The sequence below is a fragment of the Pseudomonas psychrophila HA-4 genome (genome assembly GCF_000282975.1).
Taxonomy (GTDB): Bacteria; Pseudomonadota; Gammaproteobacteria; order Pseudomonadales; family Pseudomonadaceae; genus Aquipseudomonas; species Aquipseudomonas psychrophila_A.
Genome location: NZ_ALJC01000090.1, coordinates 1 through 57,671, shown reverse-complemented (window position 1 = coordinate 57,671; position 57,671 = coordinate 1). Strand labels below are relative to the sequence as shown.

Here is a 57,671-nt window from a genome sequence, read left to right as displayed (position 1 = left end):
TTCACAATTTTGAAAATTAGCCCACAAGCCTCTAGAACAAGGGTTTCTAAAAAAACACGCATAATTTGGACCTACTCCAGAAATGACAGCAACAGGCACCACAAGACACTTAATTTGAGAAGGTCAAAGCTTTGCTGTTAAATAGGCAGCGTGTCGCCTTCGCCAAGCCTCTGGCGGCGGTGCATAGGCTGATACCTCGCACGTGTCCAGCGCCTCCATTTTTTCAGAAGCGAACCGTGTGCAATCAGCTCTTCCTTGCGATCCGTCTAAACGTGAGTTAATTGAAATGTTGAAAATCGTTCACCTACTAACGGGCGCAGCTGCTTTGCTGCTGTCCTTCATTCCTAGCCTGCAATCCGACGCTGTACCTTACCTCCTCCACTCTGACGCTCTTTACCTGGCTTTTCTGGGCCTGCTCAACCTAACACTGGCTCCTGTCATTCCATTCTGGAATAAAGGTCCACGTCATCAACTGCAAAACCTGGTAAGCGCCCTACTGGTGCTTTCTGTTGTTCTACAAACGCTCACTCTGTTTGGATTACTGCTGCCAATCGGCGACCAACCAGCGATCCTGATCAGCTTGGTACCCGCTGTCATTGCGGTATTGCTGCATCTGGTTGTCAGCTTCTACAAATCATCACCTTCTTCGTCGGCTTCACAAAGCTACGACATGACCAACCGCGATACAGGCACCGTAAAGTGGTTTAACACCTCTAAGGGCTTCGGCTTTATTTCCCGGGATTCCGGCGATGATATTTTTGTCCACTTTCGTGCCATACGCGGCGAAGGCCACCGCGTACTGGTGGAAGGGCAACGCGTTGAGTTCTCGGTGATGAACCGCGATAAAGGACTTCAAGCTGAAGATGTAATCGCAGCACTACCGCGCCGCTAATTTCAGCCTGAAAAAAAACCGCGAGCAGCCTGGCTGCGTCGCGGTTTTTTATAGCCTGTCGAAAAGACTCAGTAGTGCGGCGGCGGAGCTTCCTCTTCAAATGACTCAAACTGACCACCCATTTCTTCTTGGCGCTTGAGCAAGGCCGCCATCTGCAATTGCAGCCGGTCCACCGCGTTCTGCTGCGAGACCAGCACATCATTCAATGCCTGAATGGTGTCATCTTGAAAAGCCAAACGACTCTCTAAATCCATTACCCGTACTTCGAGCGTCACAGCTCACCCTCCAAAAAAGTGAAGCCCTCACCCAAAACAGCTTTAAGCCTGTCACGAATAGCCTGTACCTCAGCCTGACTGTAAAGCTTGGCAGGATGTTTGCCCCACACAGGGCCGGGCCACGCCACGTCAGCCTGAAAACGAACAATCACATGCATGTGCAATTGACTGACTACATTACCCAGCGTGGCAACGTTCATTTTATCCGCGTCAAACAGCCCTTTCAGCACCTTAGCCAACGCGGTGGTTTCACGCCACATCAACTGTTGCTCATCGTCATTCAATTGAAACAGCTCGCTGATACCCTCGCGCCGCGGCACCAAGACAAACCAGGGATAATTCGAGTCATTGGAAAGCAACAAACGGCACAAAGGGAAGTCCCCTATCAGCCAGGTATCCTCTTGAAGGCGTGTATCCAAAACGAACACTGGGTGCTCTCCTGTTTAACGGAAATTTTCAGCTCAACGCAGCGCCTGAGGAAACTCATCAGCCATTGAGCCGCATGGACGCAGGATACCCTTGATTGATGCTCACTTCACGCCAGCAACCACTCTTCATTAGCGGGAGTGCAGCCGCCAGCATTCGCGCAGCGCCAGCTAAACACTTGGCCAGCGGCCCGCGAACACCGATGCACCAAAACAGCACAGAATGTTTGGTTTTAGTGCACCGAAACGTCACCCGCCACCCCAACCAGTGTGAACCGGTAACGCTTTGTGCGTATTTTTTGCGGAAGAACTGCTCTTATGCGCAAAAAACTCGACAGCCAGCACCAGTCAACTACCTTTCTACCCAAGCAGCACAAGGGGGTTGCCGCCCAAAAACGCCCAAATACATTTTATTTTGGCTGCGACTACTGTTTGAGCACGCTTGTTGCATTGCGTACTTACAAAATCGCCAAGGGCGCAGCTGGGGTGCAGCGACCTAACGATAGATAACTCTAGCGGAGCTTTAAGGAATGGGAGTTTTCAATACCTGATACAACCTTTTTTCCGGCGTCCGTTATTGAAACCATATGAAAAACATGCGAAATACCGCACACAGCTGTGCCTTTGCGACATGTAGAGTGAATTTTGCGACATAGCTGTAAAGAAGCTGAAAGCTTATGAGAGCAAGTATCGCCAATATTGTCGGCGTGATATAAGTTTGCGCCGACACAAAAAGAAAGAGCCGCCCAGATAATAATTCAGGTGGGACGGCAGTACTCTTCCTAAAACCAAAGGAGCAAATCACGATGCGCGTGATGAAGTGGAGCATGATCGCCCTGGCTGTATCAGCCGGTACTACTCAGTTCGCAATGGCTTCGTCCCAGGACGACGCCAAAGGTTTCATCGAAGACAGCACGCTGACTTCCAAAACCCGCATGCTGTATATGAATCGCGACTTCAAAAGTGGTTACAGCAACCCAACTAACGGTGGAAAAAGCGGTTACCGTGAAGATTGGGGCCTGAGCGAGCTGCTGAACTACAACTCTGGCTTTACCCAAGGCACTATCGGCGTGGGTGTTGATGCATTCGCCATGGGTACTCTGCGTCTGGACGGCGGCGCGGGTCGTCAAGGTAACGGCCTGTTCGCTAGCAAGAGCGACGGTTCGCCAGAGGACACTCAGTCCAAGGCCGGCGCCGCTGTCAAATTCCGTCTGTCCGACACTGTACTGAAATACGGTAACCAGTTTGTTGCCAGCCCGGTTTTCACCACTGATGACAGCCGTTTGCTGCCTGAAGTGGCGACAGGTACTTTGATTACGTCCCACGAAATCAAAGGGCTGGAACTAAGCGCGGGCCGCTTTACAGCGCTGAGCTCACAGACTGGCATGTACCATGACAGCCTGCACCTACCAGTTGCAAACATTGCCGGCGCGACTTATCAGTTCACCGACAATTTTGTCGGCGGCCTGGCAGCATCGGACGTTGAAGACTACTTCAAGAAACAGTACATCAACCTGAACTACACCTTCCCGATCAATGATTCTCAATCCCTGAATTTCGACTTCAACGGCTATAGAACAACGAACCAAGGCGACCAAAGCAAACAAGAAGGTGTCGATTTCGACAACAAAATCTGGAGTTTGGCAGCGGCCTACAGCATCGGCGCTCACAAATTCACCCTGGCTCACCAGCGCTCAACCGGTGACAGCGGTTACTACTACGGCGTAGACGGTAACGGCACGATTTACCTTGCCAACTCCGTTCAAATTTCCGACTTTAATGGCAAAGACGAACGCTCTTGGCAGGCTCGTTACGATTTGAACCTGGCAAGCTACGGCGTACCAGGGCTGAGCTTCATGGCCCGTTACGTAAAAGGTGACAACATTTCCACCAACGATGGCGAAGGTCGCGAGCACGAATTCAACTTCGAGAGCAAATACGTACTGCAAGAAGGCCCGGCCAAAGACCTGTCTTTCCGCCTGCGTAGCGCGGTCTACCGCAACACCAGCAACTACGTTCCAGCCAGCGGAAACCGGGACAACAACGACGTTCGTGTCATCGTTGAATACCCTCTGAACATCTTGTAATTGCAGCCTTAGGGCAACCTTTACAAACACGTTGTTTAGCAAAAACCACGCACCCTATACAGGTGCGTGGTTTTTTATTGCCCGCAAAAAAGTCTTATATATAGCAAGCTAACTAACAAATACCAATGCGAGTAATTATCACTTTCCTCGTACTGCTCTGGGATTCGTCACTAACAACCTGACTCAAAGATCAAAAACAATTAAAGAGGCCTACGCCCCTTTAATTGTGTGTTTATGCCTCTTCAATAGCAGGCTATCGAATTAACACTTACTGTGCAGACACTTCCTGGACAACACGAATGACGCGTTGCGGAAATGGAATATCAACACCTTCTGCTTTTAAACGATCACGGGCATGCTCGTTAAACATGAACAAGACATCCCAGTAGTTTGGAGTGTTAACCCAAACACGCAGCGACATGGTGATTGCACTTTCACCTAGCGTGGTCACAACCACAACCGGAGCAGGCTCTTTCAAGATGCGAGGATCATCAGCCAGCGCCAGCAAAACCTCGCGAACTTTTTGCAAATCCGCCTCGTAATCCACACCGACATCAAACACCACTTTGCGCGTCGGTTGACGGTTGTAGTTGGTAATGATGCCGTTGGACAGGTTGCCGTTCGGCACGATAACGGTTTTGTTGTCGCCGGTACGAAGCACGGTATGGAAGATCTGAATGCTATCGACAGTGCCGCTCACGCTTTGCGCTTCAATCCAGTCACCGATCTTGAACGGACGGAAAAGCAGAATCAGCACGCCACCCGCAAAGTTGGCAAGGCTGCCTTGCAACGCCAAGCCGATGGCCAGACCCGCCGCACCGATAGCTGCCACGAATGAGGTGGTCTGGATCCCGATCATCGAGGCGACACTGACAACCAACAGCACCTTGAGGATGATATTGACCAGGCTGCTGATAAAACCTTGCAACGCCAGGTCAGCTTTTCTCAATGCCAGCAATTGGCCCAGCTTCACCGTCAACCGGTTAATCAACCACCAGCCGATGGCCAGCGTCACAAGCGCAAGCAGCACACGACTGCCGTACTCCATGATCATTGGAATCCAAGCCTGCGAGGCCTTGATCAAGTGATCAACTTCAGCGTTCAAATCCATTTATTTCTCCTCACGACAACGTCATTTATTCTGCAAAAACGATAAAACAAGCGTAGCAGCTGAATCGTTTACGCCATGCCCAGAAAAATCGGACGCCAATGATCGCCACAGGTTCCCCGGGCGGTAATCAGTCGCGGAAGTTATTGAACTGCAGCGGCAAATCAAAGGTCTTGGCGCGCAACGCAGCAATCGCTTCTTGCAGGTCATCACGCTTCTTACCGGTGATGCGAACCTGCTCGCCCTGAATGGCCGCTTGAACCTTGAGCTTGGCGTCCTTGACGTGAGCAACGATTTTCTTCGCCAGCTCTTTATCGATGCCTTCCTTGAGCACAACTTCCTGCTTCATCAACTTGCCAGACGCGTATGCATCCTTGATTTCAAGGCACTGCGCGTCGATCTTGCGCTTGACCAGAGCCAGCTTGAGGATCTCAATCATGGCTTCTAGCTGAAAATCCGCCTCTGCGGTCATATTCACCGTGAGGTCTTTTTCTTTGAACTCAAAACTGCCTTTGCCCTTGAGGTCATAACGGCGGTCCAACTCCTTGACGGCGTTCTCGACTGCGTTGGTGACTTCGTGCTTGTCCAGTTCGGATACCACGTCGAACGACGGCATGTAATTTCTCCACTTAATAAAGGGCGCGCACAACACAGATGGAGCGCGCCTAGCCTGACAGTTAAAATGCGCGGGCATTATAGCGATTCTTCGACTTCATTCACTGGCGAGCACACATGCCACATTCGAACGGCAGACAAACCGCTACACGCTGGCACATTCTCGGCGCTGGAAGCATGGGCATCCTGTGGGCCGCGCGGCTGGCGAGAGCGGGTTTGCCCGTGACCTTGATACTGCGTAATCAAGTGCGCCTGCACGCCTATGAAGCCGCACAAGGACTAACTCTAGTTGAAGGCGAACAATCACGACGTTTAAACGTCACGGCACAGTTGCCCGAGGCCGATGAGCCTATTCAGCGTTTGCTGGTCACCTGCAAGGCTTATGACGCCGAGCAAGCCGTCGCGCACGTTGCCCACCGACTCAGCCCCAATGCCGACGTCATCCTGTTACAGAACGGCCTTGGCAGTCAGCAAGCCATTACGGCGCGCGTGCCACACGCGCGCTGCATTTTTGCCTCCAGCACCGAGGGTGCATACCGTGACGGGGACTGGCGCGTGGTGTTTGCAGGGCATGGCCACACCTGGCTGGGCGACATCTCTGCAGACGAGGCGCCGCAGTGGCTCGAAGAACTTCAACGCAGCGGCATTACCCACGAGTGGAGCCCAACTATCCTCAGCCGCCTGTGGCGCAAGCTGGCCCTAAATTGCGCGATCAACCCGCTGACCGTCCTGCACAATTGCCGAAATGGCGGTCTGCACGCGCACAGCGATGAGGTCAATACCTTATGCGTCGAACTCTGCGCCCTACTAGAACAGTGCGGTCAGCCCGACGCGGCAGTCGATTTGGCGGCTGAAGTCAATCGCGTCATCCATGCCACAGCCAACAACTATTCCTCGATGTATCAAGACGTCACACAAGGCCGGCGTACCGAGATCAGCTACCTGCTGGGCTACGCCTGCGAAGCCGCGCGACAGCAGCAGTTGGCTGTACCGCATTTACAGGCATTGCATCAACGACTCACCGACTACCTTAAGCGGCACGGATTGCCCTGCAACTGAGGCCCGCGCTACTCTGCGGGCACGTTCTTCTTTATGCGGTCATCCACATGCCCTTGCGCCAGCGCCTAGAAAACCTTCCGGTAGGCCAAAAGTTGCTAGCGGCCCTTCTGATGTTATTGGCGACCGTTTTGCTGGTGGCCAATTTCACGTTCATCAGCGCCGCCTACTGGATCTCCCACGAAAGCACAGCACCACAAGCCTTGCAGACACTGGGGCGGCTGTCCTCAAACCCCGATCTTATTACTCAAGCACTGGACTCGCCGGAAAAAGCTGAAGCCCTGCTCAATGAAATAGGCAGTTATGCACCGTTACGGGCCGCCGCTATTTACGACAGCTCCGGCAACCTGATCGCGCAACTGCAACATGGCGAGCACCTACCGCTGCCAGAGCATTATCGCCAGATCGAAGCCTGGAGCCTGACGGAACTGCGCAGCCACCAAGTCACACGTTTGCACCACGGCGATCAACCTCTCGGGCATTTGTTGCTTGTGGCCAGCAGCGAACTGCCCACGGCGTTTTACACCGGCACCTTTACGGCGAGCCTGGGGATTCTGGTGTTCAGCGTTTTGCTGTGGCTGGTGGTTTCGCGGCAAATCAAGCGCTTGGTCACCCACCCCATCCACCGCCTTGAAGAGCTGTCTCGCCAGGTTACCCGTGAAGAAAACTACGCGTTACGCGCAGCACCGGGCAACAACGACGAAATCGGCAGCTTGGCAGAAGCCTTCAACACCATGCTGTCGCGCATCGAAGCTCGCGAACAAGAACTCAAACGTGCCAGAGACGAAGCCCAGGCGGCCTACGATCAGGCCCAAGCGCTGGCCGAGGAAACCCGTCACACCAATCGCAAACTGGAATTGGAGGTGCAGGTTCGCGGCAAAATCGAGAAAAAGTTGACCGGCTTTCAGAACTACCTCAACAGCATCATTGACTCCATGCCATCCGCCTTGATCGCGCTAGATGAGCAGCTCTACGTGACGCAATGGAATCAGGAAGCCAGCGCCCTCTCAGGGACAAGACTGGATGAGGCGCTGAGTCAGCCGATCTACCTCGCTTTTGAACCCTTAAAGCCTTTTCTGCCACAGCTCAAAGACACCATCGAAAATCACCAGGTGGTCAAAATCGAGCGCGTGACTTGGGGCCAGGGCGAAGACGCCCGCCACTACGCCCTGACCTTTTACCCTCTGACGGGCAGCGGCGGGCGAGGTGTGGTGATTCGCATCGATGACATTACCCAGCGCCTGTCACTGGAAGACATGATGGTGCAGTCAGAAAAAATGCTCTCGGTGGGTGGGCTGGCAGCCGGGATGGCCCACGAAATCAACAACCCCTTAGGCGCCATCCTGCACAACGTGCAGAACATTCGCCGACGCTTGTCTAACGAACTGCCGAAAAACGTTGAGACAGCAGAACAGATTGGTATCACCCTGGATGCCATCAGCCAGTATTTACAGGCCCGCGAAGTCCCTCAATTGCTCGACGGTATACAACAAGCCGGGGCTCGCGCCGCAAAAATCGTCACCCACATGCTCAGCTTCAGCCGGCGCAGCAATCGCCAAATGAGCCCCTGCGACTTGTCAGCACTTATCGAACAAGCGGTGGATATTGCCAATAATGACTTTGATCTGGCGCTGGGCTTTGACTTTAAGGGCCACGCCATTATTCGCCAGTTCGACCCGCAACTGGGCCCTGTCCCTGGCATTCCTAACGAACTTGAGCAAGTGCTGCTCAACTTGCTGAAAAACGCGGCGCAGGCGATTAACCAGCGCTCAGCCAACATGGAACCGGGGCGCATCATTTTGCGCACCAAACTCAGTCCACCCTGGGCTGAAATACAGGTTGAAGACAACGGCGTTGGCATGCCAGAACACGTACGCAAGCGCATTTTCGAGCCGTTTTTCACCACAAAAGAGGTTGGCCAGGGCACAGGGCTCGGCCTGTCAGTGTCGTACTTCATCATCACCAATAACCACAAAGGGCAGATGGAAGTGCAATCCACACTTGGCCAAGGCACCTGCTTTACCTTGCGCCTACCCTTGGCCAGCAACCTTTTGCCCTCTCACGAATCAACCACGATGGAACTGTAAACATGGGCTTTCGCTTATCAAAGATCTACACCCGCACAGGCGACAAGGGCGAAACCGGCCTGGGCGATGGTCGACGCGTGCCCAAGGATCATCCTCGCGTGGAGGCCATCGGCGAAGTTGACACCCTGAACAGTCAGCTTGGCTTATTGTTGGCCGGGCTCACTGAGCACGGCCTCAAGTGCCCGGGACTCAATGAGCTGATAACAGTGCTTGAGCCGTGCCAGCATCGGCTGTTCGATCTGGGCGGAGAACTGGCGATGCCGGTGTATCAGGCGCTCGACAGTGCCGAGGTTGAGCGGCTTGAAGCGGCAATTGATCTGTGGAACGAAGAGCTGGGCCCGCTGGAGAATTTCATCCTGCCCGGCGGCTCTACGTTGATCGCCCAAGCCCACGTGTGCCGCAGCCTGGCCCGCAGCGCTGAGCGTCGCTGCCAGCAACTGAATGCACTGGAACCTTTGGCGGGCGTGGGATTGGCGTACATCAACCGACTATCAGATTTGCTGTTTGTCGCTGCGCGACTGATTGCCAAACGTCAAGGGATTGCCGAAATCTTGTGGCAGGCCGCAGCAAAGCCAGCCAAATGAGCTGTGTTACGACGGCTACGTAGCCGATCGCAGCCTTCGAACCTCGTCAGCGACTACAGGGATCAGGCCCGCCCCTGTAGGAACGAGCTTGCTCGCGATCTTTTGATCTTAGAGCCCCTGCCCTGTCAATCCTGCGGCCAGAACGCACGAATACCCGCTACGCCTTGCGCACCGATGCTCCATGCCTGCTGACGATCATCCGCACTCAGCCCGCCCAACAGAAACACCGGCTTACTGAAGTTGGCAATCAACTGCTGCGCCTCTTCCCAACCCAAAGGCGGTGTATCGGGGTGAGTTTGAGTCGGGAGTACGGGCGATAAGGTCACGAAGTCCACATCCATTTGCTCAGCCAACGCCAGCTCTTCAGCGTTATGGCACGAGGCGGCCAACCAGCGGTCTTTCGACAACGGTCGGCCTTTAGGTGCGTATTTGCGCAATTGCGCAGCCGTTAAATGCCAACCTGCGGATGGAAAATCCCCCAGCCATTCCAGCGGGCCTTTGAGCATCAACTGCGCCTTACCCGCGCATAACCCGGTCGCATCCACCGCCAAGTCGCGGTATTTAGGGTCATAGCCATTGGGGGCACGCAATGAAACCAGTTTGATACCGCCGGCAATGGCCTTCTGCAACCCGCGCAACAGCTCTGGGGTTTCCAGACCATCCGGGGTAATCAGGTACTGATCCGGCAAGCGTGCCGCTACAACAATCGGTGCATTGGCTGCCGGAAATTGGTAATTAAGCAGATCTCGCGGTGCAACCCACGCCAAGGGCTGACCTTCTGCGCCATGGGGTTGACCACTAAAATCCGACACTTCCCATACATCCAGCAACACCTGTTTATCCGGGTAGTCGTGTTGAACCTTGATCAGCGGGCGGGCGGCGTTAACCATGATCCCCAGCTCTTCTTGCAGCTCACGACTTAATGCAGCTTCGACCGTTTCCCCTGCCTCGACCTTGCCGCCAGGGAACTCCCAGAGCCCGCCCTGATGCTGAGTATCTGCGCGACGAGCGATCAACACCTTGGCGCCTTCGCCACGAATAACGGCCGCAGCCACATGAACTCGTTTCACCTTTGTACTTCCTCTAATCCGGCCTGTTGCCAGGCTTTAAACGCCGGCCATTGGTAAATGGCGTCGATGTAGGCTTGGTCTTCAACGGACAATTCAACACGATAGGTACGCAGCCGCACGGCCACTGGCGCAAAAAAAGCATCCGCGAGGCTCAGACGGCCAAACAGATAAGGCCCCTTTTCAGTCGCCACACCCCGGCATTCAGCCCACAAAGCCAGCAGGCGGTCGATATCGATTTGAGCGTCACCGGGCATCGGCACGAGCGCCTGATCACGACTCAGGTCAAAGGGCAAATTGGCGCGCAAGCCGAAAAAACCGCTGTGCATTTGCGCACACGCTGATCGCGCTTGAGCCCGCGCGGCAATGTCCACCGGCCACAATTGAGCCCCCGGAAAACGCTCATTCAGGTATTCGGCAATCGCCAATGAATCAGCAAGGGTTCCGTGCTCCGTCTTCAACAAAGGTACTTTACCCGTTGCCGAATGCTGCAAGATCAGCGCACGGGTGTCGGGCTGCTCCAGTTTAATCAACTGCTCGGTGTACGAAACACCCGCAAGGTCTAACGCCAACGCGCCACGCAAAGACCAAGAGGAATACAACTTGTCGCCAATGATCAGGTGAAAACTCATGGTGGATCGTCCTTTTCAGCCCGTTGAAAACCTGATCTGCCGGAACGAGACTAACCCGCTCCGGCTGATCGTTGATTACGTGCGGTATTCGGCGTTGATTTTCACGTATTCATGGGACAAATCAGTGGTCCAGATAGTCTCGCTGGCAGTGCCACGGCCCAGCTCGATACGGATCGTGATTTCCTCACGCGCCATGACTGCCGAGCCTTGTTCTTCGGTGTAAGTGGCCGAGCGCGCGCCGCCGCTGGCAATGCACACTTCGCCCAAGAACACATCAATCTTGCTTACATCCAGCTCAGGTACACCGGCACGGCCCACGGCAGCCAAGATACGGCCCCAGTTCGGATCGGAAGCAAACAGGGCGGTCTTGATCAGTGGCGAGTGAGCCACGGTGTAACCCACGTCCAGGCATTCTTGGTGGTTTGCGCCACCATTCACTTCAACAGTCACGAACTTGGTCGCGCCTTCGCCATCACGCACAATGGCCTGGGCCACGTCCATGCACACCTCAAACACGGCTTGCTTCAAGGCCGCGAACAGTGGGCCGCTGGCTTCAGTGATTTGCGGCAGATCGGCTTTACCGGTGGCAATCAGCATGCAGCAGTCGTTGGTCGAAGTATCGCCATCGATAGTGATGCGGTTGAACGATTTGTTGGCGCCATCCAGCAGCAGGTTTTGCAGCACGTCACGCGAAACCTTGGCGTCGGTCGCGATGTAACCCAGCATGGTGGCCATGTTCGGACGAATCATGCCAGCACCTTTGCTGATGCCGGTCACGGTGATGGTCACGCCTTCATGCTCGAACTGACGACTGGCGCCCTTAGGCAGGGTGTCGGTCGTCATGATGCCGGTGGCAGCCTCAGCCCAGTTATTTTCAGAGAGATCGTCCAGAGCCGCCTGCAGGGCGCCTTCGATTTTCTCAACGGGCAGCGGCTCGCCAATCACTCCGGTGGAATACGGCAGTACAGCGCTGGCGTCCACCCCAGTCAGTTCAGCCAGTTTGGCGCAAGTGCGGGTAGCAGCGGCCAGACCCGGCTCGCCGGTCCCGGCGTTGGCATTGCCGGTGTTGGTCAGCAGGTAACGTACAGCACCCTGAACACGTTGTTTGGCCAAAATCACCGGCGCGGCGCAAAAGGCATTCAAGGTGAACACACCGGCTACGCTCGAACCTTCAGCGCAGCGCATAACCACCACATCCTTACGCCCAGGACGCTTGATACCGGCTGAAGCGATGCCCAGCTCAAAACCGGCCACCGGGTGCAAAGTAGGCAAAGGACCAAGACCAACAGCCATGACGCGCTCCTAAATAGAGATGACAGTTCCGCCAATGGGCGGGAATTCAATGGTAAAACGCCGCGACGGCTAATGCCGGTCGCGGCGCAGGTGTTTCAGCAGTTGAAGCGGGCTTTAGTTGATTTGCCCGTGACAATGTTTGTATTTCTTGCCCGAGCCGCAGTAGCACAACTCGTTGCGACCCAGTTTCTGCTCATTACGAGCAGGCTCGGTAGCCGTTACCACGTCAGACACATCGGCGCCTTCAAGCACTTCAGCCAACGCTTGCGGCTGATCAAGGCCCGGCGCTTCGGCATGCTGGAACTGCATGCGTGCCGCCAAGTTTTCAGCCTCTTGACGCAGACGGGCTTCTTCTTCGATCGGATCTTCGCGACGAACCTGTACATGGGACAGCACACGGATCGAATCACGCTTGATCGAGTCAAGCAGCTCGGAGAACAGGTTGAACGACTCGCGCTTGTACTCTTGCTTCGGGTTTTTCTGCGCATAGCCGCGCAGGTGGATACCGTGACGCAAGTGGTCCATGGTCGACAAGTGGTCTTTCCACAGATCGTCCAGAACACGCAGCACAATTTGTTTCTCGAACGTACGCAGGGCTTCCGGGCTCGCTTGTTCTTCTTTCTCGTTGTACGCCGCCAACAACTCGTTCAGCAGTTTCTCGCGCAAGGTTTCTTCGTACAGATGATCGTCTTCGTCGAGCCATTGCTGGACCGGCAACTTCACCCCAAAACCGCTTTCGATGGCAGATTCCAGACCTGCAATGTCCCACTGCTCTGGCAACGACTGCGGCGGAATGTGCGCGCTAACGGTGCTGTCGAGAACATCTTTGCGGAAATCAGCAATGGTTTCGCCGATATTGTCAGCCGCCAGCAACGTGTTACGCATGTGATAAATCACTTTACGCTGTTCGTTGTTAACGTCATCGAACTCCAGCAATTGCTTACGAATGTCGAAGTTGCGACCTTCAACCTTGCGCTGAGCCTTCTCGATCGCGTTGGTCACCATACGGTGCTCAATCGCTTCGCCAGACTGCATGCCCAGCGCTTTCATGAAGTTCTTCACTCGATCAGACGCGAAGATACGCATGAGGCTGTCTTCAAGTGACAGGTAGAAACGGCTCGAACCGGTATCGCCCTGACGACCGGCACGACCACGCAACTGGTTGTCGATACGGCGCGACTCATGACGCTCGGAAGCAATGACATGCAGACCACCCGACTCCAGCACTTGCTGGTGACGTTTCTGCCAATCGGCCTTGATCTGAGCAATTTGCTCGGGGGTCGGGTTTTCGAGCGAGGCAACTTCAACTTCCCAGTTGCCGCCCAACAGGATGTCAGTACCACGACCGGCCATGTTGGTAGCAATGGTCAGCGCGCCTGGACGACCGGCCTGCGCAATGATTTCAGCTTCTTTTTCGTGGAACTTAGCGTTCAGAACCTTGTGCTCAATACCTTCCTGATTCAGCAGGTTGGACATGTGCTCAGAGGTTTCAATCGTCGCTGTACCCACCAACACTGGACGACCTTTGGTCATGCAGTCTTTGATGTCAGCCACAATCGCCGCGTACTTCTCGTCCGCGGTCAGGAACACCAAGTCGTTGTAGTCTTTACGCGCCAGCGGCTTGTTCGGCGGGATAACCATCACCGACAGACCATAGATCTGGTGGAATTCGAATGCTTCGGTATCAGCGGTACCGGTCATGCCGGACAGCTTGTTGTACAGACGGAAGTAGTTTTGGAAGGTAGTCGATGCCAGGGTCTGGCTCTCTGCCTGAATGTTCAGGCCTTCTTTGGCTTCAATCGCCTGGTGCAAGCCTTCAGATAGACGACGACCCGGCATGGTACGGCCAGTGTGTTCGTCGACCAGCAATACCTGACCGTCTTCAACGATGTATTCAACGTTGCGATGGAACAGCTTGTGCGCACGCAGTGCCGCGTAAACGTGAGTCAGGAGGCCCAGATTGTGTGCGGAGTAAAGGCTTTCGCCTTCTGCGAGTAGACCGATCTGGGTCAGCATGTCTTCTACAAACTGGTGACCGGATTCGTTCAGCTCGACCTGACGGGTCTTCTCGTCGATGGTGAAGTGGCCAGGCTTGGTAACCTCCCCTTCAACTTCTTCGATGTGCTGTTCAAGGCGCGGGATCAGCTTGTTGATTTCGGTGTACAGCTTGGAGCTATCTTCGGCCTGACCCGAGATGATCAGCGGCGTGCGGGCTTCGTCGATCAGGATGGAGTCGACTTCGTCGATCACTGCAAAGTTAAGCTCGCGCTGGAATTTTTCTTCCATGCTGAAAGCCATGTTGTCGCGCAGGTAATCGAAACCAAACTCGTTGTTGGTGCCGTAGGTGATGTCGGCGGCGTAGGCTTCACGCTTTTCTTGAGGCGGCTGGAACGGCGTGACAACGCCGACCGTCAGGCCCAGAAACTCGTAGAGCGGACGCATCCAGTTGGCATCACGACGAGCCAGGTAGTCGTTCACGGTTACCACATGCACGCCCTTGCCAGACAATGCATTGAGGTAAACCCCGAGGGTGGCTACCAAGGTCTTACCTTCACCGGTACGCATCTCTGCGATCATGCCTTCGTGCAAGGTCATGCCACCGATCAACTGTACGTCAAAGTGGCGCATGCCCATGACGCGCTTACCCGCTTCACGGCAGACCGCGAAGGCTTCAGGCAGCAATTGATCGAGGGTCTCACCTTTAGCTATGCGGGCCTTCAACTCTTCGGTCTTGGCGCGCAATTGCTCATCGCTCAGAGCAACCATTTGCTCTTCGAAGGCATTGACGACCTGTACCGTCTTGAGCATGCGTTTAACTTCGCGCTCGTTCTTGCTTCCAAAAAGTTTCTTTAACAAAGGCGCAAACATATCGGCAGGATCTTCCACACATAGGGATGGAGGGCGGCCCCGTGAGTCGCCCGAGCAGCCCTGATGGCCGCATGCGAGCGAGCATTCTACCCGGAAACGTCGGTGAGGAAAGTGGCGTTATTCCACGATACTGGTCTAGCGTTGTGACGGGGCCTGACTAAAATAAGGCCTTTTTGCGGAACTTCAACCCATGCGAGGCATAAGTTACTCATTGATTTTGCAAATAAACTGAAGCGATTCAGGACTATGTCGAGTGAAATGGGCACTTTCTGCTAAGATTGCCCCTCAGTTTTTTAAGGTGCTTGAACATGGCTTTTCGCCCACACCCAGCACGGGCACCCTCTGTTCTGCTTCGCGAGGCCAAGCCCCTAAAGGCCATTTTTGGCCACGCCAAGCGCTTGGCGCACCTACAACGCCTGCTCGAAAGCCAACTCCAGCCTGCCGCACGTGAACATTGTCACGTGGCGTCATGGCGCGAGGGCAGTTTGTTGTTAATCGTCACCGACGGCCATTGGGCTACACGTTTGCGTTACCAGCAAAAACGTTTGCAACGTCAATTACAGGCCTTTGACGAGTTTGCCAGCCTGACCCGGATTTTGTTCAAGGTTCAGCCGCCTACGGTGCTGGCCAAAGTCAACGGTCACACGCTTGACCTTTCCATCGATGCTGCGCAAACCATTCAAGCGACGGCCGACGGGATAACCGACCCAGCGTTGCGGGCAGCGCTTGAGCGCCTAGCGAGCCACGCCAAGCCTAAAGCTGATTAATGGTGTCGCCGCTGGACCGCAGAACTTTCAAAAAACGGGCGGCTATGCCCCCCTTCGCAGCCTGCGGCAGCGGCTACAGGTTATCTGTTTACTTGCGCTTGCTCCCCCCCAACAACGAACCCAATAACCCGCGCACCAACTGACGCCCCATTTGGCTCGCCGCCTGACGCGCCATAGATTGCAAGGCCTTGCCCGCGGTAGTCCCCAGAAAGTCACCCGCCTGATCAAGAAAACCCGGCTCATGGGGAGCCGCTTGTGCTTGGGCCTCCGGTGCCTGAGCTTTGCGGGCCAGCAACACTTCGTAGGCAGACTCGCGATCAATCGGCTTGTCGTAACGCCCCTGCAACGGTGAACGGGTTATCAAGGCCGCCCGCTCAGCCTCGGTCAAAGGGCCGATTCGTGACTGCGGTGGCGCAATCAACATCCGCTGAACCATCGCCGGGGTGCCTTTTTCTTCGAGCATGCCGACCAACGCTTCGCCCGTCCCCAACTCTGTCAGCACCGCCAGCGCATTGAATTCAGGGTTAGGACGAAATCCGTCAGCCACGGCCTTAAGGGATTTTTGCTCTTTGGCCGTGAACGCCCTTAATCCGTGCTGAATACGCAAACCCAATTGGGCCAGCACCGTATCAGGCAAGTCCGCCGGAGACTGGGTAACAAAGTAAACACCCACGCCTTTGGAGCGGATCAGCCGGACCACCTGCTCCAACCGGTCCTGCAGCGCTTTGGGCGTGCCCGCAAACAGCAAATGCGCTTCGTCGAAAAACAGTGCCAGTAAAGGCTTGTCGGCATCACCACGCTCTGGCAACTGCTCAAAAAGCTCAGCCAACAACCACAACAGGAAAGTCGCATAGACCTTGGGCGCTTCGTGCACCAAACGACTGGCATCCAGCAGATGAATCCGCCCACGGCCATCGCTGGCAGGCTGCAAGATGTCTTCGAGTTGCAGCGCAGGCTCACCAAATAAAGCCTCAGCCCCCTGCTGCTCCAGGGTTGCCAGACGGCGTAGCAGTGCCTGACTGGAGCCAGTAGTCATTAGGGCCGCGTCATCGCCTAGCACTTGGGGGTTATCACGCAGGTGGCCAAGCAAGGCTTTAAGGTCTTTTAAATCCAGCAGCAGCAGGCCTTCACGGTCTGCCACTTTGAACGCGGCGTATAAGGCCGACTGCTGACTGTCCGTCAGTTCCAGCAAGCTGCCGAGCAACAACGGACCCATTTCACTCAAGGTAGTGCGTAACGGATGACCGGTTTTGCCCTGTATGTCCCACAGGGTTACCGGATAAGCCTTAGGCTCATAATTCAGCCACTGCATGCTGGCAATGCGCTCGGCAATTTTGCCTTGCGGATTGCCAGCAGCGCCCAGACCGCACAGATCGCCTTTGATGTCGGCGGCAAATACAGCCACACCCGCATCGCTGAATTGCTCGGCCAAACGTTGCAGGGTGACGGTTTTACCTGTCCCCGTGGCGCCCGCCACTAAGCCGTGGCGGTTTGCCAAGCGCAATGACTGGGCGATGGGCTGACCCGCAAGGTCAGCACCGAGAACAAGAGCAGAAGAGTCAGGCATTTTCCCACCATTCATTAATCTTTCGCGGTCCCGCGTCGATACATTCTTAATGCTAGACCAGAAAACCCCTGATCTAGCGTCGCAAGCACCCTGATAAATATAGAAACCGCTCCTGCTCTGACGGTGACGTACAGAGCGAGCGCGTTTACAGCGTACAGGCCTCACATTTTCAGACCATAGCGGACCCTTCAAGCCATGAATAAAAACCTGCGTTTCAGTCACAAAATCCTGCTTGCCGCGTCCCTGATCGTCATCGCCGCATTTTCGCTCTTTACGTTGTACAACGACTATTTGCAGCGCAATGCCATCCGTCACAATCTGGACAACTACCTCCACGAAATGGGCAGTGTCACGGCCAATAACATTCAGACGTGGCTGGGAGGTCGGATTTTGCTGGTTGAAAACCTAGCACAATCGATTGCCATCAATCCCGACCCCTCTCAGACCGCCAGCCTGCTGGAGCAAAAAGCGCTGACCAGTACGTTTATGGCCGATTACTTTGGCGATAATCAAGGCGGTTTCACCATCCGCCCTGACAGCAAGATGCCGGACGGTTTCGATCCTCGGACCCGCCCTTGGTTCAAGGACGCCATCAACAGCAGTGGCGCCAGCCTGACCGAACCGTACATTGATGCGGTCACCGGGCAGATGATCATATCGATTGGCGCCGCTGCGAAAAAAACTGGAAAAACACTGGGCGTCGTCGGTGCTGACCTGAGCCTGCAAACCATCACCGACTCCATCAATGCCTTGAACTTTAACGGTCTGGGCTATGCGTTTTTGGTGAGTGGCGACGGCAAAATTCTGGTTCACCCGGACAAAGCGCTGATCACAAAGTACCTGAAGGACATCTACCCACAAGACACCCCGACAATCAGCACGCAGATCAGCGAGATCCAGGTCGATGGCAAAACCCGGATTGTGACGTTCACCCCAATCAAAGGACTGGGCACAGTCAACTGGTCTATCGGCCTGTCGGTTGATAAAGAAAAAGCCTTTGCCGCGTTGAGCACATTTCGTACCTCGGCGCTCATTGCTACCTTTATTGCGGTTATTTCTATCATCGCCCTGCTCGGTCTGCTGATCCGCATGCTGTTGCAACCGCTACACGTGATGACCCGTGCGATGCAAAACATTGCCGAGGGAGAAGGAGATTTGACCCGCCGCCTAGCTGTGAACTCCAAAGACGAATTCGGCACGCTGGGCAGTGCGTTTAACCACTTTGTTGAGCGTGTTCACACGTCCATGCGAGAAGTGTCGTCGGCCACCGAACACGTTAACGAAGTGGCGCTGCGGGTTGTCAGCGCCTCGAACGCCTCAATGCTCAATTCTGACGAACAAGCCAGCCGCACCAACAGCGTGGCGGCAGCGATCAACGAACTGGGCGCCGCAGCTCAGGAAATCGCCAGCAACGCAGCCCAAGCCTCGCACCAGGCCAGTGATGCCCGCGGGTTGGCACAAGAAGGCCAGCAGGTGGTAGAGCGCAGCATCAACTCGATGCAACAACTGTCGCAAATGCTTGGCACTTCCAGTGGGCATATCGAGTCGCTGAATGACAAGACCGTTAATATTGGCCAGATTTTGGAAGTGATCACCAGCATCTCGCAGCAAACCAATCTGTTGGCGCTCAACGCAGCGATTGAGGCAGCCCGTGCTGGAGAGGCTGGCCGCGGCTTTGCCGTGGTTGCCGATGAAGTGCGCAACTTGGCGCACCGCACTCAAGAGTCAGCGCAGCAAGTGCAAACCATGATCGAGGAGCTACAAGTCAGCGCCCGTGCGTCGGTGAGCACCATGGAAGAAAGCCAGCGCCACAGCGCGGACAGCGTTGAAATCGCTAACCGCGCAGGCGAGCGCCTAATCAGTGTGACTGAACGCATCGGCGAGATTGATGGCATGAATCAGTCCGTCGCCACCGCGACCGAAGAACAGACGTCGGTGGTTGAGTCGATCAACATGGACATTACCGAGATCAATACGCTCAATCAGGAAGGCGTCGAAAACCTGCAATCCACCTTGCGTGCCTGCAATGATCTGGAGCAGCAAGCGGCTCGCCTCAAGCAATTGGTGGGCAGTTTCCGTATTTAAGCAATATCTTACGGCCCGGAGTCTGCTTCAGCGTCTTGCTGTAATTGTTCCCAAAGCCTGGCGGCCTCAGGAAAATCAGTACCATCCTCGGGGCTGAGGGCGTCCGGGTCGTAACGACTCAAACAACCCTCGCCCAAGGTTGCAGGGGCGCTGGAGGTGGCCTTGTCGAGTGGATCAGTCATGGCGAACCCCTTTTTTCCGCGGACTTGCGATAAGCTCCGCGGCGCTTTCAAGGAAACGGGTTGCTACGCAACCCTTCGCAGCCTGCGGCAGCGACTACACAGGCTAGTCAGATCAGAACACGACGGTTTTGTTGCCGTGGACCAGCACGCGGTCTTCGAGGTGATAGCGCAGGCCACGGGCCAGCACCATCTTCTCGACATCACGACCAAAACGCACCATGTCCTCAATGCTGTCACTGTGGCTCACGCGCACCACGTCCTGCTCGATGATCGGACCCGCGTCCAGCTCTTCGGTAACGTAGTGGCAGGTTGCGCCGATTAGCTTCACACCGCGCATCGACGCTTGATGGTAAGGCTTGGCGCCGACGAATGACGGCAAGAAACTATGGTGAATGTTGATCACCTTGCCTGCGTACTCGCGGCATAGATCAGGCGGCAGGATTTGCATGTAGCGCGCCAACACCACAACTTCAGCATCATGATGTTTAACCAGACGCGAGACTTCAGCGAAAGCCGGTTCTTTGTCTTTCGGGTCAACCGGCACGTGATAAAACGGAATGCCGTGCCACTCAACCATGCTGCGCAAGTCGTTGTGGTTAGAAATTACGCAAGAAATATCGCAGTCGAGTTCATCGCTGTGCCAGCGGTGCAGCAAGTCTGCAAGGCAGTGCGACTCGCGGCTGGCCATCAAGACCACACGCTTCTTTTGCGCGGTATCCGTGATATGCCAGACCATCGAAAACTCTTCAGCAATTGGGGCAAATGCCTCACGGAAAGCTTCTAGCCCAAATGGCAGTGAGTCGGCACGAATTTCGTGACGCATAAAGAACCAACCGCTTTGATCGTCCGAGTGGTGACTCGCTTCAGTGATCCAGCCATTGTGGGAGGCCAGGAAATTACTGACCTTGGCGACAATGCCGACGCCGTCGGGGCAGGCAATCACCAACCGAAAAGTGCGCATGAGGGAAAAACTCCAAAACTTTACTAAGGGCGCCATTCTAGCGAGTACGCAGCAAAACTACAGTATTGCGTGAGCCTTATTGCCTGAGGCACCTGGTCGCGCTTGCAAAGCGTCGACGCCAACAGCACCGTGGCCTGCATTGAATTTACGTTGCGTTGATATTATTTATTAATGACATTGATAAAGCCAAGGTATCAGCCCTTTTTAAAAGCCGACTTATTGCAAAAGACCAAAAGTTAATGAATAAAATTTTAAATTAATCCGGTATTGGATATTTACTTGCTGTAACTGTCTGACTATTATTGCGCCACTGTATCCCTGTCACCTCTTCAGCATAAGGTTATCCTCATGTCCTTGATCAACGAATATCGCGCAACAGAAGAAGCTATCAAAGAACTGCAAGCCCGCCTGAAGAACCTGTCGGAAGACGACAAACTTCAAACCGAGCTGGAATTTGAAGGCAAACTGCGCACGCTGATGGGCGAATACCAAAAGTCGCTGCGCGACATCATCGCCCTGCTGGATCCAGAAGCCAAGGCAAGCAAAGCACCACGCGGTGTTGTTAAAACCACCGGCACCAAACGTGCCCGTAAAGTTAAACAATACAAAAACCCACACAACGGCGAAGTGATTGAAACCAAAGGTGGCAACCACAAAACGCTGAAAGAGTGGAAAGCCAAGTGGGGCAGCGACGAGGTTGAAGGTTGGGCAACTTTGCTCGGCTAAGTGATACCGGACGCGCAGAGTTTTCTGCAACTCTAATAAAAACGCCAGCTCGCTGGCGTTTTTTATTGCCTAGATTTTAATCCTAATAGTTTGCCTGCAACCCCAGGCCCACACGCTGACTCAACCCTTGGGCATAACGTTGCCATTCGCTCAGAAGCTTCAGCTCGGCCGCCGTTGCGTTGTGCGACAGCTTATCTGCCGCCTCGGTGAATTGACTCAGGGTCAGCGGAGCACCCAATGCAGGGTCGGTCAATCGCTGCTGACAGAACAATTGCCAACGGGCCTGCTCTTCTGCAGTCAAGGTGTACGCAAAGTTTCGTGCGCGGTAACGAAATAATAATTCAGGCAAGCGCTCGTCATCAAAAGGCCATGCATCTTTGGCCAGTTGTTCAGGATCACTCAAACGGACTTGTTCGCACAGCCGGCGATCACGATCACCCAGAAAACCGTCATACAACTGCTGCTCAGGATCATCACTGGGCGTGAAGTCTTCACGCGCATAAATATCAGATAACTTTTGCTTCCAAACTTCCTGCGCATCAATCAGCAGGCGGGCTCGCGCCTGATATTCAGTCATGTCCAACTGCAAGCGCTGTTGGTCCTGAGCACGCACTACATTTAAAGGCGCAACCACCGGACAACGGTTAACGTGAATCAGCTTAAGGCCAATTGGCAGTTGGCCTTCGGGCAACTGTTCACGACGCGTATAAAGCAATGCGCGCAAAGAGTCGGCGTCCATGTCCAACAAGGGCTGCGGATCAAAGTGCAGGTCGCACACAATTAGTGCGTTACGGTTTTTAGGATGCCAGCCCAGCGGCAATACCACCCCCGCATAATGTCGCGCCGCCGAGAAGCGTCCAGATATGTGCAGCATCGGTTGCAACAAACGAACTTGATCCAACACTCGCTGCTTAGTACGCAACTGGAATAACCAGTCATACAATTTCGGCTGCTTTTCACGAATCAAACGCGCAAGGGCAATAGTTGCACGCACGTCGGACAAGGCATCGTGCGCCTGACCATGATCAATCCCGTTGGCTGCCGTCAAACGCTCAAGCTTGAGCGTCACCCGCCCCTCTTCCTGGGGCCAAACAATGCCTTCAGGGCGCAGGGCATAGGCTGTACGCACAACATCAATCAGGTCCCAGCGACTGTTGCCGCCTTGCCACTCGCGCGCGTAAGGATCAAAGAAGTTTCGGTACAGACTGTAGCGCGTGACCTCGTCATCGAAGCGCAACGTGTTGTAGCCCGCTGCGCACGTACCAGGCTGAGCCAACTGCGCATGGGTGCGAGTCATAAACTCGGCCTCCCCCAACCCTTTGTCTTCGAGTCGACTTGGCGTAATCCCGGTGATCAGGCACGCCATGGGATGAGGAAGAATATCGTCACTGGGCTGGCAGTACAGATTGAGCGGCTGATCGATCTCATTGAGTTCTAGATCAGTGCGGATACCGGCCACTTGCACGGCTCGATCGCAGCGAGGGTTAATGCCAGTCGTTTCGTAGTCGTACCAAAAAATAGAGGTCACGGGGTGTTCCTGAGCAGTATTCGCGCTCAGTCTAGGCGCTCAAAGCCGGACAATACCAGCCCCGCAGCCAAGGCCTAGCAACCCGCTCCGATGCATCACGCAGAAGTCTGCAAAGGATGGAAGCTGAAGTATTGGCTCAAATCATTGATCAGCTTGAGGTACTCGGCAGGCGGTTGATACAGGATAAAACCGGAGTCGTAGAAATTGGGTGTCATATCTTCACGGCACCACAGGCATCGCGCAGTGAGGTCTACCCATTGCACACATCCATCAGCACCTGGAAGCTTGAGCCGAAGCTCAAAATCGGCATCGACCAACAGGGGCAACTGGCTGATCAGCATCAAACCGCCCTCAGATACGTTGCCCAAATAACCCATGGGCTTGTCCGTGAACCGGTTGAATACTTTCAAAAAACACGTCAATTGGTGACGCTGGATGCGGCGCTCTATAACCATGTCAAATTTCACTGTATTGAAGGCCGTTTAACACGACGGTGTTTACACCCCAGAGACCCTGAAGCGATCCAAGGCTCGGTGTAACCGTTCGGAGAGACACAGGCAAAAACACCGCAAACCGAAGACAGAGACTCTTGTTGTTTGATCCAAACCGCTCAAATGCTTGGAAAGCGTAGCTAATGGATAGCAAATAGCCAGCACGCCTTTCAGCCATCATCAAACCTTGGACTCTATACGAAACGTTTTCGCACCAAGGTTATGCAGGGCGAAAACAGGCGAGAAAGCCGTGTCTACGGGTTACAAATGAACATTTCGGCCTATTTTCAACGCAGCTTAAACGAGTGCAGATTCATTTCGCACAGCGCCTAAAGCGAGGCTGGCAACGCTTGAGCTGTGCCTGGGCCTGGGCCTGGTATGAATTTAAGAATACGCAAGGTCTCAATTCGCGCCTTCGCCCTGTAGGCATACTCGCTCTTCGGGAACTCATTGATGATGTATTGATAGGTCTGGGCAGCATCGAGGTAAAACTTTGTACGCTCCAGACACAACCCTCGCAGCATCGCCGTTTGCGGCCAGATATACGGGCGACTGCGGCTGTCGCGATCAACTTCGGACAATTGCAGCATCACCGCTTCGCAGTTTCCGCGATCATAAGCCCGATAAGCACTGTTTAGATGGTGGTTCATCGACCAGCGGGTGCAACCGACCACACTGCTGGCCAACACTAAAATAAGCAAAAAGCGCATGGGCATCTCCTGTTCTCAACAGTGTATCGACCCCTAAGCAAAATTCTTCACATCCTGTGCACCACAACTTAAGTCGAAAGTAGTGCAGAGGAACAATGACTACAGCCAAAGACCATAGTAGCCTTTGGCAGCGCTTGAACTCAGGAGTCTTTGCATGTCCGTTCGTCGAACTAAAATCGTTGCCACACTTGGCCCTGCCAGCAATTCACCGGAGATGCTTGAACAGCTGATCCTCGCTGGCCTGGACGTCGCCCGTCTGAACTTTTCCCACGGCACTCCCGATGAGCACAAGGCTCGCGCCAAGCTGGTGCGTGAGATCGCAGCCAAGCATGGCCGCTTCGTAGCATTGCTGGGTGACCTGCAAGGCCCGAAAATTCGCATCGCCAAATTTGCCAACAAACGCATCGAGCTGAAAATCGGTGACACGTTTACTTTCTCCACCAGCCATCCGCTGACTGATGGCACCCAGCAAATCGTCGGCATCGACTACCCGGACCTGGTCAAAGATTGCGGCGTCGGTGACGAACTGCTGCTCGATGACGGCCGTGTCGTGATGCGTGTTGATACCGCTACTGGCGACGCCCTGCACTGCACCGTGCTCATCGGCGGCCCGCTGTCGGATCACAAAGGCATCAACCGCCGTGGTGGCGGCCTGACTGCACCGGCCCTGACTGAAAAAGACAAAGCCGATATCAAGCTCGCTGCCGAAATGGAAGTCGACTACCTCGCGGTGTCGTTCCCACGCGACGCTGCCGACATGGAATACGCCCGTCAACTGCGCGACGAAGCCGGCGGTACCGCTTGGCTGGTGGCAAAAATTGAACGCGCTGAAGCTGTTGCCGATGACGAGACTCTCGACGCACTGATCAAAGCCAGTGACGCGGTCATGGTTGCCCGTGGCGACCTGGGCGTTGAAATCGGCGATGCCGAACTGGTGGGCATTCAGAAGAAAATCATTCTGCACGCACGTCGCCACAACAAAGCAGTGATCGTAGCGACCCAGATGATGGAGTCGATGATCCAGAACCCGATGCCAACGCGCGCCGAAGTGTCCGACGTTGCTAACGCCGTTCTCGACTACACCGACGCTGTGATGCTTTCGGCTGAAAGTGCTGCGGGTGCATACCCACTGGAAGCCGTGCAGGCCATGGCGCGTATTTGCGTCGGCGCTGAAAAGCACCCGACCAGCAAAACCTCCAGCCACCGCATTGGCAAAACCTTCGAAAGCTGTGACCAGAGCATTGCGCTGGCGGCCATGTACACCGCCAACCACTTCCCTGGCGTCAAAGCGATCATTGCCCTGACTGAAAGCGGTTACACGCCATTGATCATGTCGCGTATCCGTTCTTCGGTGCCGATCTACGCGTTCTCCCCGCACCGCGAAACCCAGGCCCGTGCAGCTATGTTCCGTGGCGTCTACACCGTACCGTTCGACCCGGCTTCGCTGCCGCCAGAACAAGTCAGCCAAGCCGCTATCGACGAACTGCTCAAGCGTGGCGTCGTAGAAAAAGGCGACTGGGTCATCCTGACCAAGGGCGACAGCTACCACACCATCGGTGGCACCAACGGCATGAAGATCCTACATGTCGGCGACAAAATGGTGTAAGCCCTAACCGGCCACACCCAAAGCCCCGCCTGAGTGATCAGGCGGGGCTTTTTTGGATTTCAAAAAAATCTTGTAGCCGCTGGATGATGGGTCAGCTACGGGTCAAAAACGAATCAGCCAGTAGTTTGTTGCGCGAAAGTCCGGCCAAAAAAAGCCGTTTGGCAAACGCTTCAACCGTGTCAGGGTGGCCGCAGACCAACGCGTGGGTCTGCCGCGCAATCCCACGCAACTGCAACAGATACTCTGCCAACTCGCTGCGCAGCACCCACTCAACCGCCAGGCTGGAATGCTCCTTCGCCAATGCCTGCAACTCTGCCTTGAGATAAAACTCGCTGTCTTCGCGAGCCACGTGCACCAGCCGGATCGGCCCTTGATGGTCCTGGCGCAGCGCCTCGCGCAGTACGCCAAACAGAGGGCCCAGCCCAGTCCCCGCCGCCATTAGCCACAGCGGCTGCTCTTGCCAGTCCGGGTCATAGCGCAACGCTCCGCCGCGCAGCTCCCCCAGGCGCACAGCATCACCCACCTTGAACTGCCGCGCCGCGTCGGCAAACTCACCCGGGTGCGCGCAATCGAGATGAAACTCCAGAAAACGGTCTTCATCAGGCAGGCTGGACAACGAATAAGGCCGGGCGATGCCGCCGGGCGTCCACAGCACCACATGCTGCCCCGCCCTATAGCGCAACGGGCGCTGTGCTATCAGCCGCAAACGCAGCACCGTGGCGCTGAGCCAATCGAGGGCGGCCACTTGCGCAGGCACGCCATCGCGCTGTGGATCGAAGGCTTCTATATGCAGGTCAGCGCTCACCTGGCACTGACACGCTAGGCGCCAGCCTTGCTCGCGCAGGGCTCGGCTCAACGCGTCGGGCTTGAGGTCAAACGGCTCACCCTGCACACAACGCACCAGACAGGCATGACAACTGCCCGCCCGGCAACTGTAAGGCACAGACACGCCCGCCTGATTCAAGGCATCCAGCAAATTGCAGCCATCAGCAACTGACCAGCGTTTGTCAGCGACGTGTAACTCGGGCACTTCTGGCCTCCGGGAAGAGTTGAATCCGTAGCAGTTGCCTAAGGCTACGTCCGATCGCGAAGCGATCGTAAAGCCTAAGTGTGCGGTGTAACTGAAAGACCGCGGTAGGGGATTCTACGACGGCTTCGCCGCCGGACGTAGCCTTCGGCAACTGCTACGACGCCCCCTACTTTCGTTTGGCCCTCAGCAGGTGTATCAAAGACAGGGCCGGGTTATACTGCCGCGCCTTTTTTGTACCGGTCATGCGTGCCCGGTACACCCTTAAAGATGTTTTCGACAGACCGATGCACCAAGGTCGCAAACACCTTAATTGAATGTTCCCGTCTTATAGAGGAGCGCGACCCATGACCGTGATCAAGCAAGACGACCTGATTCAGAGCGTTGCTGACGCCCTGCAATTCATTTCCTATTACCATCCCGTTGACTTCATTCAGGCCATGCACGAAGCCTACCTGCGCGAAGAATCGCCAGCGGCCCGTGACTCGATGGCGCAAATCCTGATCAACTCGCGCATGTGTGCCACTGGCCACCGCCCGATTTGCCAGGACACCGGCATCGTCACCGTGTTCGTACGCGTGGGCATGGATGTGCGCTGGACCGGCGCCACCATGAGCCTGGACGACATGATCAACGAAGGCGTGCGTCGCGCTTACAACCTGCCGGAAAACGTCCTGCGCGCCTCCATCCTGGCCGACCCAGCCGGTGCTCGCCGCAACACCAAGGACAACACCCCGGCCGTTATCCACTACTCCATCGTCCCGGGTAACACTGTGGAAGTGGACGTGGCAGCCAAGGGCGGCGGTTCCGAGAACAAGTCGAAAATGGCCATGCTCAACCCGTCCGACTCGATCGTTGACTGGGTGCTCAAGACTGTTCCGACCATGGGCGCGGGCTGGTGCCCACCGGGCATGCTGGGCATCGGCATCGGCGGCACGGCTGAAAAAGCAGCAGTGATGGCCAAGGAAGTGTTGATGGAGTCCATCGACATTCACGACCTGATCAAGCGCGGCCCATCTAACCGTATCGAAGAGATGCGTATCGAGCTGTTCGAGAAGGTCAACCAACTGGGCATCGGCGCTCAGGGCCTAGGCGGTCTGACCACCGTGCTCGACGTCAAAATCATGGACTACCCGACCCACGCCGCCTCCTTGCCGGTGTGCATGATCCCGAACTGCGCGGCCACTCGCCACGCACACTTCGTACTCGACGGTTCCGGTCCTGCGTCCCTCGAAGCGCCATCGCTTGACGCCTACCCTGAAATTGTGTGGGAAGCAGGCCCATCAGCCCGCCGTGTCAACCTCGACACCCTGACCCCGGAAGACGTGCAGAGCTGGAAGCCGGGCGAGACCGTTTTGCTGAACGGCAAAATGCTCACGGGTCGCGACGCGGCGCACAAGCGCATGGTCGAAATGCTCAACAAAGGCGAGACCTTGCCTGTCGACCTTAAAGGCCGCTTTATCTACTACGTAGGCCCGGTTGATCCGGTGCGTGACGAAGTGGTTGGCCCTGCCGGTCCGACAACGGCAACGCGGATGGACAAATTCACCCGTCAGATCCTCGATCAAACCGGCCTGCTGGGCATGATCGGCAAATCTGAGCGTGGTCCGACTGCCATCGAAGCGATCAAGGAACACAAAGCGGTGTACCTGATGGCCGTGGGCGGTGCCGCCTACCTGGTTGCCCAAGCGATTAAAAAATCGCGCGTGGTGGCCTTTGCCGAACTGGGCATGGAAGCGATCTACGAGTTCGACGTAAAAGACATGCCAGTGACTGTGGCTGTCGACAGCAACGGCGAGTCGGTACACATCACCGGCCCGGCGATCTGGCAACAGAAGATCCACGACAGCTTGGCGGTTGAAGTGCAGTAAGCGCTTTTAGCCAGACAAAAAACGGCCGGGTTAATCACCCGGCCGTTTTTTTATATCCAATGAAAAGCAGCGCTGTTTCTCGCCATCTCACTTAGAACGCGTTACGGAAAATCTCTTCAATCTGAGCCTGGTCCGCCTTACGCGGGTTGGTGAAGCCGCACGCATCTTTCAACGCATTGGTGGCCAAAATAGGAATGTCATCAAGTTTGGCGCCCAGGTCGCGCAGACCTGCCGGAATTTCCACGTCTTTAGCCAAGGTGCGAATCGCAGCGATGGCCGCTTGCGCGCCCTCTTCCGGGCTCAGACCACGCACATCGGCACCCAGCGCACGTGCTACATCCGTCAAACGGACCGCACTGACACTCGCGTTGAAGGTTTGCACGTGCGGCAACAACACGGCGTTGCACACCCCGTGCGGCAAGTCGTAGAAACCGCCCAGTTGGTGCGCCATGGCGTGCACAAAGCCCAGCGACGCGTTGTTGAACGCCATACCAGCGAGGAACTGTGCGTAAGCCATGTTCTCGCGTGCGGTCAGATCTTTACCGTCGTTCACGGCCTGACGCAGGTTATGGCTGATCAGTTCCATTGCTTTGATCGCACAGGCATCAGTGATCGGAGTTGAGGCCGTCGACACATAGGCTTCCACAGCGTGGGTCAGTGCATCCATGCCTGTTGCGGCCGTCAGACCTTTAGGCATCGCTACCATCAACTCCGGATCGTTAACCGACAGCAGCGGGGTCACGTTACGGTCGACAATGGCCATTTTCACGTGGCGCTCTTCGTCGGTGATGATGCAAAAGCGCGTCATTTCACTGGCCGTGCCCGCCGTGGTATTGATCGAAACCAGCGGCAATTGCGGCTTGGCCGATTGATCGACACCTTCGTAATCACGAATGTGCCCGCCGTTGGTCGCGCACAGGGCAATGCCCTTGGCGCAATCGTGCGGCGAACCACCGCCCAGTGACACCACAAAATCACATTGATGCTGTTTCAGCACCGTCAAACCCGCTTCGACGTTGGCAATGCTCGGGTTCGGCTTGGCGCCGTCGAAAATCACCGAATCAATGTCCTGCAACGCGAGTTTTTCTGAAATCAGCGCCGCAACTCCTGCCTTGGCCAGCCCGGCGTCGGTAACGATCAAAGCCTTGCGAAATCCATAATTACGAATCGCGGTCATGGCTTCATTCAAGCAGCCGTTACCCATGATATTTACCGCAGGGATAAAAAAAGTGCTGGTCATGGCGAGTCCTGTTGGCGGGCGCTACCCGCGACGCTAAATCAATCGGTCAGAGTAGCTTCCTCCAACTGAGTGGCTCATATGTTGATCTGGCTCAACACTTGAGCGTGATAAAGTTCTGCACCGCCACTGTTTCGAGACGATATTAGACATGACCCCCTTCCAGGAATTTGATGCCGAACTAGAAGACTGGAACGCGCTAAACGCCAGCACACCGTGCAGCGGGCTGCTGCTGGGCAACGGCGCGAGCATGGCTGTGTGGCATGACTTTTATTACGACTCGTTGTTTGAAAAAGCCAAAAGCGTCGCCGAAAAGCCCCTTAGCCAGACCGAACTCAGCGTCTTTGACGCCTTGGGCACGCGTAATTTCGAGCACGTGCTCAGCGCCCTAAAAACCGCGAGCAAGGTCAACAAAGCCCTAGCGATCAACTCAGCCTCGCCGCGCAAACGCTACTACGCAATCAAAGAAGCGCTAATCAACAGCACGCAAGACGTGCACATTCCCTGGCGGCTGATGCAGGCCGATACCCTGACATGCTGGCAGCAAGAGCTGGCACGTTATGCCACTGTCTATTGCTCCAACTACGACCTGCTCACCCCGTGGGCCGTGATGCAGGCACCCAAGCAGTTCAACGATTTGTTCAGTCGCCCCGACGCCACCTTTGAGCTTGATAGCGTACTGAGCAAAAGCAAAGCCACGCGTGTGCTGTACCTGCACGGCGCGTTGCATCTGGTGAAAAATCAGGAGGGTAAGGCGCGCAAAATCCAGGCGAATGAAGCGACGTTACTGAGCAATTTCGCGATCAACCACTCAATCAGCGCGCTGGATGATGTGCCGCTGTTTGTCAGTGAAAGCAGCAGTGATGACAAGCGAAAATCCATTCGTCACTCAGATTACCTGTCCTTCTGCCATGAACAGCTGATGAGCCACAAAGACGCACTGTGCATCTTTGGCCATGGTTTAGGCGAGCAAGATCAACACCTGATCAACGCTGTGCGCCAAGCACCACTGAAAACGCTGTGCATCTCGATTTACCCGCGCAGCGAAGCATTCATCCGCTTTCAAAAAAATCACTACACAACACTATTTGCCGACAAGAAACTGACATTACGCTTCTATAACTCGAAAACTCACCCGTTGGGCTCAACCAAGCATTCAGTCCCGGTCGAGGTGTAAGCCCCATACTCTCGTTCACGCGTGGCCGGTATTGCGCGGCACTACGCTCAACTCCGGGGCCTGCAACCGGCGCTGGCTCAAATGCCGGGTGCAACTCACGCGCAAAAAAGAAGCGAAGTTGATTACCTCGCCGCGATAATTCATCACTTCCTCATACAGTTTGGCCACCAATTGGTTGGTGGTCATGCCGTCAGCTTCAGCGATTTCAGTGAGGATGTCCCAAAACTGATTTTCCAGGCGCAAGGTTGTGACCACGCCGCAAATACGCAATGAACGCGAGCGCGACTCATACAGGATCGGATCGGCTTTTACATAGAGCTCACACATGGTCACACCCTCGTTTTACAACGTGATCGTTGTGCCCAACAGCCCCAGGAAAGCCGCTAGCCATGCAGGATGCGCAGGCCAGGCCGGAGCGGTGACCAAATTGCCCTGAACGTGCGCCTTGGTCACATCGATATCAATGTAAGTACCGCCCGCCAAACGCACTTCTGGCGCACACGCCGGATAGGCGCTGCATTCACGGCCTTCAAGGATGCCCGCCGCCGCCAGTAATTGCGCACCGTGGCACACCGCAGCAATCGGTTTGCCTGCCTTGTCGAAATCCCGCACCAGTTCCAGCACCTTTTCGTTCAGGCGCAGGTATTCCGGCGCACGACCACCGGGCACCACAAGGGCGTCGTAATCGCTGGCCTTGATCTTGTCGAAATCGAAATTCAGGGCAAACAGATGGCCAGGCTTTTCGCTGTAGGTCTGGTCACCCTCGAAGTCATGAATCGCCGTGCGAACAGTCTGGCCAGCCGTTTTACCCGGGCACACGGCGTGCACCTGATGCCCCACCATCAATAGCGCCTGAAACGGCACCATCACTTCGTAGTCTTCGACGTAATCGCCAACCAGAACCAGAATTTTTTTCGCCGCCATGGTGCGTGCTCCTTATGGGTAAGACCTTGGGCCACTAAGAGTAGCCAAGGTAACCCCTAAGCGCCCGCGCGGGTAATAGCCAAATACTACGTACCCGACCGGACGTGTCTTACACGCTTACTTCAACAAGCCATCGGCCTGGAGCAGGGTTTCAAGGCAGTGCTCCTGAATGTTGTAGAACGCCTTGAGTTCCTGAATCTTCACCAACAACTGCGCCGGGTCTTGAGGTTCGGCGCGTTTGACCGCGAGGATCATTTTGTTCTTGTTGGTGTGCTCCAGCGAAATGAACTCAAACACTTTGGTTTCATAGCCACAGGCTTCAAGGAACAGCGCACGCAAGCTGTCGGTAACCATTTCGGCCTGCTGGCCCAAGTGCAAACCGTATTGCAGCATTGGCTTGAGCAGCGCCGGACTTTGAATTTGCAGGCGGATCTGCTTATGGCAGCACGGCGAACACATGATAATCGCGGCCCCGGAGCGGATGCCCATGTGAATCGCATAGTCGGTGGCAATGTCACAGGCATGCAGGGCGATCATTACGTCAATCGGGGTCGGCGCAAAACTGCGCACATCGCCATGCTGGAAGCTCAAGCCAGGGTGTTCCAGACGCTGGGCAGCGGTGTTGCACAGCGTGACCATGTCTTCACGCAACTCAACCCCCGTCACCACGCCTTCGGCTTGCAGGCTATGGCGCAGGTAATCGTGGATGGCAAACGTCAGGTAACCCTTGCCAGAACCAAAGTCTGCCACCTTGATCGGCTGATCGAGCTTGAGTGGCGAGTTGCTCAAGGCATGGGAAAACACCTCGATAAATTTGTTGATCTGCTTCCACTTGCGCGACATCGCCGGGATCAACTCTTGCTGCTTATTGGTGACGCCCAGGTCCGCCAAAAACGGCCGGGTCAGATCCAGAAAGCGATTTTTCTCACGATTATGCTCAGCCGAGGGCACTTCACGCGCTTGTTGGCTTTTGCCCTTGAACAACGAGCTTTTGCCTTTTTTGCTGTACTCCAACTGCACTTCGTCAGTCAGGGTCAGCAAATGTGCATTCTTGAACGCCTCCGGCAGCAGGCCAGCAATCGTTGCAACGGCTTCGTCGAGCGGAAAGTTTTTAGTGATGTCGCGGGTTTTGTAGCGGTACACAAACGACAGGCAAGGCTGATCCTTGACCGTGACCTGCTTGATGATAATCCGCTGCAATTCGGCTTCCGGGCCTACGTACTTGGCCAGTACCAGCTTGATAAACGAATTTTGCGCCAGGCCGGTTTCCAGCAGGTTCAAAAATTGCGCACGATGATCCGGCACAGACGCGGCGGGGGTAGCAGTCACTGACATTGAAAAAGGTGCCTCGGGGGGGGGTACAGGAGGGGAAATCAAAAAAACAATGGCGGCCATTTTAGGCGTGTTGGCGCTTGAGAGCACGGGGTATTTCTGGTGCAGGCAGTTAAACAGACAGAGAGTATCGGAGCGTCGGGCTTAACACGTACGATGTTCGCAGAGGCTCCAAAAAAATTATCTTAATTTATGCACAGATTAATTAGACAACCCACTACATATAACCGTCACTTGTACCAGTACAACATCCATATTGATCACCCGCATCGTATGTATTTCCACCAACGATAATACTGATGCCCACATTTGCCACATCGTGTGGGGGGGGAGTAACTACAGGCCCCGACGAAGCGGGAGCGCCACCGAACGCAGTGCCACCTCCTCCAGCACCAGCACCAATATCAGAAACAATCAGTGGAAAGGGAAGTAGCTCATCTGTATCTGATATCCAGTGACAAGATAGCATCGTATTGGCATAGGCCATCCTAATAGTGTTTCGATCAACAATTTTCATATCTGGGGCACACAGGTAGTCGAGGTAATTATCGGAAGGGTTATTCCTGAAAAAATCCTCAGCAGCAGTAACTATCTGATTAAAAGTATTCGACCTATGTATCGATAGCAAGCCAGCGCCCACACTTACAATAGCAGCTCCTCCAACAAGCCAAACCCCTCCCCCCGCCAAAAATGCTACCGTACCGATAATACCAGCAACGTTACCTATTAAACTATACACATCCCCCTGATCTATTTTACGACCATCCCTAACATCTACCCCAAGTTTTAGAAACGTGATTGTACCCGCAACAATATTAGCGGGCATATTAATGATGGGTACATAGGGTCCAGCCAATTTCGTCACAGACGTGACACTTGCTATAACAGCACCTGTTTGCGCTGTCTGACTCACCAACACCATCCCTTGATTATTCGTTACGAACTGATCTGAAATTGCAGTTGCTCCAGAAGCAACTGTAACACCATCATTAATCACACCCACAATTACTTCAGCCTTTCCTGCCATTTCTTACTCCTTGATTATTGTTTTAAAAGCAAGTGTCATCCTGACCTGATCACACTTGATAGAAGGCGAACGTGCAGCATGGGGAATTCTCCCATCAAAAATGACTGCCCTCCGTGATTTTGGAAGTACCGCTTTCACGACATTTTCTTTAGCATCATCGTAAAACACTAACTCGCCACCCCAGGACGTAGGCCAATATTCATTACAAAAAATAATAATGGTTAACCCTGGATGAGTTTTATTATCTCTATGAATAATCGTATCTTGACCGAAGGTTTGTCCGTTCGCGTACACACCTAGTAAGGTAGTTTGAAATGTGTGCAGCCTCAGAAAACGCTCCCAAACGCCGCTCAGAAAACACCAAGATTGATTGCCATTTAACTCTTCGAGACTTGATTGCCCCAAGGGACGACCTTTACCCGCAATAAACACATGCCAGCAAGGTCTTATAAACGGTAGTTCTTCGTAGTTAGGCCAATTGTATCTCCACACCGCGCCCTTGAGTTGGGCATTGACCTCTACCTCTTCAGCCTCCGTCAAAAAATCATCAACCACATAAATACAACCATCAACTTTTTTTATTTCCATTAACTACCCCCTCTATAAAAGTATCTATTCCATACCTCACGCACCAAAAAATACAGACAACCTATAACACATAGGCCAAACCAAAAAGCCATAAAGTAATTTCCACCATTGATATACCGCTGCCCCCATTCAATCTGCTGTCGGCCGACCAATAATTTAAGCTCATCATCATAGATACCCCAAACAAAGGAATTACTGCTATCAGAGTCTAAGGACACCCATATATTTTCACCCTTGCGCAAATTTAAACGCGCAACATTTTTATGCACCATTTCCAGCCTATGCTTGTAACACCCACCATCTGAACTCACACATAAGTACAAATCAACCTGCCCCCTGGAAACATAGAGAGGATGGGTAACCTGCGCACTTCGCAACACTAAACGCTTGGGCACAGGGGGAACATCCACTATCCCATTCCACGTAAAAACAACGACACCTGCCAACGCCAAACCCATCAAGAAAAAGACAATCAGTTCAGCAGGCTTCGAAACATACGCCGCAGGCGGCATATAAAAAGAAAACTTTTTCACTTTAGCCTCATACCACAATGACTTTAAATCATTGAATTGCAGAGACAACCCTACGAGTGTAGGGGGTCCTGCAAACCCAGATGCCCAACCGATAAATACCCACTGACCACCATCAGCCGCATGCGGTTCTCCACTCCATATTTAAGAAGCAGCGATAAACATGATCCCTTACTGTAAAATCACTGATACACAAGGACATCGCAATTTTTTTATTAGAACAGCCCTGCACCAGTAAACCCAGAACGTCTTTCTCTCTGCATGTAAGCTCTATCCCCATCTCCCAACCTCACGCTTCAAATGATAATTCACAGCAACTATCACAACTAAAAAAAAACGGTATAAATTAAATTCACGAACACACGCTATCCATCATTTCGAAAAATGACAACAAGAAAAATGACACCCACTAAAAACCAGATGTATAACCAACACAAACTAAAGACACAAAGAATAAACTTACAAAAACATCAGAAAAACCATATGCTTTTTAGAGCGCAAGCCTGAAACCTCCTAGGAAACTTCAGACTTGCAACAATTCGCTTTCAACCAACTACAACATCACCAAACGATTCGGCAGTTGATTACGCGACTGGGTTTTCGGCACGTGTTTTTCGAGCAGTTCTGCACTGGCGTCAATGCACGCGATAAAGCCCTCAGCCGTATGCCCTAGCGCCACACGGCGCACGAAATCGCTGACGATGGTGCCCCAATCACTATTGTCCAAGCGCTGGGATATGCCTTCATCAACGATGATTTCAACGTAGCGCTCGGCTTCACTGACAAAGATCAACACACCGGTGCGGCCTTGGGTATGGTGCAGCTTTTGTTCGAGAAACTGGCGCCGCGCCAAGTTGCTGGCACGCCAATGACGAACACGGGCGGGGATGAGAAAGGTGGTCAGCACCGGAATGCGGAAGACCAGGCTAAGGAACACAAAGGTGGCCCATTGCAACATGAGCAATGTGTAGATCGTCATGTCGCTGTTTAAAAAGTGCACCAGCGCCGGAACCACTAAAGCGATCAGGCTGGACCACAGTAAGGGGATGTAGCTGTAATCGTCAGCGCGCGGTGCCAGCACGGTGACGATTTCAGCGTCGGTGCGCTGTTCAGCGCGGGTCACGGCCTCTTCGACCTGCCGTTTTTGCTCTTGCGTGAGTAAAGCCATACGTGTCGATGCTCATTTGAAAAGTTGAATTACCAGCCGCCCGAAGCACCGCCGCCGCCAAAGCTGCCGCCGCCTCCACGAAAACCACCGCCACCGCCTCCACCGCCGAAACCACCGCCGCCAAAACCGCCGGAGCGCGACCCTCCGCCACCGCCGGAGTTGCAAATGCCTAAGAACTGACAAGCCGCCACGACCACGATGAACACTAAAAACAGCAGTAGCACCACGCCAGGGTGCTCAGCCATAAAGTCATTTTCGCCGCCCTGCCCGCTCGCATAGGCAGGCTCGGCTAACGGTGCGCCACCCAACACCTGGAGCATGGCCGTGACGCCGTCGCGGATGCCTTGGCTGAAGTTGCCGGTTTTAAATGCCGGGGTAATCACCTGATTGATGATCACCGAAGACTGCGCGTCAGTTAGGCGGTCTTCTAGGCCGTAACCGACTTCGATCCGCAGTTTACGGTCATCACGGGCGACGATCAGTAACGCGCCGTTGTTTTCATCCTTTTTGCCGATACCCCAAGCGCGGCCCAATTGGTAACCGAAGTCTTCAATCGGTTCGCCTTGCAGGTTCGGCACCGTGACCACGACCACCTGCTCGCCGGTGGCTTTTTCATGGGCTTCGAGTTGTTGAGTCAATTGTTGACGCGTAGCAGGGTCGAGCATTTGCCCATCATCTACTACCCGCCCACTCAGTGTCGGAAACGTCAGCGCCTGCGCAGTGGCGATGAATAACCACAGCAGCAGGCCTAAGCCCAGCCTTGATACGCGCATCAGCACCTCGAGGGGTTATGGGTACCGTGGGAGCGAGCTTAGTCGCTCCTACAGGGTTTTTAGGCCGTTAGAACTTCACCTCGGGGGCTTTGTCAGCATCCGGGGTAGTGGCTTCGAAGGTCGCGCGAACCGGTAAGTCGCTGTACATCACGGCATGCCATAAGCGGCCCGGGAAGGTGCGAATTTCGGTGTTGTAACGCTCTACCGCGAGGATGAAATCACGGCGCGCCACACTGATACGGTTTTCAGTGCCTTCAAGTTGCGACTGCAACGACAGGAAGTTTTGGTTGGATTTAAGGTCCGGGTAGCGCTCAGACACCACCATCAAGCGACTCAAGGCGCCCGTCAGTTGGTTTTGCGCGTCCTGGAACTGTTTGAGTTTTTCCGGGTTGTTCAAGGTGCTGGCATCGACCTGAATCGAGGTGGCCTTGGCTCGCGCTTCAATCACCGCCGTCAGTGTCGCCTGTTCTTGCTTGGCCGCGCCTTTGACTGTCTCAACCAGATTGGGAATTAAATCAGCACGGCGCTGGTACTGGTTCTGCACTTGCGACCACGCCGCTTTAACCTGCTCGTCAAGTGTCGGAATGGTGTTAATCCCACACCCGGCTAACACACTGCTGAGGGCTAATAGCGCGATTACTTTCCAACCTATCCGTCTTGCGCTCTCTATATGCATACGTCAGACACTCCGTTTTAATCCGATTAGGTTCATAGACCCTACGTTTGGCATAAAAACTCCCGCGCTGCTCTCGAATATCTCCCCGCAACACTGGATTGCTCACGGCGAATCAGCTAAAAGACTGCCTTCACTGTAGGAATACTTTCTTTAACGATAGGGTATTTCTTTAAGTTGAGTAGTCACTCACCCTCCCCAGAACAATATCGCTTCGAAAGCGCGGGCTTCCCTTCGCTTTGACTTGAGCGGGCGCGCAGAAGAATTCCATGAAAAATATGTGTTTGCTGGCCATTGCCATTAGCCTGACCAGTCAAGCGGTCTGGGCCCAAACCCCGCCAGCCCCACTGCCTAAGAAAGACGTGTTCGTCGCTGATTTGATCAAACAAATGACTGAAGCTGAAAAAATCGGCCAGTTACGCCTGATCAGCATCGGCCCGGAAATGCCCCGCGAAATGATCCGCAAGGAAATCGCAGCCGGTCATATCGGCGGCACCTTCAATTCGATTTCCCGCGACGAAAACCGTCCGATGCAAGACGCTGCCATGCGCAGCCGTCTAAAAATTCCAATGTTCTTTGCTTATGACGTCATTCACGGCCATCGCACTATTTTCCCGATCAGCCTGGGCCTCGCGGCTAGCTGGGACATGGACGCCATTGGGTTGAGTGGCCGGGTGGCGGCCAAAGAGGCCAGCGATGACAGTATCGACCTGACCTTCGCACCCATGGTCGACATCGCACGCGACCCGCGCTGGGGTCGAACATCGGAAGGTTTTGGCGAAGACACCTATTTAGTGTCACGCATCGCCAAGGTCATGGTTCACGCCTATCAAGGGGTTTCGCCTGCCCTGCCCGGCAACATCATGGCCAGCGTTAAACACTTTGCCTTGTACGGCGCAGTAGAAGGCGGACGGGACTACAACACCGTCGACATGAGCCTGACTCGCATGTTCCAGGATTACTTGCCGCCCTACCACGCCGCCATTGAGGCCGGTTCTGGGGGAGTGATGGTGGCGCTGAACTCAATCAATGGCGTGCCCGCCACCTCAAACATGTGGTTGATGCAAGACTTGCTGCGCAAGGAATGGGGCTTTAAAGGCGTCGCCGTCAGTGACCACGGCGCCATTATCGAGCTGATCAAGCACGGTGTCGCCAAAGACAGCCGCGAAGCTGCCAAGCTGGCGATCAAGGCCGGTATCGACATGAGCATGAACGACAAAGCCTACGGCGAAGAATTGCCTGGCTTGTTGAAGTCTGGCGAAGTACCACAGAGCGACTTGGACAACGCTGTGCGTGAAGTGCTCGGCGCCAAGTACGACATGGGGCTGTTTGCCGACCCTTATGTGCGTATCGGCAAGGCTGAAGATGACCCGGTAGATGTCAACGCTGAAAGTCGACTGCACCGCGCTGAAGCACGCGAGGTCGCGCGCAAGAGTCTGGTGCTGTTGAAAAACCAATCCGAGACCCTGCCGCTGAAGAAACAGGCGCGCATTGCGTTAGTGGGACCACTGGCCAAAGCGCCGATCGACATGATGGGCAGTTGGGCCGCGGCAGGCGTGCCCGCACAATCGGTGACCGTGTATGACGGCATGCGCAACGCACTGGGTCAGCAGGGCACGCTGACTTACGCCCGCGGCGCGAACATCACCGACGATCAAAAAATCGTTGATTACCTGAACTTCCTCAACTTTGACGCACCTGAAGTGACCAACGACCCGCGCCCGGCACAGGTCATGATTGACGAAGCCGTTAAGGCTGCGCAGCAAGCTGATGTGGTGGTTGCCGTGGTGGGTGAGTCGCGCGGCATGTCGCACGAGTCATCAAGCCGTACCGATCTTGATATACCGGCCAGCCAGCGCGCCCTGATAACCGCGCTCAAAGCCACCGGTAAACCCTTGGTGCTGGTGTTGATGAACGGCCGTCCGCTGACTATCGACCTGCAACAACAGCAAGCGGACGCGGTATTGGAAACCTGGTTCAGCGGCACCGAAGGCGGCAATGCGATTGCTGACGTGCTGTTCGGTGATTACAACCCTTCAGGCAAGCTACCAATCACTTTCCCGCGCTCTGTAGGTCAGATTCCTACCTACTACAGCCACCTGAGCATTGGGCGCCCCTTCACACCGGGCAAACCGGGTAACTACACCTCACAGTACTTCGACGCGCCGAATACGCCGCTGTACCCGTTTGGCTTCGGCCTGAGCTATACCGAGTTCAGCGTGTCACCGGTCAGCCTATCAGCCAAGACCTTGAAGCCCGGCGCTAAGCTAACGGCCAGCGTCACGGTCAAAAACACCGGCAAGCGTGACGGCGAAACGGTAGTGCAGTTGTACCTGCGCGATGTCACCGCTTCCATGAGCCGCCCGGTCAAAGAGTTGAAAAACTTCCAAAAGATCATGCTCAAGGCCGGCGAAGAGAACGTCGTGCAGTTCAGCATCGACGAGGACGACTTGAAGTTCTACAACACCCAGTTGAAGTCGGTCGCCGAGCCGGGTGAGTTCGACGTGCAAATCGGCCTCGATTCGCAAAACGTCCAGCAAAACAGCTTCGAGCTGCTGTAACTTCGCTCAATTGCCGGAACGGTCTGCAATGACCTTTCCGGCCTTCTTTACAGCATTTTCCGCTTGACCTTTCCTATCTTTGCACCCGCCTGAAAATGCGTTCGGACAGCGCAGTTTTTTGTGGTAGGGTTCGCGCCCTCAAAATTCGGCAGGAACGATTTGATCCTGCAATATTCAGTGACCAACGGTGCAGTCCAGCACCCATGCGGCCTACACCGTTTTTTAGGGTTTCATACACAATTTACGCACAGAGTTATCCACAGACAGACCGTTGCACCCTGCCGTCAAAACGCATATCTTGTATCAATTCCGCCAAAAACCCCCACATATAGGGTTTTAGGCAAAAAAGCAGACACAACTCAGGCGACAATTTCAAGCCCTTTTCTCGCGCCAATCGGGTTGAATTAAACGCGCATTTTCAAGTCCATACCGCTCAAGCGGACGACAACCGTTTTCCAGCGTTGATGCCAGAAAACGGCCTAGGTGTTGCAGTAAAAATACTGTCACCCCCAAAGAATACGGTTTGAGGCTGCACGCACAGACCAAAAACTTCGGCAAGGAAGCGGCTTACCCCCCCTTTCGGTACGTCCCGAAGTTGTTATGCCCGATTCATGATCGGTTGTAGTGCTTCAGGACGGAACGGTGGGCGCCCAAAAGGCGCCCAAATAAACATAGAGAATGTGGAGACACACCCCCATGCAAACCGACACAACTCGCGAGAACTCGCAGGGTTCCGATACACATCTGGATCTGTCTGCGACCGCGCCAGGCCAGCTGCGCGTGATCAAACGTAACGGGACTGTCGTTCCTTACACCGATGACAAGATCACCGTCGCCATCACCAAAGCGTTTCTCGCAGTTGAAGGCGGCAATGCTGCTGCCTCGTCACGCATCCATGACACCGTTGCGCGCCTGACCGAACAAGTCTCCGCGACCTTCAAGCGTCGCATGCCGTCGGGCGGCACCATCCACATCGAAGAAATCCAGGACCAGGTTGAACTGGCCCTGATGCGTGCCGGCGAGCAGAAAGTGGCCCGCGACTACGTGATCTACCGTGACTCGCGCGCCAAAGAGCGCGCCACTCGCGCCCCAGCCGAAGACGCAGTGATGGCTCACCCATCGATCCGTATCACCCGCGCCGACGGTTCATTCGCACCGCTCGACATGGGCCGCCTGAACACCATCGTCACCGAAGCCTGTGAAGGCCTGGAAGAAGTCGACGGCGACCTGATCCAGCGCGAAACCCTGAAAAACCTCTACGACGGCGTCGCCCTGAACGACGTCAACACCGCCCTAGTGATGACCGCCCGTACGCTGGTTGAGCGTGAGCCTAACTACTCGTTCGTGACTGCTCGCCTGCTGATGGACACCCTGCGTGCCGAAGGCCTGAGCTTCCTGAACGTGGCAGAAAGCGCCACTCACCACGAAATGGCTGAGCTGTACGCCAAGGCCCTGCCTGCGTACATCGCCAAGGGTATTGAGTTCGACCTGCTGAACCCAGTGCTGGCCACCTTCGACCTAGAAAAACTGGGCAAGGCGATCAACCACGAGCGCGATCAGCAGTTCACCTACCTGGGTCTGCAAACCCTGTACGACCGTTACTTCATCCACAAGGATGGCGTGCGTTTCGAACTGCCGCAGATCTTCTTCATGCGCGTAGCCATGGGCCTGGCGATCGAAGAGAAGCATAAAGAAGACCGCGCCATTGAGTTCTACAACCTGTTGTCGTCGTTCGACTACATGTCGTCGACCCCGACCCTGTTCAACGCCGGTACTCAGCGTCCGCAGCTGTCTAGCTGCTACCTGACCACCGTGCCGGACGACCTGTCGGGCATCTACCACGCGATCCACGACAACGCTATGTTGTCCAAATTCGCCGGTGGCCTGGGCAACGACTGGACGCCAGTTCGTGCATTGGGTTCGTGGATCAAAGGCACCAACGGCAAATCCCAGGGCGTGGTTCCGTTCCTCAAAGTTGTGAACGACACCGCTGTTGCCGTTAACCAGGGTGGCAAGCGCAAAGGCGCTGTGTGTGCCTACCTGGAAACCTGGCATATGGACATCGAAGAGTTCATCGAACTGCGTAAGAACACCGGTGATGATCGTCGTCGTACCCACGACATGAACACTGCCAACTGGATCCCTGACCTGTTCATGAAGCGCGTCTTCGATGACGGCAAGTGGACCCTGTTCTCGCCGTCCGAAGTACCGGACCTGCACGACCTGACCGGCAAGGCCTTCGAAGAGCGTTACGAGTATTACGAAGCCCTGACCGAGTACCCAGGCAAGGTCAAACTGTTCAAGACCCTCCAGGCCAAAGACCTGTGGCGCAAAATGCTGTCCATGCTGTTTGAAACCGGCCACCCATGGCTGACCTTCAAAGACCCGTGCAACCTGCGCAGCCCGCAGCAGCACGTGGGCGTGGTTCACAGCTCGAACCTGTGCACCGAGATCACCTTGAACACCAACAAGGACGAGATCGCTGTGTGCAACCTGGGTTCGATCAACCTGCCTAACCACATCAAAGACGGCAAGCTTGATACCGCTAAGCTCAAGCGCACCATCGACGTAGCTGTTCGCATGCTCGATAACGTGATCGACATCAACTACTACTCGGTGCCGCAAGCGCGCAACTCGAACTTCAAGCACCGTCCAGTGGGCTTGGGGATCATGGGCTTCCAGGACGCGCTGTACCTGCAGCACATTCCTTATGCGTCGCAAGCGGCCATTGAGTTTGCTGACAAATCGATGGAGGCGGTCAGCTACTACGCCATCCAAGCGTCTTGCGACCTGGCTGACGAGCGTGGCGCTTACGAGACGTTCCAAGGTTCGCTGTGGTCCAAAGGCGTCTTGCCGCTGGATTCGCAACAGATCCTCATCGAGCAGCGTGGCCAGAAGTACATCGACGTTGACCTGAACGAATCCTTGGACTGGGCACCGGTTCGCGCCCGTGTCCAAAAAGGCATTCGTAACTCCAACATCATGGCCATCGCACCGACCGCAACCATCGCCAACATCACTGGCGTGTCGCAGTCGATCGAACCGACGTACCAGAACCTGTACGTAAAATCGAACCTCTCGGGCGAATTCACCGTGATCAACCCGTACCTGGTTCGCGACCTCAAGGCTCGCGATCTGTGGGACTCGGTCATGATCAACGACCTGAAGTACTACGACGGTTCCGTGCAGCAGATCGAACGCATCCCGCAAGAGCTCAAAGAGCTGTATGCCACTGCGTTTGAAGTCGACACCAAGTGGATCGTTGACGCGGCCAGCCGTCGTCAGAAGTGGATCGACCAAGCTCAGTCGCTGAACCTGTACATCGCAGGCGCTTCGGGCAAGAAGCTGGACGTGACCTACCGCATGGCTTGGTACCGTGGTTTGAAAACCACTTACTACCTCCGTGCACTGGCAGCGACCAGCACCGAAAAATCCACCGTCAACACGGGCAAGCTCAACGCTGTATCGAGCGGCAAAAACAGTGAAGACGTGGCAGCAGCGCCAGCTGGCCCGGCACCCGTGCCAAAAGCCTGCGCGATTGACGAGCCGGATTGCGAAGCTTGCCAATAACCTGACTGGCAAGGCGGTTTAACCGCCTCGTTAAAAACCCCCGTTAAACCCTGGCAACAGTTGGGTTTAACGGGGGTTTTGTTTTTTGGGGATTTAATTACTTTTGGCAAACAACCCCGTAGCAGTTGCCGAGTTGTACGAGCCTACGGTCGGTTGCGCAGCAATCGTAAAACCTAGAGCCCCGATAGTCCTGACAGATCGCAACATCCGACTCACGACGACTGCGTCGCCGGACGTAGCGTCGTAAAACTCGTCAACTGCTACGAAAGCCCACCTAAAACAGTGCACGCGCGCTTCAAAATGAATCACTCTGCACAACTTCAAAACAAAATACCCACCCAATATGTGCACCCTGAACACTCAGCGCTATCACCTGTGCCCGCTTTTCTCGGTGTATCGAGGTGTTGCGAAACAGGCCCGCTTATTGCTCTACCCAAAAGGAGCCACTGACCACGACCAACCCATCAACGGCGGAGAAAATCTCATGAGTTCACATGGTGAATTTGCGCTAAGCGAAGCACCCAGCACTGCACGCAAGGGCCTGCTGCCCATTTCCATGGTGCTGTTCAGCTTTACCTTCTTTACCGGGACCATGTTCGCCGGCGGCAAGTTGGGCATGGCGTTCAATTTCGTCGACATGTTGTGGATCGCTGCCATCGGCAATGGCCTCCTGGCACTGTATGCCGCCACACTCGCGCTGATCGCATCGCGCAGCGGGCTCAACACGGTGCTCATGGGGCGCTTTTGTTTTGGCGAGGCCGGCAGCCGTCTTTCAGACTTTATCCTCGGCTTTGCCGAACTCGGCTGGTACGCCTGGGGCACGGCAACGGTGGCCATCGTGCTGGTGAAGATGCTCGGCCTGTCTGAAGGTTTCACCACCCCGCTGATGATTGTTTTCGGCCTAGGTTTCAGCATCACCGCCATCATCGGTTTTAAAGGCTTGGATGTGCTGTCGCGCATTTCGGTGCCGCTAATGCTGATTCTGCTGATTGTGTCCATGGTGCTCGCGACGCAGCATGTCGGCGGATTCAAAGCGCTGTCCGCCGTCATCCCGCATGAAACCATGACGTTCTCGGCGGCCATCACCATGGTTTTCGGCACGTTCGCCAGCGGCGCGACTCAGGCAACCAACTGGACGCGTCTGTCGCGCACCAGCCGGATTGCGGTGATCGCCAGCGTGGTCAGTTTTCTGCTCGGCAATGGCCTGATGATCGTCGCCGGTGCTTGGTGCGCCATCGTTTATCAGCAGGCCGACATCGTTGAAGTGATGATGCTGCAAGGCTTGTCGTTCGCCGCGGTGATTATGCTCTGCCTCAATCTGTGGACGATCCAAGGCCCGACGATTTACAACGTCTCAGCCGCCGCCTGCCATCTGGTACGCAGTGAACGCCGCCGCACGATGACGCTGATTGCCGCCGCCGTCGGTATCGTGCTGGCCATCGGCGGCATGTATGAAATGCTGATTCCATTTCTAGTACTGCTCGGCTCGATCATCCCGCCCATCGGCGGCGTGATCATGGCTGACTTCTGGTATCGCCATCGCGGCAAGTACCCGCTGCTGGCCTCTGTCAGCTTGCCGCGCTACAACGTGCGGGGCTTGTCGGCGTATGCGGTCGGCGCCGTGCTGGCCTACGCCTCCCCCTGGATTGCACCGCTGGTAGGCATTGCCGCCTCCGCTGTGTGTTACGTGGTGCTGCTGGAAATCAGCAAGCGCCGCGCTGTCGCGCCTAACGTGCCGGAGGAAGTTTGAGCCTGACCGTTGAGGAAATTCTGGCGCTGGCCGGTCTTGAAGAAATGACCTTGCGTGCCGGTGCCCGCAACCTGCACCGCACTGTGCGCTGGCCGTATGTGGCCGAGAACGAGGGCATTGGCGAATGGGTCATGGGCGGCGAGCTGGTGTTTGTGACCGGCATCAACCATCCCAGGGATGAAGCGAACTTACTGCGACTGGTGCACGAGGCGGATGCCAGCGGCATTGCCGGGTTGGTGATTCTGACGGGCCAAGCGTTTATTCAGCGTATCCCGGACACAGTCATTGCGTTGGCCGAGCGCTATGGCTTGCCACTGATTGAACAGCCGTACCTGTTGAAGATGGTCATCGTCACGCATTTGATCGGCACCGCACTGGTACAAATGGCACAGACCAAACGATCGCGACATGACATCCTGGCGCAGTTGCTCAGTGGCGATTACCCGAGCCTGGCCACCGCCCGCCAGCGCGCAGCGCATTTGAAACTCCCCCTCGACGGGCCGCGACGTCTGGTGGCATTACGCTTGTCAGCGGTCAATGTGTTATTCGACAGCCATGCCCCGGATGAAGCCGAGCGCTTGTTGCAACACATTCGCCAAGCCGTGCAGGACCATCTCGACGCGTGGAGCCGCGTCCTGCCTAATGCGCTGCCTGTAGTGGTACAGGGTGATTTATTTATCTTGCTGCTGACCGAACACGAGAGCGTTCGCGCAGAACTGGCCACCCTCTATCATGATCTGCAACCCATCATCGGTAACATGGCGTTGTTTATGGGGCTGGCGAGCAAGGTTGAAGCCTGTAGCGATTACCCCCAGGCACTGAATCAAGCCCGACAGGCGCTGGATGTCGCAGAAAATATGCGCCCCGCCACCGGCCTGTGCGACTTCAGTGAGTTGGGCGTTTTACGCCTGTTGCAGGCGATTGGTGATCGCTCGGTGATTGATCTGTTCGTCAAACAAACCCTCGGCCGCATGATCGAGAGCCGCCGCAAGCAACCCAACAGCTTGATCGAAACCCTGGACGCCCTGCTCCAAGAAAACGGCAATGCACTCAAGGCCGCCCAACGTTTAAACATCCACCGCAACACCCTTAATCAACGCATACAGCGCATCGAGCAACTCAGCGGACAATCGCTCGATGACCCTCTTTTCAGAATGAATGCTTCGGTCGCCCTGCTGGTATGGCGCATGACCGAAGCCCAACGACAGGATCGACCATGAACATCATCAATGCCACATTGCGTAAAACCCCGGGCCTGCACACCGTCACTTGCGAAGGCGATCGCATCAGCGCCATCACCTTGCAGGCTGGCAGCGTGCTGGCAACGCCGGGCGATATTGACGCTCAAGGCCAGTTGCTGATTGCCCCGCTGGTTGAACCGCATATCCATCTGGATGCAACCCTGACCGCCGGCCAACCCGAATGGAACCTCAGCGGCACGCTATTCGAAGGCATTGAGCGCTGGGCGCAGCGCAAAGAAACCATCACCCACGAAGACACCAAGCAACGCGCCCACACCACCATTCGGATGCTGGCTGAGCATGGTATCCAGCACGTGCGCACTCATATCGATGTCACCGACCCAACACTGAGTGCGCTCAAGGCGATGCTTGAAGTGCGCGACGAAGCGCGCCACCTGATTGACCTACAAATCGTTGCCTTCCCGCAGGAAGGGATCGAGTCGTATGCCGGTGGGCGCGAGTTGATGACCCGCGCCATCGAGATGGGCGCCGATGTGGTCGGGGGTATTCCACACTTTGAAAACACCCGCGATCAGGGTGTCAGTTCAATCAAGTTTTTGATGGACCTGGCCGAGCGCACGGGCTGCCTGGTGGATGTGCATTGCGACGAAACCGATGACCCGCATTCGCGCTTTCTCGAAGTGCTAGCCGAAGAAGCGCGCGTACGCGGCATGGGCAGCCGGGTGACCGCCAGCCACACCACGGCCATGGGGTCTTACGACAACGCTTACTGCTCCAAACTGTTCCGCCTGCTCAAGGCCTCGGGGATCAACTTCGTGTCGTGCCCGACCGAAAGCATTCACCTGCAAGGGCGTTTTGACAGTTTTCCAAAACGCCGTGGGGTAACGCGCGTGGCCGAGTTGGACCGCGCTGGAATGAACGTCTGCTTGGGGCAAGATTCGATCAAAGACCCGTGGTACCCGTTGGGCAACGGCAACATTTTGCGGGTGCTGGATGCAGGCCTGCACATCTGCCACATGATGGGTTTTGAAGACCTGCAACGCTGCCTAGATCTGGTCACCGACAACAGCGCTCGCACCCTCAACCTTGGCGAAGGGTACGGCATCGCTGTCGGCCGCCCTGCCAACCTAGTGGTGCTGGACGCCGAAAGTGATTACGAAGCCGTGCGCCGTCAGGCCAAGGCCCGCGTGTCGATTCGCGCGGGCAAGGTGCTGATGACTCGCGTGCCAGAACGCGTCGAATTCAGCGGGCTCTGATTAAGTCGCCGTAGCGCGGCACCCCCTCCCCCGGCATGAACGCGTGTGCTCGCGGTCTTTTAATCGTTAAAAGATCGCGAGCGCGCTCGCTTATCAAGCCCTGCACCGGCAACCACAGGAGTTATCGATCAACACGCGTTTACGGCATAATGCGCGTCAGCTGACAACCCGACCAAGGGTTAACCACGCACTTAATCGATAAGCATGGACGTATGGATTCTCTCCACTTGTTGTACCTGCTCTATGGCGGCAACACCGTATACCGCCAGGAAGCCAAATTCAGCATTCTGTCTGCATTACGCGAACAACGCGTGCCGGGCAGTTTCACCATCACGTTAATGACCGACGAGCCCCAGGCGTTTGAGGGCTGGCCGGTCAACGTCATCCCCCTGACCGCAGACATCCTTACCGAGTGGAAAGGCGCCAACGGCTACACCCATCGGCGCAAGGCGTGCGCCATCGCCGCCGGGGTCCTGCTTGCGGAAAAAACTATTTTCGTCGACACCGACACAGTTTTTTTCAAAGACCCGGCCACGCTCTTTGAACGTGTCACCGACCAGCAATATTTGATGGATGAATTCGAATGGGCATGGGCTGAAGCCAAGCTGCGCGCTGACTATGTACCGTTTTCAAATGAACTGATCGCTAAAGGCAAAGCCCCTGACGACGGGCTAAAGCTCTACAACAGTGGTATTTGCGGGATAGCCCGGGTCAATGCAGGCGTGATGGACAAGGCCATCGAACTGATTGATCAATGGAGCGACCATTACCTCAGGCTCCACACCATTGAGCAGATCGCAGTGTCTTTTGCGATGGGCGATGCCAAGGTCGTCACCGCCAACGACTGCATCCATCATTACTACTCAAAAAAACGCTATCACCACACGATGAACAAAGGGTTCTTCGATAAATTCGGTGAGCAGTACCATGCCGATTTGCCCACGCTTTCCGCCACGGTTCCGGTGTTTTTCCCACAGCCGTCCTTACTCGCCAAAATCAAGGCCCAACCGCGCCTGATAGCCGTCGAGAAGGCGTTCAGGCCAGCGGCCAAGCTCATGATCCAAGGAGGGAAAGTGTCCACGGTTGACTACCTTCGCGGGTATTGCCGGGACGCCCTGTGGCGCAGGGCAATCGAGTTGCTGCATCAAAAGCATGCGACCACTCGGCAAATCGAACACCTGACTAAAATCTGCATTGAACCGTCGCAGCAAGCCGACTTCAAAGCGCTGTTAAAGCAGCACGCTTAACACATGTGGCTCAATCAACAGTAGGCGCGAGGCAAGCTCGCGCCTAGCTGAGTGGGTGGTGCGCAGCGTTTGGGTGTTTGCCGCGCGCCACTATCAAGTCATCTGAATGATGGTCTGCATGATGGTGCTTTGGGTCGAGATAGTTTTGGCGTTTGCTTGGTAGTTGCTCTGCGCCTTGATCAAGTCAACCAGCTCGTTGGTCAGGTTCACGTTCGAATCCTCCAGCGAGTTGGAGGCAATAGAACCCAAGGTGCCCGTCTTCGGCACGTCGAAACCGGCCTGTCCCGAGGCGAACGTTTCTTTCCAAGCTGTACCACCGGCTGGTTGTAGGCCTTGCTCGTTGGTGAAGCTGGCCAGCGATATCTGGCCAATGGCACGGCTCTGGCTGTTGCTGAAATTGGCAAACATCACACCCGAACCATCAATGGTCAGGTTATTGATCTGACCCGTGGCGTAGCCGTCTTGGGTCGGCGGGTTACGCGCAGTGTCGGTGTTGTATTGGGTGGTGTTAGCCATGCTGATGGCAATCCCAGTCGTGTTGGCCGCAGCGCCGTTGGACTTCCATTCCCCGTTAACGGTAGCGCCAGGCATCCAGTTACTGATGGTCAGCGTACTGCTGATGATAGGGTCTTTACCCTCCACCGGATTCGGGGTGCTCACGCCGGTCAACGTACCGGTCGAATCGAACGACATGGTCGATGGCACGGGGTCTTTCTTGCCGTCACCCGTGACCGGACTGCCATCAGGGTTGCGGCCGTCGATCAGGGTGTACGTTTTCCACGTGTTGGAGCCAGTCTTCACCATGTACTGATCCATCGGGTGCGAATTGCCCTGAGTGTCGTAGATGGTGGTGCTGAATTTTTTGCTGTAGCTGGCCGTTTCGGTTGGATTGAACGGGTTGTCAGTCTGGCTGATCACGTCCGAACTGGAGTTCAGATTGATCGTCGAGTCCACCTTGCCACTGGCCTTAGGCGCTAGGTTCGAGGTGTCGATGCGCAGGTCCGTCAGCACGCCATTGATGACTTTACCGTTAGCGTCCACGCCATAGCCTTGCAGACGCGCAGTGCCATTGGTATTAGTCACGAAGCCGTCTTTGTCGGCCTTGAACGTACCGGCGCGGGTGTAACTCAGGGCGCCGTTGTCGCTCAACACAAAAAAGCCGCTGCCTTGAATCCCCATGTCCAGCAAGTTACCGGTGTTGTTGACCGCACCTTGGCCAAAGTTTTGCGACACGTTGGCCAAATTTACGCCGCTGCCGATGGTTTTACTGCCCACGCCCAGCTTGCTGGCCGAGTACACATCCGCGAATTCAGCCCGGGAAGACTTAAAGCCGGTGGTGGCTACGTTAGCGATGTTGTTGCCGGTAACGTCGAGTTGTTTGTTCGCCGCGTACAGGCCGCTAAGGCCGATATTGAATGACATGTGTCTCTCCTTAAGTCGGCTTAGAGGCCAATGGTCTGTACTTTGGAAATACCAATGCTGCCCAGACCCGCGAGGTTGAGCATGATTTCGCCACCGGTTTTGCTCAGGGTCACGCTGTTAACCGTGGCGGGCAAATAGGTGGTGAGCGCGGTGGTGCCAGTGTCGTTCTTGGTCGATGCGCTAAAGGTGTAAGAACCCTTGTCCAGCAACACGCCCTCGTCGTCTTTGCCGTCCCAAGTAAAGTCCACGTTGCCCGCTTTCTGAACACCCATATTGATGCTTCTGACCACCTCGCCATGAGCATCGGTGATGGTGATCGTGGGCTTAGAGTCCGCGTCTTTGACCACCACACTGCCGCTAAAGGGCTTAGCGCTCGATGGGTCGACATACGCTTCGCCGGTTTGCACGATCACCGAGCGACCGACCAGCGATGAGGCCTGCAAGGCTTGCGACGACTGCAGGCCGCCGGACAAGGAGTTAACCGTGGTGTTAAGCGTGGTAATGCCTTCGAGGCTGCTGAACTGCGCCAACTGTGCAACAAATGCGGTGTTGTCTTGCGGATCGAGCGGGTTCTGGTTTTTCAGCTGGGTGACCAGCAGTTGCAGAAACGCATCCTTGCCCAGCGACTGGCTGCCAGTTGCCGCTTTAGACGCCGCACCAATACTGGTGTCAGTGGTTTGAGTCCGGGCAGAGTTGGCGAGGATCTGATTCAGGGTCAAACCACTGGTGGAATCGGTCACGCTCATGTGTGTCGCCCCTTATCACTGACCGAGGGTCAGGACCTTCTGCATCATGGTTTTGGCGGTGTTCATCAATTCGGCGTTGGTCTGGAACGAGCGGCTGGCCGAAATCATGTCAGCCATTTCTTCAACCACGTTGACATTGGGGTAGTACACATACCCCTTGGCATCGGCAGATGGGTGGTTGGGTTCATAGCGGGCCTGCAACTCGCTTTGGTCTTCAACCACGCCCAGCACTTGCACACCTTGGCCGGCAGCGTCCTGGTTTTGAAATAAGGAATCGCCGTTACCGCCCTGCGCACCCTGAAACAGGGTGGCGAACACGGGATGACGTGCGCGGTAGGTCTGATCGATGCTCGATGACACGGTTTCGGCGTTGGCAATGTTACTGGCGACGGTGTTCAGGCGCGTGGTCTGTGCGCTCATGCCACTTCCGGCAATATTAAAAACACTGGCTAGAGACATGAATTACTCCCCACGCAGGGCTGACATCAGCCCTTTGAATTTACTGTTGAGCAGGGTAAAGCTGGCCTGAAAGTTGACCGCATTTTCTGCGTAGTTCGACTGTTCGAGCTGAGCGTCTACCGTGTTCTGGTCGACCGAGGGCTGCATTGGCGTGCGGTACAGCAACGATTCGTCACCGCTGCTCAGGCCTTGCGCTTCGATATGGCGGCCATTGGTCTTGTTCAAGGCAAAGGTGCCGTTCTGATTTTTATCGTTCTGCGCGGCGAGCACAGAGGCAAAATCCAGATCCCGAGCCTTGTAGTTCGGGGTATCGGCGTTGGCGATGTTATTCGCCAGCACTTCGGCGCGTTGTGCGCGAAAGCCCAGGGCTTGCTCATGGATACCGAGCGCTTTATCGAAGCTGATGCTCATGTTGGGAAACCTTTGTGGGCTGGCCTGATGCTATGGCTCAGGCGTTACATGACAGGGATAGAGCAAACCCCGTGCCAGTTTGTACAGCGCCGTATATCAAGGCTTCGCGAGGAGGTGGGCAGCGGCAATGCCATAAAAGCGGCAACGGCTTTCCGCTGACTGCCGCTTTTCTGCCGCTTTGGGGGTGCACGTGCGCCCTCTTTAATAGGAGGAGTAGGCCGCGCTCGATTGCTCGCGAGGCACGCTCGCGCCTACACATTGGGGGGTTACTTGGCCTGGTAGATGATGCCCGGGCTGCATTGAACCATTTGGTAATGGTCTGGCAAGCCATTGAGCGCCTCGGAGGCGCCCAAAAACAGGTAGCCGCCCGGTTTTAGGGTGCTGTGTATACGCAGCAGAATGTCTTTTTTCACGTCGGCCGAGAAATAGATCAAGACGTTGCGGCAGAACACGATGTCGAATTTTCCAAATCCGGCGTAGCTGTCCAGCAAATTGAATGAACGAAATTCAACCCGACTTTTGATCGGCGCCTTGATCACCCAGCGCCCCGGCTCCTTAGGCTCGAAATAACGTTGCAAGCGCTCCTGCGACAAACCACGACCAATCGCCAGGTTGTCGTATTCGCCGGATCTGCACGTATTGAGCATCAGGCTCGAGAGATCGGTGGCAACAATTTGCACCCCCAGCTTCACGTGCCCCAAGTTGCTACGCTCATACTCATCGATCGTCATCGACAACGAGTACGGCTCTTGCCCCGACGAACAAGCGGCCGACCAGATGCGCAAGCGCTGCCCCGGGTTGGCCTTGGTCAACTCGGGCAACACTTTGTTCTTGAGCACTTCAAAGGGATACGTGTCACGAAACCACAGGGTTTCGTTGGTGGTCATGGCATCGACGACTTGCTCACGCAACCCGCTGCGCGGCTGGCTCTGGATGCGCTGAATCAGCTCACCCAACGACTTGATCCCTTGTTGCTCCATCAGCTTATTAAGGCGGCTGGAGACAAGGTACTGCTTGTTTTCACCGAGCAAAATGCCACAGGCTTTTTCCAGGAAGACCCGGAACTGTTCAAAATCCAAATTAGCCGTCGACAAGTGATCGTGCCTCTAAAATCGTGTTAACCGCCAAAGGCTGCGCCTCTAGCTGTGATCTGCTGCTTTGATCCGGTCGACAACCCGGGATGCCAGGTCATCAGGCCGGAATTTGGCCAAAAAGTCATCGGCACCGACTTTCTTGACCATTGCCTGATTGAAAACACCTGACAGCGAAGTATGCAGAATGATATGCAGGTTTTGCATCCGCGAATCGTGACGAATCTCGGCGGTCAGGGTGTAGCCGTCCATTTCTGGCATCTCGATGTCCGAGATCATCATCAGAAACTCTTCGGCGGGGTCTTTGCCCTCGTCCGCCATTTTGCGCAAGTAATCCAAGGCCTGGCGGCCGTCGTTGAGCGACACCACTTCGACCCCGACCGATTGCAGGCAACGCGCAACCTGTTTGCGAGCCACCGACGAGTCGTCGACAGTCAGCACGCGCAAAGACAGGGCCTTGGCCTGGGTTTCGACGTCAACCACGCCGTGAGAGATGTTCTCCGGCGATGGCGAGACTTCAGCCAGGACCTTTTCAACATCGATGATTTCGACGAGTTGATCGTCGAGCCGAGTCACGGCCGTCAAATAATGGTCACGACCCGCACCCTTGGGTGGCGGATGGATTTCTTCCCAGTTCATGTTGACGATGCGCTCAACCGAACGCACCAAAAAGCCCTGAGTCTTGGTGTTGTATTCAGTGATGATGACAAACGGATTGCTCTGATCTTTGAGCCCTCCCGACCCGGTGGCCATCGCCAGATCGAGAATCGGAATGGTTGCCCCGCGAATACTCGCCACACCGCACACCACGGGGTGAGACTTGGGCATCACTGTCAGTTTGGGGCATTGCAGCACCTCCCTGACCTTAAACACGTTGATCCCGTAAAGCTGCGGCCCATCCAAACGAAACAGCAACAGTTCCAGGCGGTTTTGCCCGACCAGTTGAGTGCGCTGGTTAACCGCATCCATCACCCCAGCCATACTCAGCTCCTTCTAAAAACATTAAGTTGCGACACGCTGCCCGGTTAACGGCACGGGCTTTGCTATTTAACCGCCATGAAGCCGAAAACGACAAAATCCTGCCACAGGCCAGCTCGCCAGCCCTTGCATTACCGCGCATTGCGCATCCTCGCGGCCACGTGCGCGCTGGGAGCGGGCACACCTGCCAGTGCGGACACGTTCACTTCACCTGATCAGCTTATCGGCGTGACCCAGGGTTTTCTTGAGTTCACAGTCGAAGACTACCTTGCCACTGGTCAGATTGAAGGCCGCTACGAAATTCAGGTCAACCAACTCGATCCTCGCGTACGCCTGGCGCACTGCGACAAGGAATTGACAGCCACGCTCGAAAGCCCCGCCCAGCCCATGGGCCGCGTGACTGTTCGCGTGCGCTGCGAGGGTAGCTCGCCCTGGACCATCTTTGTACCGGCACACGTCAAATTGTTCCGCGATGTAGTCACCGTGACGCACCCGCTCAAACGTGGGGCAATTATTGATTACCCCGACGTAACCTTGCGCGAGCGAGATGTCGGCTTGATCAGCCAGGGTTATATGACCGCAATTGAATTGGCGGTGGGGCAAAAACTGCTGCGCCCCGTGGTGACCGATCAGGTGTTAAGCCTCACTCATCTGGAGCAGGCCGCCACCGTGCGCAAAGGCGACCATGTGGTGATCAGCGCGCGCAGCGGCACATTAAGTGTCAAGATGCCCGGCGAAGCGCTGTCCGATGGCGGCCTAAGTGAGCAGATCCGGGTGAAAAACCTGAATTCAAACCGAGTGGTCAAGGCGCGGATCACGGCCCCTGGGCATGTGGAGGTGGCGTTTTAGAACGGTTGGCGCCTGTGTCTCAACTTTCCTACACTGTGATTTGACGCAGATCAGTACCCACCTGCGTGACGCTATGATTAATCGGGCCTAAAGTTTTCTCGGGGTTGGCCGAAAACCTGGCAAGCGTCCAAATACCCAGAGGTTTTTCGTTATGGTTATCGACTTCAGTCGTCTTAACAGTGCGCCACCCTTAACCGGCAGTACGCGCAGCAACGCCAATCAAGAAGCAGGCAGTGCCACGCAAGCGGCGCCTGTCACAAAAAAAACTGAACCCGCCGACGCCAGCACCCCAAGCGGGGAATCTGTACACCTGAGCCCAGAGGCCCAACAGTTGCAGAAGATCAGCGACTCGTTGCGTGATCAACCGGTGGTCGACAAAAACCGCGTCGCTGAGCTGAAACAAGCCATTGCAGACGGCAGCTATAAAGTCGACAGCAACAAGATCGCCAGCAAGCTACTAAACATGGAAGCTGAGCGCTAGGCCCAGGGCCAGTGCCAGGCTTTTGGACGCTTAAACCCCAGAGCCCGACATGCACGACGAGAATTTACTGCAACTGATCAATGACGACCTTGCACCGGCTGAGCAACTGCTGGGGCTGTTGCAAGACGAGTCCATTGCCCTTAAAGGGCGAGAGATGCAGGTGCTCGAAACCATTCTGGCGCGCAAACACTCATTGATCATTTTGCTCGAGCAACACGGCCGCAAACGAAGTGAGATTCTGGCCAGCCTCGGCTTGCCGACCAACCGCAACGGCCTCGAAAGCCTTGCCAGCCATTCAAGCGTGGGCGAGCAATTGCTCAGCCAAAGCGCTGTGCTGAATCAGCTACTGGCCCAGTGCCAAGAGGCCAACCTGCAAAACGGCCAGTCGATCCAGACCCAGCAGGCGATCACCGCCAACCAACTGCGCATCCTCCACGGCGGCGAAACCCCGTCCCTGTATGACGCTCGCGGCACCACCTCGCTACTCAACAAACACCGCGCCTACAGCCAGGCCTAAGCCTGAGCACATGCACTATCTAGACGCGCAACATGATGGCAAAATGCCCTATTTTTGCGTGTTGTTGTTTTTGTCTGGAGATTGATGACCCGTGTTCGATGCCCAAGATGCTCCGCAGCCGCCAAAGGTACTGACAACGCCTTTAGAGATCGCCTCCAACTTGCGGATGCTGCAAGAAAGCCATGACCCGCTGATCATCACCTTCAACGACCGTACCCAGCGTTTCCAGAGCTACATGGTTGAAGTCAGCCGTGAGGCCAACACCATGGCTCTAGACGAAATGGTCCCACGGGACGGCGAGCGTTTTATTGAGGCAGGCATACCGTTTCGGGTTGAAGGTTTTCATGACGGCGTGCGTATTGCTTGGGAGTGCAACAACCCCTTGAGCATTGATACCACCGGCGAACACCGTTGCTATCGCGGCCCCCTGCCCAATGAAGTGATCTACCACCAACGCCGTAACGCTTTTCGCGCCGCACTGAAACTGGCGCATTTGGTGGACGTAAACGTGGCAGGCGAAAAACTAAAGTCGGCAATTAAAGGCAAACTGTTGGATGTGTCGGCCACTGGCTGCAAATTACGTTTCGAGGGCGATATCAGCGAGCGCATCCAACTGGGCCAAGTGTACGAGACCTTCAGTGCCGCCCTGCCCTTTGGCCACATGACCACCCCGGTTGAGTTGCGTTACTTGCATTTTGAAGAGCGACTGAACATCACCTTCGCCGGTATGCGTTTTCACAACATCAGCGGCGCCGTACAGCGTCAGGTCGAGCGCTTTGTGTATCAACTGCAACGTGATGCGCGACGGTTTGACAAAGACGATTATTATTGAGTCATCCACTAAGGCCTTTGTGGGAACTGAGTTTTTAGTCCCACAACGCTAGCGCACGGACTACATCTAACACCTCCAAACTCCTACCCAATATTCGCCTAAAGCCTTGGTCGGCATAGACCTGCCCTACATCCAGCCTCCACGCCGCCCTTGCACACTTGCGCACCGAAAAGAACCTGACGTTTTGTTACATCAGGACGACCGCAGCGCAAGGAATCGCGGATGTCACGCTCACAGCCCCCGTTTCGTTTCAGCTTGACCCTCGATGGCTTTGCTGACGACCTTCAGGTCCTGTCCTTCAGCGGCACAGAAGCCATCAGCACGCCCTACGCCTTTGAACTGGTACTGGTCAGCGAGCGC

At 55.2% G+C, this 57,671-nt stretch carries 53 protein-coding genes and 2 pseudogenes; 23 read left to right on the top strand and 32 right to left on the bottom strand.

Going from position 1 to position 57,671, the window contains the following annotated elements; translation table 11 throughout:
• The first annotated feature begins 286 nt into the window (after positions 1–286).
• Positions 287–892 carry a cold-shock protein gene (locus B347_RS27055; protein ID WP_019410230.1) on the top strand — a complete coding sequence of 202 codons (606 nt, stop codon included), beginning with the start codon at positions 287–289 and terminating at the stop codon, positions 890–892.
• Positions 893–960: 68 nt separating this feature from the next.
• On the opposite strand, the gene B347_RS0113515 is transcribed toward B347_RS27055, so the two are convergent.
• Both B347_RS0113515 and B347_RS0113510 read right to left on the bottom strand, forming a co-directional pair.
• Complete coding sequence (locus B347_RS0113515; RefSeq protein ID WP_026014179.1) at positions 961–1,167, bottom strand: SlyX family protein; 207 nt, start codon at positions 1,165–1,167, stop codon at positions 961–963.
• Positions 1,164–1,595 carry an HIT family protein gene (locus B347_RS0113510; protein ID WP_019410228.1) on the bottom strand — a complete coding sequence of 144 codons (432 nt, stop codon included), beginning with the start codon at positions 1,593–1,595 and terminating at the stop codon, positions 1,164–1,166. The genes B347_RS0113515 and B347_RS0113510 overlap by 4 nt, the downstream gene beginning before the upstream one ends.
• A gap of 803 nt (positions 1,596–2,398) precedes the next feature.
• On the opposite strand from B347_RS0113510, the gene B347_RS0113505 reads away from it, so the two are divergent.
• The gene (locus tag B347_RS0113505; protein ID WP_019410227.1) at positions 2,399–3,679 is read left to right on the top strand and encodes an OprD family porin; all 1,281 of its coding nucleotides are present in this window, start codon (positions 2,399–2,401) and stop codon (positions 3,677–3,679) included.
• A 268-nt stretch (positions 3,680–3,947) separates the two neighbouring features.
• Here B347_RS0113505 and B347_RS0113500 read toward each other — a convergent pair whose 3' ends face one another.
• Both B347_RS0113500 and B347_RS0113495 read right to left on the bottom strand, forming a co-directional pair.
• Positions 3,948–4,790 (bottom strand): mechanosensitive ion channel family protein, encoded by an 843-nt coding sequence (locus B347_RS0113500; protein WP_019410226.1) that lies wholly within the window; start codon positions 4,788–4,790, stop codon positions 3,948–3,950.
• 127 nt (positions 4,791–4,917) lie between these two features.
• Positions 4,918–5,403 carry a YajQ family cyclic di-GMP-binding protein gene (locus B347_RS0113495; protein ID WP_019410225.1) on the bottom strand — a complete coding sequence of 162 codons (486 nt, stop codon included), beginning with the start codon at positions 5,401–5,403 and terminating at the stop codon, positions 4,918–4,920.
• 116 nt (positions 5,404–5,519) lie between these two features.
• Here B347_RS0113495 and B347_RS0113490 point away from each other — a divergent pair, with 116 nt between their 5' ends.
• From B347_RS0113490 to B347_RS0113480, 3 genes are read left to right on the top strand one after another with little or no spacing between them, the layout of a single operon-like run.
• Positions 5,520–6,461: a putative 2-dehydropantoate 2-reductase gene (locus tag B347_RS0113490; protein WP_081498298.1), complete on the top strand. Its 942-nt coding sequence runs from the start codon at positions 5,520–5,522 to the stop codon at positions 6,459–6,461.
• Positions 6,462–6,508: 47 nt separating this feature from the next.
• On the top strand, positions 6,509–8,545 hold the full coding sequence (locus tag B347_RS0113485) for a sensor histidine kinase (protein WP_019410223.1): 2,037 nt from the start codon (positions 6,509–6,511) through the stop codon (positions 8,543–8,545).
• A 2-nt stretch (positions 8,546–8,547) separates the two neighbouring features.
• Positions 8,548–9,129, top strand: a complete 582-nt coding sequence (locus tag B347_RS0113480) for a cob(I)yrinic acid a,c-diamide adenosyltransferase (RefSeq protein ID WP_019410222.1) — start codon at positions 8,548–8,550, stop codon at positions 9,127–9,129.
• A gap of 125 nt (positions 9,130–9,254) precedes the next feature.
• Here B347_RS0113480 and B347_RS0113475 read toward each other — a convergent pair whose 3' ends face one another.
• The 4 genes from B347_RS0113475 to secA all read right to left on the bottom strand — a co-directional run bounded on the left by B347_RS0113475 (position 9,255) and on the right by secA (position 14,989).
• On the bottom strand, positions 9,255–10,199 hold the full coding sequence (locus B347_RS0113475; protein WP_019410221.1) for a Nudix family hydrolase: 945 nt from the start codon (positions 10,197–10,199) through the stop codon (positions 9,255–9,257).
• Positions 10,196–10,828, bottom strand: coding sequence for a glutathione S-transferase family protein (locus B347_RS0113470; protein WP_019410220.1), 633 nt, complete (start codon positions 10,826–10,828; stop codon positions 10,196–10,198). Before B347_RS0113470 ends, B347_RS0113475 begins: the two co-directional genes overlap by 4 nt.
• Positions 10,829–10,903: 75 nt before the next feature.
• On the bottom strand, positions 10,904–12,121 hold the full coding sequence (gene argJ, locus B347_RS0113465) for a bifunctional glutamate N-acetyltransferase/amino-acid acetyltransferase ArgJ (protein WP_019410219.1): 1,218 nt from the start codon (positions 12,119–12,121) through the stop codon (positions 10,904–10,906).
• A 114-nt stretch (positions 12,122–12,235) separates the two neighbouring features.
• The gene (gene secA / locus B347_RS0113460) at positions 12,236–14,989 is read right to left on the bottom strand and encodes a preprotein translocase subunit SecA (RefSeq protein ID WP_019410218.1); all 2,754 of its coding nucleotides are present in this window, start codon (positions 14,987–14,989) and stop codon (positions 12,236–12,238) included.
• A 308-nt stretch (positions 14,990–15,297) separates the two neighbouring features.
• Between secA and B347_RS0113455 the strand changes: the two genes are divergently transcribed.
• Positions 15,298–15,756: a DUF721 domain-containing protein gene (locus tag B347_RS0113455; RefSeq protein WP_019410217.1), complete on the top strand. Its 459-nt coding sequence runs from the start codon at positions 15,298–15,300 to the stop codon at positions 15,754–15,756.
• Positions 15,757–15,844: 88 nt separating this feature from the next.
• On the opposite strand, the gene B347_RS0113450 is transcribed toward B347_RS0113455, so the two are convergent.
• On the bottom strand, positions 15,845–17,323 hold the full coding sequence (locus tag B347_RS0113450; protein ID WP_019410216.1) for a helicase HerA-like domain-containing protein: 1,479 nt from the start codon (positions 17,321–17,323) through the stop codon (positions 15,845–15,847).
• A gap of 195 nt (positions 17,324–17,518) precedes the next feature.
• On the opposite strand from B347_RS0113450, the pseudogene B347_RS27185 reads away from it, so the two are divergent.
• Together B347_RS27185 and B347_RS27180 are read left to right on the top strand one after the other, a co-directional pair.
• Positions 17,519–18,550, top strand: a pseudogene (locus tag B347_RS27185) (HAMP domain-containing protein); the annotation flags it as partial.
• Between the two features lie 18 nt (positions 18,551–18,568).
• A complete protein-coding gene (locus B347_RS27180; RefSeq protein ID WP_423812781.1) occupies positions 18,569–19,408 on the top strand; it encodes a methyl-accepting chemotaxis protein in 840 nt (279 codons plus the stop codon).
• A gap of 8 nt (positions 19,409–19,416) precedes the next feature.
• Here the strand turns inward: B347_RS27180 and B347_RS26700 are convergent, their stop codons facing one another.
• The gene (locus B347_RS26700; protein ID WP_019410214.1) at positions 19,417–19,590 is read right to left on the bottom strand and encodes a hypothetical protein; all 174 of its coding nucleotides are present in this window, start codon (positions 19,588–19,590) and stop codon (positions 19,417–19,419) included.
• Between the two features lie 112 nt (positions 19,591–19,702).
• Positions 19,703–20,551: a formyltetrahydrofolate deformylase gene (purU, locus tag B347_RS0113435; protein ID WP_019410213.1), complete on the bottom strand. Its 849-nt coding sequence runs from the start codon at positions 20,549–20,551 to the stop codon at positions 19,703–19,705.
• 348 nt (positions 20,552–20,899) lie between these two features.
• Between purU and mvaT the strand changes: the two genes are divergently transcribed.
• The gene (gene mvaT / locus B347_RS0113430; RefSeq protein ID WP_019410212.1) at positions 20,900–21,277 is read left to right on the top strand and encodes a histone-like nucleoid-structuring protein MvaT; all 378 of its coding nucleotides are present in this window, start codon (positions 20,900–20,902) and stop codon (positions 21,275–21,277) included.
• An 82-nt stretch (positions 21,278–21,359) separates the two neighbouring features.
• Here mvaT and sbcB read toward each other — a convergent pair whose 3' ends face one another.
• The 3 genes from sbcB to B347_RS0113415 form a co-directional block, all read right to left on the bottom strand.
• On the bottom strand, positions 21,360–22,805 hold the full coding sequence (gene sbcB / locus B347_RS0113425) for an exodeoxyribonuclease I (protein ID WP_019410211.1): 1,446 nt from the start codon (positions 22,803–22,805) through the stop codon (positions 21,360–21,362).
• 95 nt (positions 22,806–22,900) lie between these two features.
• Positions 22,901–23,260 (bottom strand): PilZ domain-containing protein, encoded by a 360-nt coding sequence (locus tag B347_RS0113420; protein ID WP_019410210.1) that lies wholly within the window; start codon positions 23,258–23,260, stop codon positions 22,901–22,903.
• A gap of 365 nt (positions 23,261–23,625) precedes the next feature.
• Positions 23,626–24,006, bottom strand: a complete 381-nt coding sequence (locus tag B347_RS0113415) for a tetratricopeptide repeat protein (protein ID WP_019410209.1) — start codon at positions 24,004–24,006, stop codon at positions 23,626–23,628.
• A 154-nt stretch (positions 24,007–24,160) separates the two neighbouring features.
• Here B347_RS0113415 and pyk point away from each other — a divergent pair, with 154 nt between their 5' ends.
• The gene (gene pyk / locus B347_RS0113410) at positions 24,161–25,612 is read left to right on the top strand and encodes a pyruvate kinase (protein WP_019410208.1); all 1,452 of its coding nucleotides are present in this window, start codon (positions 24,161–24,163) and stop codon (positions 25,610–25,612) included.
• 91 nt (positions 25,613–25,703) lie between these two features.
• On the opposite strand, the gene B347_RS0113405 is transcribed toward pyk, so the two are convergent.
• A complete protein-coding gene (locus B347_RS0113405; protein ID WP_019410207.1) occupies positions 25,704–26,642 on the bottom strand; it encodes an iron-sulfur-binding ferredoxin reductase in 939 nt (312 codons plus the stop codon).
• Positions 26,643–26,986: 344 nt separating this feature from the next.
• Here B347_RS0113405 and B347_RS0113400 point away from each other — a divergent pair, with 344 nt between their 5' ends.
• A complete protein-coding gene (locus B347_RS0113400; RefSeq protein ID WP_019410206.1) occupies positions 26,987–28,510 on the top strand; it encodes a fumarate hydratase in 1,524 nt (507 codons plus the stop codon).
• Positions 28,511–28,601: 91 nt separating this feature from the next.
• Here the strand turns inward: B347_RS0113400 and yiaY are convergent, their stop codons facing one another.
• Positions 28,602–29,750, bottom strand: a complete 1,149-nt coding sequence (gene yiaY / locus B347_RS0113395) for an L-threonine dehydrogenase (protein WP_019410205.1) — start codon at positions 29,748–29,750, stop codon at positions 28,602–28,604.
• Between the two features lie 148 nt (positions 29,751–29,898).
• On the opposite strand from yiaY, the gene B347_RS0113390 reads away from it, so the two are divergent.
• The gene (locus B347_RS0113390; protein ID WP_019410204.1) at positions 29,899–30,924 is read left to right on the top strand and encodes a DUF4917 family protein; all 1,026 of its coding nucleotides are present in this window, start codon (positions 29,899–29,901) and stop codon (positions 30,922–30,924) included.
• A 15-nt stretch (positions 30,925–30,939) separates the two neighbouring features.
• Here B347_RS0113390 and B347_RS0113385 read toward each other — a convergent pair whose 3' ends face one another.
• The 10 genes and pseudogenes from B347_RS0113385 to B347_RS0113345 all read right to left on the bottom strand — a co-directional run bounded on the left by B347_RS0113385 (position 30,940) and on the right by B347_RS0113345 (position 37,942).
• Entirely contained in the window at positions 30,940–31,251 is a 312-nt protein-coding gene (locus B347_RS0113385; protein WP_019410203.1) for a ribbon-helix-helix domain-containing protein, read from the bottom strand.
• Between the two features lie 15 nt (positions 31,252–31,266).
• Positions 31,267–31,848, bottom strand: coding sequence for a DJ-1/PfpI family protein (locus B347_RS0113380; protein WP_019410202.1), 582 nt, complete (start codon positions 31,846–31,848; stop codon positions 31,267–31,269).
• Between the two features lie 117 nt (positions 31,849–31,965).
• Complete coding sequence (locus B347_RS0113375; protein ID WP_019410201.1) at positions 31,966–33,183, bottom strand: class I SAM-dependent methyltransferase; 1,218 nt, start codon at positions 33,181–33,183, stop codon at positions 31,966–31,968.
• Between the two features lie 214 nt (positions 33,184–33,397).
• Positions 33,398–34,207 (bottom strand): hypothetical protein, encoded by an 810-nt coding sequence (locus B347_RS25595; RefSeq protein ID WP_019410200.1) that lies wholly within the window; start codon positions 34,205–34,207, stop codon positions 33,398–33,400.
• A 3-nt stretch (positions 34,208–34,210) separates the two neighbouring features.
• On the bottom strand, positions 34,211–34,795 hold the full coding sequence (locus B347_RS0113365; protein WP_019410199.1) for a 2OG-Fe(II) oxygenase: 585 nt from the start codon (positions 34,793–34,795) through the stop codon (positions 34,211–34,213).
• Complete coding sequence (locus B347_RS0113360; RefSeq protein WP_019410198.1) at positions 34,795–35,328, bottom strand: hypothetical protein; 534 nt, start codon at positions 35,326–35,328, stop codon at positions 34,795–34,797. Before B347_RS0113360 ends, B347_RS0113365 begins: the two co-directional genes overlap by 1 nt.
• A gap of 50 nt (positions 35,329–35,378) precedes the next feature.
• A pseudogene (locus tag B347_RS25965) lies at positions 35,379–35,605 on the bottom strand (LuxR C-terminal-related transcriptional regulator).
• Between the two features lie 273 nt (positions 35,606–35,878).
• Positions 35,879–36,493, bottom strand: coding sequence for a TPM domain-containing protein (locus B347_RS0113355; protein WP_019410197.1), 615 nt, complete (start codon positions 36,491–36,493; stop codon positions 35,879–35,881).
• 29 nt (positions 36,494–36,522) lie between these two features.
• Entirely contained in the window at positions 36,523–37,266 is a 744-nt protein-coding gene (locus tag B347_RS27050; protein WP_019410196.1) for a TPM domain-containing protein, read from the bottom strand.
• Between the two features lie 67 nt (positions 37,267–37,333).
• Complete coding sequence (locus B347_RS0113345; RefSeq protein ID WP_026014177.1) at positions 37,334–37,942, bottom strand: LemA family protein; 609 nt, start codon at positions 37,940–37,942, stop codon at positions 37,334–37,336.
• 266 nt (positions 37,943–38,208) lie between these two features.
• Between B347_RS0113345 and bglX the strand changes: the two genes are divergently transcribed.
• The 6 genes from bglX to B347_RS0113315 all read left to right on the top strand — a co-directional run bounded on the left by bglX (position 38,209) and on the right by B347_RS0113315 (position 49,525).
• Entirely contained in the window at positions 38,209–40,500 is a 2,292-nt protein-coding gene (gene bglX, locus B347_RS0113340; protein WP_026014176.1) for a beta-glucosidase BglX, read from the top strand.
• A gap of 696 nt (positions 40,501–41,196) precedes the next feature.
• Positions 41,197–44,070 (top strand): ribonucleoside-diphosphate reductase subunit alpha, encoded by a 2,874-nt coding sequence (locus tag B347_RS0113335; RefSeq protein ID WP_019410193.1) that lies wholly within the window; start codon positions 41,197–41,199, stop codon positions 44,068–44,070.
• Between the two features lie 484 nt (positions 44,071–44,554).
• Positions 44,555–45,820, top strand: coding sequence for a cytosine permease (gene codB / locus B347_RS0113330; RefSeq protein ID WP_019410192.1), 1,266 nt, complete (start codon positions 44,555–44,557; stop codon positions 45,818–45,820).
• A complete protein-coding gene (locus tag B347_RS0113325; protein WP_019410191.1) occupies positions 45,817–47,040 on the top strand; it encodes a PucR family transcriptional regulator in 1,224 nt (407 codons plus the stop codon). The genes codB and B347_RS0113325 overlap by 4 nt, the downstream gene beginning before the upstream one ends.
• Positions 47,037–48,278 (top strand): cytosine deaminase, encoded by a 1,242-nt coding sequence (gene codA, locus B347_RS0113320; RefSeq protein WP_019410190.1) that lies wholly within the window; start codon positions 47,037–47,039, stop codon positions 48,276–48,278. Before B347_RS0113325 ends, codA begins: the two co-directional genes overlap by 4 nt.
• Positions 48,279–48,490: 212 nt before the next feature.
• Positions 48,491–49,525 (top strand): hypothetical protein, encoded by a 1,035-nt coding sequence (locus B347_RS0113315; RefSeq protein WP_050997508.1) that lies wholly within the window; start codon positions 48,491–48,493, stop codon positions 49,523–49,525.
• A 93-nt stretch (positions 49,526–49,618) separates the two neighbouring features.
• On the opposite strand, the gene flgE is transcribed toward B347_RS0113315, so the two are convergent.
• The 6 genes from flgE to B347_RS0113285 all read right to left on the bottom strand — a co-directional run bounded on the left by flgE (position 49,619) and on the right by B347_RS0113285 (position 54,635).
• Entirely contained in the window at positions 49,619–50,947 is a 1,329-nt protein-coding gene (flgE, locus tag B347_RS0113310; protein WP_019410188.1) for a flagellar hook protein FlgE, read from the bottom strand.
• Positions 50,948–50,967: 20 nt separating this feature from the next.
• Entirely contained in the window at positions 50,968–51,693 is a 726-nt protein-coding gene (flgD, locus tag B347_RS0113305) for a flagellar hook assembly protein FlgD (RefSeq protein WP_019410187.1), read from the bottom strand.
• A 15-nt stretch (positions 51,694–51,708) separates the two neighbouring features.
• Positions 51,709–52,152, bottom strand: a complete 444-nt coding sequence (gene flgC / locus B347_RS0113300) for a flagellar basal body rod protein FlgC (RefSeq protein ID WP_026014174.1) — start codon at positions 52,150–52,152, stop codon at positions 51,709–51,711.
• A 3-nt stretch (positions 52,153–52,155) separates the two neighbouring features.
• Complete coding sequence (gene flgB, locus B347_RS0113295; protein WP_019410185.1) at positions 52,156–52,563, bottom strand: flagellar basal body rod protein FlgB; 408 nt, start codon at positions 52,561–52,563, stop codon at positions 52,156–52,158.
• A gap of 266 nt (positions 52,564–52,829) precedes the next feature.
• Positions 52,830–53,657 carry a protein-glutamate O-methyltransferase CheR gene (gene cheR / locus B347_RS0113290; RefSeq protein WP_019410184.1) on the bottom strand — a complete coding sequence of 276 codons (828 nt, stop codon included), beginning with the start codon at positions 53,655–53,657 and terminating at the stop codon, positions 52,830–52,832.
• 45 nt (positions 53,658–53,702) lie between these two features.
• Positions 53,703–54,635, bottom strand: coding sequence for a chemotaxis protein CheV (locus B347_RS0113285; protein ID WP_019410183.1), 933 nt, complete (start codon positions 54,633–54,635; stop codon positions 53,703–53,705).
• A gap of 75 nt (positions 54,636–54,710) precedes the next feature.
• Between B347_RS0113285 and flgA the strand changes: the two genes are divergently transcribed.
• From flgA to B347_RS26695, 5 genes are all read left to right on the top strand, one after another.
• Positions 54,711–55,481 (top strand): flagellar basal body P-ring formation chaperone FlgA, encoded by a 771-nt coding sequence (gene flgA, locus B347_RS0113280; RefSeq protein WP_026014173.1) that lies wholly within the window; start codon positions 54,711–54,713, stop codon positions 55,479–55,481.
• 151 nt (positions 55,482–55,632) lie between these two features.
• Positions 55,633–55,962 (top strand): flagellar biosynthesis anti-sigma factor FlgM, encoded by a 330-nt coding sequence (gene flgM, locus B347_RS0113275; protein ID WP_019410181.1) that lies wholly within the window; start codon positions 55,633–55,635, stop codon positions 55,960–55,962.
• A gap of 49 nt (positions 55,963–56,011) precedes the next feature.
• Positions 56,012–56,479: a flagella synthesis protein FlgN gene (locus B347_RS0113270; protein WP_019410180.1), complete on the top strand. Its 468-nt coding sequence runs from the start codon at positions 56,012–56,014 to the stop codon at positions 56,477–56,479.
• Between the two features lie 91 nt (positions 56,480–56,570).
• Complete coding sequence (locus B347_RS0113265; RefSeq protein ID WP_019410179.1) at positions 56,571–57,311, top strand: flagellar brake protein; 741 nt, start codon at positions 56,571–56,573, stop codon at positions 57,309–57,311.
• A gap of 222 nt (positions 57,312–57,533) precedes the next feature.
• On the top strand, positions 57,534–57,671 hold a 138-nt coding region (locus B347_RS26695), incomplete at its 3' end, for a hypothetical protein (protein ID WP_192812376.1).

Coding starts and splice junctions, on each gene's coding strand:
- B347_RS27055 (WP_019410230.1), top strand. CDS start 287: ATGTTGAAAATCGTTCACCTACTAACGGGCGCAGCTGCTTTGCTGCTG.
- B347_RS0113505 (WP_019410227.1), top strand. CDS start 2,399: ATGCGCGTGATGAAGTGGAGCATGATCGCCCTGGCTGTATCAGCCGGT.
- B347_RS0113500 (WP_019410226.1), bottom strand. CDS start 4,790: ATGGATTTGAACGCTGAAGTTGATCACTTGATCAAGGCCTCGCAGGCT.
- B347_RS0113495 (WP_019410225.1), bottom strand. CDS start 5,403: ATGCCGTCGTTCGACGTGGTATCCGAACTGGACAAGCACGAAGTCACC.
- B347_RS0113490 (WP_081498298.1), top strand. CDS start 5,520: ATGCCACATTCGAACGGCAGACAAACCGCTACACGCTGGCACATTCTC.
- B347_RS0113485 (WP_019410223.1), top strand. CDS start 6,509: ATGCCCTTGCGCCAGCGCCTAGAAAACCTTCCGGTAGGCCAAAAGTTG.
- B347_RS0113480 (WP_019410222.1), top strand. CDS start 8,548: ATGGGCTTTCGCTTATCAAAGATCTACACCCGCACAGGCGACAAGGGC.
- B347_RS0113470 (WP_019410220.1), bottom strand. CDS start 10,828: ATGAGTTTTCACCTGATCATTGGCGACAAGTTGTATTCCTCTTGGTCT.
- argJ (WP_019410219.1), bottom strand. CDS start 12,121: ATGGCTGTTGGTCTTGGTCCTTTGCCTACTTTGCACCCGGTGGCCGGT.
- secA (WP_019410218.1), bottom strand. CDS start 14,989: ATGTTTGCGCCTTTGTTAAAGAAACTTTTTGGAAGCAAGAACGAGCGC.
- B347_RS0113455 (WP_019410217.1), top strand. CDS start 15,298: ATGGCTTTTCGCCCACACCCAGCACGGGCACCCTCTGTTCTGCTTCGC.
- B347_RS0113450 (WP_019410216.1), bottom strand. CDS start 17,323: ATGCCTGACTCTTCTGCTCTTGTTCTCGGTGCTGACCTTGCGGGTCAG.
- B347_RS27180 (WP_423812781.1), top strand. CDS start 18,569: ATGCGAGAAGTGTCGTCGGCCACCGAACACGTTAACGAAGTGGCGCTG.
- B347_RS26700 (WP_019410214.1), bottom strand. CDS start 19,590: ATGACTGATCCACTCGACAAGGCCACCTCCAGCGCCCCTGCAACCTTG.
- purU (WP_019410213.1), bottom strand. CDS start 20,551: ATGCGCACTTTTCGGTTGGTGATTGCCTGCCCCGACGGCGTCGGCATT.
- mvaT (WP_019410212.1), top strand. CDS start 20,900: ATGTCCTTGATCAACGAATATCGCGCAACAGAAGAAGCTATCAAAGAA.
- B347_RS0113420 (WP_019410210.1), bottom strand. CDS start 23,260: ATGGTTATAGAGCGCCGCATCCAGCGTCACCAATTGACGTGTTTTTTG.
- B347_RS0113415 (WP_019410209.1), bottom strand. CDS start 24,006: ATGCGCTTTTTGCTTATTTTAGTGTTGGCCAGCAGTGTGGTCGGTTGC.
- pyk (WP_019410208.1), top strand. CDS start 24,161: ATGTCCGTTCGTCGAACTAAAATCGTTGCCACACTTGGCCCTGCCAGC.
- B347_RS0113400 (WP_019410206.1), top strand. CDS start 26,987: ATGACCGTGATCAAGCAAGACGACCTGATTCAGAGCGTTGCTGACGCC.
- yiaY (WP_019410205.1), bottom strand. CDS start 29,750: ATGACCAGCACTTTTTTTATCCCTGCGGTAAATATCATGGGTAACGGC.
- B347_RS0113390 (WP_019410204.1), top strand. CDS start 29,899: ATGACCCCCTTCCAGGAATTTGATGCCGAACTAGAAGACTGGAACGCG.
- B347_RS0113385 (WP_019410203.1), bottom strand. CDS start 31,251: ATGTGTGAGCTCTATGTAAAAGCCGATCCGATCCTGTATGAGTCGCGC.
- B347_RS0113380 (WP_019410202.1), bottom strand. CDS start 31,848: ATGGCGGCGAAAAAAATTCTGGTTCTGGTTGGCGATTACGTCGAAGAC.
- B347_RS0113375 (WP_019410201.1), bottom strand. CDS start 33,183: ATGTCAGTGACTGCTACCCCCGCCGCGTCTGTGCCGGATCATCGTGCG.
- B347_RS25595 (WP_019410200.1), bottom strand. CDS start 34,207: ATGGCAGGAAAGGCTGAAGTAATTGTGGGTGTGATTAATGATGGTGTT.
- B347_RS0113365 (WP_019410199.1), bottom strand. CDS start 34,795: ATGGAAATAAAAAAAGTTGATGGTTGTATTTATGTGGTTGATGATTTT.
- B347_RS0113355 (WP_019410197.1), bottom strand. CDS start 36,493: ATGGCTTTACTCACGCAAGAGCAAAAACGGCAGGTCGAAGAGGCCGTG.
- B347_RS27050 (WP_019410196.1), bottom strand. CDS start 37,266: ATGCGCGTATCAAGGCTGGGCTTAGGCCTGCTGCTGTGGTTATTCATC.
- B347_RS0113345 (WP_026014177.1), bottom strand. CDS start 37,942: ATGCATATAGAGAGCGCAAGACGGATAGGTTGGAAAGTAATCGCGCTA.
- bglX (WP_026014176.1), top strand. CDS start 38,209: ATGAAAAATATGTGTTTGCTGGCCATTGCCATTAGCCTGACCAGTCAA.
- B347_RS0113335 (WP_019410193.1), top strand. CDS start 41,197: ATGCAAACCGACACAACTCGCGAGAACTCGCAGGGTTCCGATACACAT.
- codB (WP_019410192.1), top strand. CDS start 44,555: ATGAGTTCACATGGTGAATTTGCGCTAAGCGAAGCACCCAGCACTGCA.
- codA (WP_019410190.1), top strand. CDS start 47,037: ATGAACATCATCAATGCCACATTGCGTAAAACCCCGGGCCTGCACACC.
- B347_RS0113315 (WP_050997508.1), top strand. CDS start 48,491: ATGGATTCTCTCCACTTGTTGTACCTGCTCTATGGCGGCAACACCGTA.
- flgE (WP_019410188.1), bottom strand. CDS start 50,947: ATGTCATTCAATATCGGCCTTAGCGGCCTGTACGCGGCGAACAAACAA.
- flgD (WP_019410187.1), bottom strand. CDS start 51,693: ATGAGCGTGACCGATTCCACCAGTGGTTTGACCCTGAATCAGATCCTC.
- flgC (WP_026014174.1), bottom strand. CDS start 52,152: ATGTCTCTAGCCAGTGTTTTTAATATTGCCGGAAGTGGCATGAGCGCA.
- flgB (WP_019410185.1), bottom strand. CDS start 52,563: ATGAGCATCAGCTTCGATAAAGCGCTCGGTATCCATGAGCAAGCCCTG.
- B347_RS0113285 (WP_019410183.1), bottom strand. CDS start 54,635: ATGGCTGGGGTGATGGATGCGGTTAACCAGCGCACTCAACTGGTCGGG.
- flgA (WP_026014173.1), top strand. CDS start 54,711: ATGAAGCCGAAAACGACAAAATCCTGCCACAGGCCAGCTCGCCAGCCC.
- flgM (WP_019410181.1), top strand. CDS start 55,633: ATGGTTATCGACTTCAGTCGTCTTAACAGTGCGCCACCCTTAACCGGC.
- B347_RS0113270 (WP_019410180.1), top strand. CDS start 56,012: ATGCACGACGAGAATTTACTGCAACTGATCAATGACGACCTTGCACCG.